The organism is Chelativorans salis (assembly GCF_025336525.1).
GTDB classification, from domain to species: domain Bacteria; phylum Pseudomonadota; class Alphaproteobacteria; order Rhizobiales; family Rhizobiaceae; genus Chelativorans; species Chelativorans salis.
Genome location: NZ_JAOCZP010000007.1, coordinates 55,062 through 110,136, shown reverse-complemented (window position 1 = coordinate 110,136; position 55,075 = coordinate 55,062). Strand labels below are relative to the sequence as shown.

Annotated in this window: 57 protein-coding genes, 1 tRNA gene and 1 riboswitch (1 of these 59 running past the window's edge); of the genes, 24 read left to right on the top strand and 34 right to left on the bottom strand. The window is 62.7% G+C overall.

The genetic code is table 11. The features are described from left to right. Window positions 1-87: 87 nt before the first annotated feature. The 4 genes from N5A92_RS20240 (at window position 88) to N5A92_RS20225 (ending at window position 3,254) form a co-directional block, all read left to right on the top strand. Window positions 88-1,185 carry a PRC-barrel domain-containing protein gene (locus tag N5A92_RS20240; protein ID WP_260905823.1) on the top strand — a complete coding sequence of 366 codons (1,098 nt, stop codon included), beginning with the start codon at window positions 88-90 and terminating at the stop codon, window positions 1,183-1,185. A gap of 200 nt (window positions 1,186-1,385) precedes the next feature. Then, a complete protein-coding gene (locus N5A92_RS20235) occupies window positions 1,386-2,318 on the top strand; it encodes a VOC family protein (protein ID WP_260905822.1) in 933 nt (310 codons plus the stop codon). A gap of 4 nt (window positions 2,319-2,322) precedes the next feature. Next, window positions 2,323-2,961: an alpha/beta hydrolase gene (locus tag N5A92_RS20230; RefSeq protein WP_260905820.1), complete on the top strand. Its 639-nt coding sequence runs from the start codon at window positions 2,323-2,325 to the stop codon at window positions 2,959-2,961. Then, window positions 2,958-3,254 (top strand): GNAT family N-acetyltransferase, encoded by a 297-nt coding sequence (locus N5A92_RS20225; protein ID WP_260905818.1) that lies wholly within the window; start codon window positions 2,958-2,960, stop codon window positions 3,252-3,254. Before N5A92_RS20230 ends, N5A92_RS20225 begins: the two co-directional genes overlap by 4 nt. Window positions 3,255-3,276: 22 nt before the next feature. Here the strand turns inward: N5A92_RS20225 and N5A92_RS20220 are convergent, their stop codons facing one another. From N5A92_RS20220 to ectA, 5 genes are read right to left on the bottom strand one after another with little or no spacing between them, the layout of a single operon-like run. Further along, on the bottom strand, window positions 3,277-4,767 hold the full coding sequence (locus N5A92_RS20220) for an aspartate kinase (RefSeq protein WP_260905816.1): 1,491 nt from the start codon (window positions 4,765-4,767) through the stop codon (window positions 3,277-3,279). A gap of 17 nt (window positions 4,768-4,784) precedes the next feature. Next, on the bottom strand, window positions 4,785-5,717 hold the full coding sequence (gene thpD, locus N5A92_RS20215) for an ectoine hydroxylase (RefSeq protein ID WP_260905815.1): 933 nt from the start codon (window positions 5,715-5,717) through the stop codon (window positions 4,785-4,787). 44 nt (window positions 5,718-5,761) lie between these two features. Further along, entirely contained in the window at window positions 5,762-6,160 is a 399-nt protein-coding gene (locus tag N5A92_RS20210) for an ectoine synthase (protein ID WP_260905813.1), read from the bottom strand. A gap of 6 nt (window positions 6,161-6,166) precedes the next feature. Beyond that, window positions 6,167-7,456 (bottom strand): diaminobutyrate--2-oxoglutarate transaminase, encoded by a 1,290-nt coding sequence (gene ectB, locus N5A92_RS20205; protein ID WP_260905812.1) that lies wholly within the window; start codon window positions 7,454-7,456, stop codon window positions 6,167-6,169. A 50-nt stretch (window positions 7,457-7,506) separates the two neighbouring features. After that, the gene (gene ectA, locus N5A92_RS20200; protein ID WP_260905810.1) at window positions 7,507-8,052 is read right to left on the bottom strand and encodes a diaminobutyrate acetyltransferase; all 546 of its coding nucleotides are present in this window, start codon (window positions 8,050-8,052) and stop codon (window positions 7,507-7,509) included. 192 nt (window positions 8,053-8,244) lie between these two features. On the opposite strand from ectA, the gene N5A92_RS20195 reads away from it, so the two are divergent. The 4 genes from N5A92_RS20195 to groL all read left to right on the top strand — a co-directional run bounded on the left by N5A92_RS20195 (window position 8,245) and on the right by groL (window position 13,774). Further along, window positions 8,245-8,721 (top strand): MarR family winged helix-turn-helix transcriptional regulator, encoded by a 477-nt coding sequence (locus tag N5A92_RS20195; protein WP_260905809.1) that lies wholly within the window; start codon window positions 8,245-8,247, stop codon window positions 8,719-8,721. 133 nt (window positions 8,722-8,854) lie between these two features. Continuing rightward, complete coding sequence (locus N5A92_RS20190; protein WP_260905807.1) at window positions 8,855-11,398, top strand: TIGR02302 family protein; 2,544 nt, start codon at window positions 8,855-8,857, stop codon at window positions 11,396-11,398. A gap of 387 nt (window positions 11,399-11,785) precedes the next feature. Then, window positions 11,786-12,100, top strand: coding sequence for a co-chaperone GroES (gene groES, locus N5A92_RS20185; RefSeq protein WP_260905806.1), 315 nt, complete (start codon window positions 11,786-11,788; stop codon window positions 12,098-12,100). Window positions 12,101-12,145: 45 nt separating this feature from the next. Further along, complete coding sequence (gene groL / locus N5A92_RS20180; RefSeq protein WP_260905805.1) at window positions 12,146-13,774, top strand: chaperonin GroEL; 1,629 nt, start codon at window positions 12,146-12,148, stop codon at window positions 13,772-13,774. A gap of 54 nt (window positions 13,775-13,828) precedes the next feature. Here groL and N5A92_RS20175 read toward each other — a convergent pair whose 3' ends face one another. The 3 genes from N5A92_RS20175 to N5A92_RS20165 are packed head-to-tail and all read right to left on the bottom strand — an operon-like array spanning window position 13,829 to window position 15,446. Then, window positions 13,829-14,194 (bottom strand): response regulator, encoded by a 366-nt coding sequence (locus N5A92_RS20175; protein WP_260905804.1) that lies wholly within the window; start codon window positions 14,192-14,194, stop codon window positions 13,829-13,831. A gap of 59 nt (window positions 14,195-14,253) precedes the next feature. Next, window positions 14,254-14,796: a hypoxanthine phosphoribosyltransferase gene (gene hpt / locus N5A92_RS20170; RefSeq protein ID WP_260905803.1), complete on the bottom strand. Its 543-nt coding sequence runs from the start codon at window positions 14,794-14,796 to the stop codon at window positions 14,254-14,256. 8 nt (window positions 14,797-14,804) lie between these two features. Further along, a complete protein-coding gene (locus N5A92_RS20165; protein ID WP_260905801.1) occupies window positions 14,805-15,446 on the bottom strand; it encodes a hypothetical protein in 642 nt (213 codons plus the stop codon). Between the two features lie 177 nt (window positions 15,447-15,623). On the opposite strand from N5A92_RS20165, the gene ftsE reads away from it, so the two are divergent. The 4 genes from ftsE to N5A92_RS20145 all read left to right on the top strand — a co-directional run bounded on the left by ftsE (window position 15,624) and on the right by N5A92_RS20145 (window position 18,961). Further along, window positions 15,624-16,283, top strand: coding sequence for a cell division ATP-binding protein FtsE (ftsE, locus tag N5A92_RS20160; protein WP_260905799.1), 660 nt, complete (start codon window positions 15,624-15,626; stop codon window positions 16,281-16,283). Then, the gene (locus N5A92_RS20155) at window positions 16,276-17,274 is read left to right on the top strand and encodes a cell division protein FtsX (RefSeq protein ID WP_260905798.1); all 999 of its coding nucleotides are present in this window, start codon (window positions 16,276-16,278) and stop codon (window positions 17,272-17,274) included. Before ftsE ends, N5A92_RS20155 begins: the two co-directional genes overlap by 8 nt. A gap of 77 nt (window positions 17,275-17,351) precedes the next feature. Next, window positions 17,352-18,053 carry a YdcF family protein gene (locus N5A92_RS20150; RefSeq protein ID WP_260905796.1) on the top strand — a complete coding sequence of 234 codons (702 nt, stop codon included), beginning with the start codon at window positions 17,352-17,354 and terminating at the stop codon, window positions 18,051-18,053. Window positions 18,054-18,154: 101 nt separating this feature from the next. After that, entirely contained in the window at window positions 18,155-18,961 is an 807-nt protein-coding gene (locus N5A92_RS20145) for a lysophospholipid acyltransferase family protein (RefSeq protein WP_260905794.1), read from the top strand. Between the two features lie 20 nt (window positions 18,962-18,981). On the opposite strand, the gene N5A92_RS20140 is transcribed toward N5A92_RS20145, so the two are convergent. Further along, window positions 18,982-19,500, bottom strand: a complete 519-nt coding sequence (locus tag N5A92_RS20140; RefSeq protein ID WP_260905792.1) for a gamma-glutamylcyclotransferase — start codon at window positions 19,498-19,500, stop codon at window positions 18,982-18,984. Window positions 19,501-19,565: 65 nt separating this feature from the next. Between N5A92_RS20140 and N5A92_RS20135 the strand changes: the two genes are divergently transcribed. Beyond that, entirely contained in the window at window positions 19,566-20,549 is a 984-nt protein-coding gene (locus N5A92_RS20135; RefSeq protein ID WP_260905791.1) for a DUF2125 domain-containing protein, read from the top strand. A gap of 83 nt (window positions 20,550-20,632) precedes the next feature. Here the strand turns inward: N5A92_RS20135 and N5A92_RS20130 are convergent, their stop codons facing one another. Further along, a complete protein-coding gene (locus N5A92_RS20130; protein WP_260905790.1) occupies window positions 20,633-21,580 on the bottom strand; it encodes a prephenate/arogenate dehydrogenase family protein in 948 nt (315 codons plus the stop codon). 4 nt (window positions 21,581-21,584) lie between these two features. After that, window positions 21,585-22,685, bottom strand: coding sequence for a histidinol-phosphate transaminase (hisC, locus tag N5A92_RS20125; protein ID WP_260905789.1), 1,101 nt, complete (start codon window positions 22,683-22,685; stop codon window positions 21,585-21,587). 78 nt (window positions 22,686-22,763) lie between these two features. Continuing rightward, window positions 22,764-22,841: riboswitch (SAM riboswitch) on the top strand. A 54-nt stretch (window positions 22,842-22,895) separates the two neighbouring features. Here hisC and metA point away from each other — a divergent pair. Then, window positions 22,896-23,816: a homoserine O-acetyltransferase MetA gene (metA, locus tag N5A92_RS20120; protein WP_260905788.1), complete on the top strand. Its 921-nt coding sequence runs from the start codon at window positions 22,896-22,898 to the stop codon at window positions 23,814-23,816. A gap of 38 nt (window positions 23,817-23,854) precedes the next feature. Here metA and N5A92_RS20115 read toward each other — a convergent pair whose 3' ends face one another. Continuing rightward, complete coding sequence (locus tag N5A92_RS20115; RefSeq protein ID WP_260906034.1) at window positions 23,855-24,625, bottom strand: class I SAM-dependent methyltransferase; 771 nt, start codon at window positions 24,623-24,625, stop codon at window positions 23,855-23,857. Between the two features lie 98 nt (window positions 24,626-24,723). On the opposite strand from N5A92_RS20115, the gene gloB reads away from it, so the two are divergent. Next, the gene (gene gloB / locus N5A92_RS20110) at window positions 24,724-25,491 is read left to right on the top strand and encodes a hydroxyacylglutathione hydrolase (RefSeq protein ID WP_260905786.1); all 768 of its coding nucleotides are present in this window, start codon (window positions 24,724-24,726) and stop codon (window positions 25,489-25,491) included. A 46-nt stretch (window positions 25,492-25,537) separates the two neighbouring features. On the opposite strand, the gene phoB is transcribed toward gloB, so the two are convergent. The 13 genes from phoB to N5A92_RS20050 all read right to left on the bottom strand — a co-directional run bounded on the left by phoB (window position 25,538) and on the right by N5A92_RS20050 (window position 39,676). Then, on the bottom strand, window positions 25,538-26,227 hold the full coding sequence (gene phoB, locus N5A92_RS20105) for a phosphate regulon transcriptional regulator PhoB (RefSeq protein ID WP_260905785.1): 690 nt from the start codon (window positions 26,225-26,227) through the stop codon (window positions 25,538-25,540). Between the two features lie 19 nt (window positions 26,228-26,246). Further along, a complete protein-coding gene (gene phoU / locus N5A92_RS20100) occupies window positions 26,247-26,951 on the bottom strand; it encodes a phosphate signaling complex protein PhoU (RefSeq protein ID WP_260905783.1) in 705 nt (234 codons plus the stop codon). 39 nt (window positions 26,952-26,990) lie between these two features. After that, entirely contained in the window at window positions 26,991-27,806 is an 816-nt protein-coding gene (pstB, locus tag N5A92_RS20095; RefSeq protein WP_260905781.1) for a phosphate ABC transporter ATP-binding protein PstB, read from the bottom strand. A 14-nt stretch (window positions 27,807-27,820) separates the two neighbouring features. Beyond that, window positions 27,821-29,107, bottom strand: coding sequence for a phosphate ABC transporter permease PstA (gene pstA / locus N5A92_RS20090; protein WP_260905779.1), 1,287 nt, complete (start codon window positions 29,105-29,107; stop codon window positions 27,821-27,823). A gap of 3 nt (window positions 29,108-29,110) precedes the next feature. Next, window positions 29,111-30,490, bottom strand: coding sequence for a phosphate ABC transporter permease subunit PstC (gene pstC, locus N5A92_RS20085; protein ID WP_260905778.1), 1,380 nt, complete (start codon window positions 30,488-30,490; stop codon window positions 29,111-29,113). Window positions 30,491-30,577: 87 nt separating this feature from the next. Then, a complete protein-coding gene (locus tag N5A92_RS20080; protein WP_260905777.1) occupies window positions 30,578-31,612 on the bottom strand; it encodes a PstS family phosphate ABC transporter substrate-binding protein in 1,035 nt (344 codons plus the stop codon). A 212-nt stretch (window positions 31,613-31,824) separates the two neighbouring features. After that, a complete protein-coding gene (locus tag N5A92_RS20075) occupies window positions 31,825-35,163 on the bottom strand; it encodes a PAS domain-containing hybrid sensor histidine kinase/response regulator (RefSeq protein ID WP_425248617.1) in 3,339 nt (1,112 codons plus the stop codon). A 128-nt stretch (window positions 35,164-35,291) separates the two neighbouring features. Then, complete coding sequence (gene trhA, locus N5A92_RS20070) at window positions 35,292-35,936, bottom strand: PAQR family membrane homeostasis protein TrhA (protein WP_260905776.1); 645 nt, start codon at window positions 35,934-35,936, stop codon at window positions 35,292-35,294. Between the two features lie 411 nt (window positions 35,937-36,347). Further along, window positions 36,348-36,617: a DUF982 domain-containing protein gene (locus N5A92_RS20065; RefSeq protein WP_260905775.1), complete on the bottom strand. Its 270-nt coding sequence runs from the start codon at window positions 36,615-36,617 to the stop codon at window positions 36,348-36,350. Window positions 36,618-36,929: 312 nt separating this feature from the next. After that, window positions 36,930-37,427, bottom strand: coding sequence for an SH3 domain-containing protein (locus N5A92_RS27520; protein WP_425248616.1), 498 nt, complete (start codon window positions 37,425-37,427; stop codon window positions 36,930-36,932). Between the two features lie 135 nt (window positions 37,428-37,562). Continuing rightward, on the bottom strand, window positions 37,563-37,922 hold the full coding sequence (locus tag N5A92_RS20060) for a hypothetical protein (RefSeq protein WP_260905774.1): 360 nt from the start codon (window positions 37,920-37,922) through the stop codon (window positions 37,563-37,565). A 317-nt stretch (window positions 37,923-38,239) separates the two neighbouring features. Further along, complete coding sequence (locus N5A92_RS20055) at window positions 38,240-38,491, bottom strand: GlsB/YeaQ/YmgE family stress response membrane protein (RefSeq protein ID WP_260905773.1); 252 nt, start codon at window positions 38,489-38,491, stop codon at window positions 38,240-38,242. Window positions 38,492-39,022: 531 nt separating this feature from the next. Further along, window positions 39,023-39,676, bottom strand: a complete 654-nt coding sequence (locus tag N5A92_RS20050; protein WP_260905772.1) for a BA14K family protein — start codon at window positions 39,674-39,676, stop codon at window positions 39,023-39,025. 62 nt (window positions 39,677-39,738) lie between these two features. Here N5A92_RS20050 and N5A92_RS27515 point away from each other — a divergent pair, with 62 nt between their 5' ends. Continuing rightward, window positions 39,739-39,903, top strand: coding sequence for a DUF6471 domain-containing protein (locus N5A92_RS27515; protein WP_425248615.1), 165 nt, complete (start codon window positions 39,739-39,741; stop codon window positions 39,901-39,903). Between the two features lie 17 nt (window positions 39,904-39,920). Beyond that, entirely contained in the window at window positions 39,921-40,235 is a 315-nt protein-coding gene (locus N5A92_RS20045; RefSeq protein ID WP_260905770.1) for a sunset domain-containing protein, read from the top strand. A gap of 29 nt (window positions 40,236-40,264) precedes the next feature. Here N5A92_RS20045 and N5A92_RS20040 read toward each other — a convergent pair whose 3' ends face one another. Beyond that, window positions 40,265-40,450, bottom strand: a complete 186-nt coding sequence (locus tag N5A92_RS20040) for a hypothetical protein (protein ID WP_260905767.1) — start codon at window positions 40,448-40,450, stop codon at window positions 40,265-40,267. A gap of 501 nt (window positions 40,451-40,951) precedes the next feature. Here N5A92_RS20040 and N5A92_RS20035 point away from each other — a divergent pair. Both N5A92_RS20035 and N5A92_RS20030 read left to right on the top strand, forming a co-directional pair. Further along, entirely contained in the window at window positions 40,952-41,500 is a 549-nt protein-coding gene (locus N5A92_RS20035; protein ID WP_260905765.1) for an SH3 domain-containing protein, read from the top strand. Between the two features lie 269 nt (window positions 41,501-41,769). Next, window positions 41,770-42,072, top strand: a complete 303-nt coding sequence (locus N5A92_RS20030) for a hypothetical protein (RefSeq protein WP_260905763.1) — start codon at window positions 41,770-41,772, stop codon at window positions 42,070-42,072. Window positions 42,073-42,288: 216 nt separating this feature from the next. Here N5A92_RS20030 and N5A92_RS20025 read toward each other — a convergent pair whose 3' ends face one another. Next, window positions 42,289-42,651, bottom strand: coding sequence for a response regulator (locus N5A92_RS20025; RefSeq protein ID WP_260905761.1), 363 nt, complete (start codon window positions 42,649-42,651; stop codon window positions 42,289-42,291). Continuing rightward, entirely contained in the window at window positions 42,644-44,824 is a 2,181-nt protein-coding gene (locus N5A92_RS20020; RefSeq protein ID WP_260905759.1) for a PAS domain-containing sensor histidine kinase, read from the bottom strand. The genes N5A92_RS20025 and N5A92_RS20020 overlap by 8 nt, the downstream gene beginning before the upstream one ends. Before the next feature lie 481 nt (window positions 44,825-45,305). Here N5A92_RS20020 and N5A92_RS20015 point away from each other — a divergent pair, with 481 nt between their 5' ends. After that, a complete protein-coding gene (locus N5A92_RS20015) occupies window positions 45,306-45,512 on the top strand; it encodes a hypothetical protein (protein WP_260905757.1) in 207 nt (68 codons plus the stop codon). A 200-nt stretch (window positions 45,513-45,712) separates the two neighbouring features. Then, window positions 45,713-46,099, top strand: coding sequence for a hypothetical protein (locus N5A92_RS20010; RefSeq protein ID WP_260905756.1), 387 nt, complete (start codon window positions 45,713-45,715; stop codon window positions 46,097-46,099). 49 nt (window positions 46,100-46,148) lie between these two features. Here N5A92_RS20010 and N5A92_RS20005 read toward each other — a convergent pair whose 3' ends face one another. Continuing rightward, a complete protein-coding gene (locus N5A92_RS20005; protein ID WP_260905754.1) occupies window positions 46,149-46,679 on the bottom strand; it encodes a putative glycolipid-binding domain-containing protein in 531 nt (176 codons plus the stop codon). Window positions 46,680-47,224: 545 nt separating this feature from the next. On the opposite strand from N5A92_RS20005, the gene N5A92_RS20000 reads away from it, so the two are divergent. Then, the gene (locus N5A92_RS20000; RefSeq protein ID WP_260905753.1) at window positions 47,225-48,610 is read left to right on the top strand and encodes a DUF6600 domain-containing protein; all 1,386 of its coding nucleotides are present in this window, start codon (window positions 47,225-47,227) and stop codon (window positions 48,608-48,610) included. An 839-nt stretch (window positions 48,611-49,449) separates the two neighbouring features. On the opposite strand, the gene N5A92_RS19995 is transcribed toward N5A92_RS20000, so the two are convergent. From N5A92_RS19995 to N5A92_RS19985, 3 genes are all read right to left on the bottom strand, one after another. Then, window positions 49,450-49,525, bottom strand: a tRNA-Glu gene (locus tag N5A92_RS19995). A 65-nt stretch (window positions 49,526-49,590) separates the two neighbouring features. Next, entirely contained in the window at window positions 49,591-50,004 is a 414-nt protein-coding gene (locus N5A92_RS19990) for a VOC family protein (RefSeq protein ID WP_260905752.1), read from the bottom strand. After that, window positions 50,001-50,387, bottom strand: a complete 387-nt coding sequence (locus N5A92_RS19985; RefSeq protein ID WP_260905751.1) for a fimbrial protein — start codon at window positions 50,385-50,387, stop codon at window positions 50,001-50,003. Before N5A92_RS19985 ends, N5A92_RS19990 begins: the two co-directional genes overlap by 4 nt. A gap of 29 nt (window positions 50,388-50,416) precedes the next feature. Between N5A92_RS19985 and N5A92_RS19980 the strand changes: the two genes are divergently transcribed. Beyond that, a complete protein-coding gene (locus N5A92_RS19980; RefSeq protein ID WP_260905750.1) occupies window positions 50,417-51,442 on the top strand; it encodes an RluA family pseudouridine synthase in 1,026 nt (341 codons plus the stop codon). Between the two features lie 176 nt (window positions 51,443-51,618). After that, window positions 51,619-52,539 carry an RNA polymerase sigma factor RpoH gene (rpoH, locus tag N5A92_RS19975; RefSeq protein WP_260905749.1) on the top strand — a complete coding sequence of 307 codons (921 nt, stop codon included), beginning with the start codon at window positions 51,619-51,621 and terminating at the stop codon, window positions 52,537-52,539. A gap of 42 nt (window positions 52,540-52,581) precedes the next feature. Here rpoH and N5A92_RS19970 read toward each other — a convergent pair whose 3' ends face one another. Together N5A92_RS19970 and N5A92_RS19965 are read right to left on the bottom strand one after the other, a co-directional pair. Beyond that, window positions 52,582-54,069 carry a hypothetical protein gene (locus N5A92_RS19970; protein ID WP_260905748.1) on the bottom strand — a complete coding sequence of 496 codons (1,488 nt, stop codon included), beginning with the start codon at window positions 54,067-54,069 and terminating at the stop codon, window positions 52,582-52,584. A gap of 149 nt (window positions 54,070-54,218) precedes the next feature. Beyond that, window positions 54,219-55,075 carry the 3' portion of an adenylosuccinate synthase gene (locus N5A92_RS19965; RefSeq protein WP_260905747.1) on the bottom strand. It continues 442 nt past the right edge of the window, so 857 of the gene's 1,299 nt are visible here — the last part of the coding sequence; its start codon lies off the right edge, out of view; the stop codon is at window positions 54,219-54,221.

The window sequence follows — 55,075 nt, the reverse complement described above, 5'->3', positions numbered from 1 at the left end:
GGCGGAGTGGCCGCGCAGCCAATCCTTACATGCCAGTTCGGTCGGCTGCGCGGCCATGTACAGAAAACTGCACATGGAGAGCTTATCATGATCCGCAACCTTTTGGCGACCACTGCGATCGCTACCCTGATTACTACTGGCGCGGTCGCTCAGACAACGCAACCCACCGATCCGGCCGCGACGGATCAGCAGCCGGTGGAAATGACAATTCGCGCAGAGGGCCATCTGGCTTCCAACATCATCGACGAGGCCGTCTATAGCAGCACCGGCGAGGACGCCCAGAATATCGGTTCCGTCCGCGATCTGGTGCTCGACCAGGAAGGTAAGATCGAAGCCATCGTCGTCGGCGTCGGCGGCTTTCTCGGCATCGGCCAGAAGGAAGTGGCGCTCCAATACGATCTTATTCAGTGGGAGGAGCAGCCGGACGGCGAGCGCAGGCTCGTAGTCGAGACAACGGAAGATGCGCTGAGGGCACAGCCGGAGTTCGACCGGGCGGCCTATCGACCGATGCCGGCTGATGCGGATGTCGCCGAAACCAAGCCCGCTACGAAGGAAGACCTGGCCGCGGCGCCGCCACCGGATGAGGGTGCCCAGGACACCGCCGGTACGGACGATACAGCCATGGCCCCGGCGGACGAGCAGACCGGTGACACCGCAGCAACAGCTCCGACTGACGAGCAGGCCGGCGAGACGACGGCTGCAACGCCGGCCGACGAGCAGGCTGGCGATGACCAGACCGCCACGGCTGAGGACCGCCAGGACCGTCCCGCCGAGGACACCGCCGCGATGACGGAGGAACGTCTGGCGGACGAGACTGACCCCACCCAGACCGGGGCCGTTGATCGCAGCCAGCTGCAGAACGCTCAGCCCGACCAGATCAGGGCCGAGAATCTCACCGGCACCACGGTGTACGGTGCCAATGAGGAGAATGTCGGCGAGATCGGCGACGTCGTCCTGACGCCGGAAGGCGAAGTGGACGCGATCATCGTCGATGTCGGCGGGTTCCTGGGCATCGGCCAGAAGGAGGTCGCTATCGGCATGGATAATCTGGCCTTCATGACAGACGAGAACGGCGACCTATATCTCTACACCGACTTCACCCAGCAGGAACTCGAAGCGCAGCCGGAGTACAATGAATCGACGTACGCCGAGCAGCGCGATGAGATGCGCTTGCTGAACCAGTAGGACGAAGGCCGCATCCGCGGCAACAAAGGGCCCCGCACCGCTCTCCGGTGCGGGGCCTTTATTATTTCTTGGCGTGAACGGTAGGAAGGTGGACACTGTCGCCGAGAGGAAGACAGTCCTTATCCGGACAGACGCTTTCAGCGCCGGGCCGCGCTGCTCCATATGGGTCACGCGGACCATCCAACCGAAGGAGCGGCATCATGCTCGACACTATCGAAGGCATTCATCACATCACCTCCATGGCGAAGGAAGCCGCCAGGACCGACAGCTTCGCTACCAAGGTGCTGGGGCTGCGCCGGGTCAAGAAGACGGTGAATTTCGATGCGCCGGACGTCTATCATCTGTACTACGCCAACGGCATCGGCCAGCCGGGCACGGTGCTGACATATTTTCCTTTCCCTAACATCGTTCACGGCACGCGTGGGGCGGGCGAGGTCGGCACCACGGTCTTTTCGGTTCCCGAAGGCAGCCTCGATTTCTGGGAGAAGCATCTCGGCGCAAATACGGTGAGCGGGCTGCGGCGTGCGTCACGCTTCGACGAAGAGCGTCTTTACTTCGACGGCGCGGATGGCGACGGCTTCGCGCTGGTGGAGGTGGCGCAGGACGCCCGCCAGCCTTGGGCCGGTGCCGGCGTTCCCGCCGAGCATGCCATCCGCGGTTTCCACTCCGCATCGCTGACGCTCAACGATAGCGCGGGGACCGGCGCACTTCTGGAGCTGATGGGCTTCAAGAATGTCGCGGAGGACGGCAACGTCCGTCGCATGGTGCGCACCGGCGGCAACGGCGCCGATGTCATCGACCTGGAGACGGACCGGAAGGTGGCGGCGGCGCGTCAAGGTGCCGGCTCGGTGCATCACATCGCCTTCGCCGTTGCCGACAGCACGGCGCAACTGGAGGTGCGCGAGGCGCTGGTGGCGGAAGGATTCGGCGTCACACCCGTAATCGACCGCGACTATTTCCTCTCCATCTACTTCCGGGCGCCGGGCGGCGTGCTGTTCGAGATCGCCACCAACGATCCGGGCTTTGCCCGCGACGAGGACATGGAGCATCTGGGCGAGGCGCTGAAGCTGCCCCGACAGCACGCGCATTTGAGACCCCACCTGGAAAGCCACCTGCCGCCGATCGGAGGGTAGAGCGATGTCAGCCGACGCCTACCAGCACTACAGCGCACCCGCCGGACCGGGCCGGCCGCTGCTCTTCGTTTTTCACGGCACGGGCGGCGATGAGCACCAGCTTCTATCGATGGCCGAAACGGTATTGCCGGGTGCCGGCATCGTCGCGCCGCGCGGCGACGTCAGCGAGCAGGGCGCGGCGCGCTTCTTCCGGCGTACGGGCGAAGGTGTCTATGATATGGACGACCTTGCGCGTGCGACGGAGAAGATGAGCGGCTTCGTCAACGCTCATGTAGCGGCGCAGAAGCCGAGCGCCGTCCTCGGCCTCGGCTATTCCAACGGCGCCAATATCCTTGCAACGGTCATCTTTGCCGATCCGGCGCTGTTCGAAGCGGCGGTGCTGATGCACCCGCTTATTCCCTTCCAGCCGCGCATCGGCGCTGGAACGTTCAAGGCGCGACTGCTGCTGACGGCTGGCCGCAACGACCCGATCTCCCCCTCGACGCTGACCGACAGGCTGATGGCATATCTGGGCGCCGCCGCCCCCGGGAGCGAGATCATGTGGCACGAGGGCGGGCACGAGGTACGGCCGGAGGAACTGACGGAGGCCAGGCGCTTTCTCGCCCCCTATGCGGAAAAGGCTGGGCCGGAGGCGGGCGAATGACGTTCGATCCATCGCATATTCATTTCCAGGATCTGGGCAGCAAGGGCCGCTATGTTTATGCCGCCGATGGGAAGGAGGCCGAAATGACCTTCACAAAGATCGGCACCAGCCAGATCATCATCGATCACACGGAGGTTCCGACGTCCTTCCGGGGTCAGGGCGTCGGCGAGGGGCTGGTGTTGCATGCGGTGGAGGCTGCACGCAGAGACAGCGTGAAGATCAGGCCGCTCTGCCCGTTTGCAGCTGCTCAGTTCCGCCGGCATCCCGAGTGGCAGGACGTTTTGGCGCGGTAAGCCGGCGGAGTGAGCGGAACCCTCAGGCGGCTTTTGCCAGGCGCGGGCTTTCCTCCGCCTCGACGAAAGCGTGATGCAGCGTCTTTACGGCTTGCTCCCGATCCTCGCTCACCACCATGAACTGCACGTCGACCCCGCGCCCTGTCTCCTGCGCGGAGATCGGCTCGATGCCGGCCTCGTAGAGCGCCGTCAGCCCCTTGAGCATGACGTTGAGACCCTTCAGATCGCGCCCGATGACCGACACCATCCCGGCGCGGCGGGTTGTGATGCGAGCCAAGGGATGGCGCTCCGTCAGGTCGCGCTCAATGCGGCGCACGGTCTTCAGCGGCGCCTCGATATGATGGACAATCGAATTTGCATTGGACACCTTGGACACGATGCGCGCCCTGTGCCGCGTCAGAACGTCGAGGATGGCCGCGTCATACCCCTTCACGCCGACCATATCCTGCTCGAACAACTCCAGCGTGGTGACGGGCAATCCGGTGACCATCTCAACGCCGGGCCTGTCCGCAGGCTCGGCGTCAATCAGCGTGCCGGGGTCGTGCGGCTCGAAGGCGTTGGCGACGCGTAAGGGGACGCCCGCCTGGCGCAGCTTCTTCGCCGCCTTCGGATGGATCGCCTCCATGCCCATGTTGGAGAGCTGATCGGCGACATCGTAATTAGTGCGGCCGATCTTGCGCACATTCTCCGCCCCCACAAGGCGCGGGTCCGCGCTTGAAAGGTGGAACTCCTTGTGGATGATCGCCTCGCGTGCGCCGGTAAGGGCTGCGATTGTGGCGAAAGTGACCTCGGAATAGCCGCGGTCGAACTCGCGCATCAGCCCCTCGCGGCACTGCGCGTAGCCGGTGACGATGGGCAGTTCGCGCGCGAGGTCCACCTCGGCGAAGGCCGTTTCGATGCGCTCGTCGAGGTCCGGCTGGGCTTCGTCGCGCCAGCCTGTCAGGTCGACGAGGCGCGCGTTGACCCCGTGGCGGCGCAAAAGTAGGGCCAGATTATTCGCCGAATGCGCTTCTCCCAATGCCGACAGCATCTCACGGATGGTCTGCATATGCTCGACGAGCTGGAAATGCCCGTAAGAGCACAGGCGCTGCAGATCGATCAGGCAGCCGCGCGCGCCTTCGATGCGTTCGCGCACGAAATCATCAGCGGTCTGCCGGTCGCCGGCATGATCGAACATCCCGGCGTTGATCTCGCGCATGGCGCGGCTGACCTCGCTCAGCGCGTCCATCCATCCATGTTCGTTGTCGGCATGGGCAAACTGCGCGTAGACGCCGGCCTTGCCCGACTTCTTGTGTTCGAGCAGCTTGTCCGTGATGCCGCCGAAGGCTGAGACCACGAAGACGCGGTTATAGAGCGCCTCGCCCTCGCGCGTGCCGATCAGGATCGTGTCGAGCAACTCGCGCGCCCGGCTCATTGATGTGCCGCCGATCTTCTCGACGGTATGGCTGCGGGCCGCGCTCGCAGGCACGCCGCGATCCACCGCGGCGCGTGCTTCTTCCGCTCGTTGTGTCATGATTTGAGCCGTCTCTCCTAAACCAGCTTGCCGGATGCAATCTCGATGGCCTTGGTCTCGCCGCGTTCGGCCAGGAAGTCGGGCCGCGGTTTCTTGGCGCCGAAGGGCTCCTCGAGCTGGTTGGAAATGGCGTTGAACACGAAAAAGGCGTTCGAACGGGCGAAAGGTGTGATGTTGCCGTTCGAGCCATGCATCGTGTTGCAGTCGAACAGCACCAGCGTCCCCGCCTTGCCGGTGGCTGCGTGGATGCCATGCTCGCTGCCAAGCTTCGTCAGGGCCTCATGCGAGGGCACGCCCACCTCCTGCTTCTTGAGCGACGCCTTGTGGTTGTCCTCGGGCGTTTCGCCGGCACAGGCGATGAAATGCTTGTGCGAGCCGGGCATCAGCATCAAGGGGCCGTTGAGCGCATCGTTGTCCGTCAGAAGCAGCGAGGCAGAGACGGCGCGCATGCGCGGCATGCCGTCCTCGGCGTGCCAGGTCTCGAAGTCGGAGTGCCAGTAGAACTCCTTGCCGGTGAAGCCCGGCTTATAGTTGAGCCTCGACTGGTGGACGTAGACGTCGTCGCCGAGCAGGAAGCTGGCGATGCCGGCGATGCGGCGGTCGCGCGCCAGCCGGTTGAAGAGCGGGCTCTGCTCCGGCAGCTTGAAGACCGTACGCACCTCGTCGGAGCCTGGCTCCGTGATGACACTGCCGTCCATCAGTTCGCGCTCACCACCGCGCAGGGCAGCCGATTCGGCCATCAGCGCTTTCACTTCCTCTTCCGAGAAGAGGTCCTTGAGCACCAGGAAGCCGTCACGGTCGAACTGGTCGGCCTGCTGTGCGGTCAGGGGAGCATCGGGACGCCATTGGCTCCAGACGGTCTTGTCCTGACGCGGCAGCCAGCGTTCTTCCGGCAGGCGACTCGGATATGGGTCCTGTCTTCGCTCGGCGGATTGGGTGATTGCAGACATCTTTTTCTCCTTCTTCTTTTGGTTTCTGCCGGCGTGGCTTTAAATCACGCCGACTCGGCCTCCAGTGCGTAGGAGCCATCGTCCTTGTGAACTTCGTTGCCCGTCACGGGCGGGTTGAAGACACATGCCATGATCATGGGCTTCTCCGCGTCGGCGCGGAGAATGTGCTTGTCGTTCTTGTCGAGGGCGTAAACCACGCCGGGTTTTATCCGGTGGACCTCACCCGTCGTGCAGTCCTCGATAGAGCCGGTGCCATCGACACAGTAGACGCTTTCGAGGTGGTTCTTGTAGTGCATTTCAAGCTCGGCGCCGGCATAGATGGTGGTGATGTGGAAGCTGAAGCCCATGCCGTCCGACTTCAGAAGCAGCCGCACGCTGTCCCAGCCCTTTGAGAAGACATGGCGCTCCGTGTTCTTGGCCTCGTTCAGGTCACGCACGATCATCGATGTTCACTCCGCTGCAATTTTTGTGGACTGGGCAATTTCGCTCACGGCCTCTTCAAGGATGTCAAGGCCGCGGGCAAAGGTCTTCTCGTCGATGGTCAGCGGCGCCAGGACCTTGACCACCTCGTCATGGGCGCCCGAGGTCTCGATGACGAGGCCATTCTCGAAGCAGCGGGTGCAGATCTCGCTTGCCAGCCGGCCGGAGCCGACATCAATACCGAGCATCATGCCCCTGCCCTTCAAGCGTGCAGAGGGCAGGCATTCGGCGATTTTCGCGAGCCGCGATTTCAGGTAGACGGCACGCTCCGTCACCGTCTCCTGAAAGCTGTTGTCCGCCCAGAACTTCTCCAGCGCCGCGCGCGCGGTGACGAAGGCATGGTTGTTGCCGCGGAAAGTGCCATTGTGCTCGGCCGGACCGAACACGTCGTAATCCGGCTTCACCAGCAGCGCGGCGAAGGGCAAACCAAAGCCCGACAACGACTTCGCCATGGTGATGATGTCCGGCTCCACGCCCATCTCCTCGAAAGAGAAGAAGGGGCCGGTGCGGCCGCAGCCAGCCTGGATGTCGTCGACGATGAAGAGCGCACCATGAGCGCGGGAGATTTCGGCGATACGGCGTACCCAATCACGCGAGGCGGCGTTCAGACCGCCCTCCCCCTGAACGGTTTCCAGGATGACCGCCGCCGGCGGCTCGATACCGCTGGACGGCTCGGCCAGCATGCGGTTGAGGAAATCGGCGGTGTCGATGTCCTCGCCCATCGCACCCTCGAAGGGCATGCGGGTCACACCGGTGAGCGGCAGGCCGGCGCCGCCGCGATGGTATCCGTTGCCGGTGGCGGCGAGCGCGCCGAGCGTGACGCCATGGAAGCCATTGGTGAAGGCGATGACGTTGGTGCGTCCCGTTACCTTGCGGGCGAGCTTCAGCGCCGCCTCGACGGCGTTGGCGCCCGTCGGGCCCATGAACATCATGCGATGGTCCATGCCGCGCGGCTTCAGGATGATGCTCTCGAAAGCTTCCAGGAAGGCCGCCTTGGCACTGGTGTGCATGTCGAGGCCGTGCGTTACGCCGTCGCCGGTGATGTAATCGACGAGGGCGCTCTTCATGTCGGGATCGCTGTGGCCGTAGTTGAGCGAGGAGCAGCCGGCCAGGAAGTCGATATAGTCGCGGCCGTCGCTGCCGGTGAGCGTGGCGCCCTGCGCCTTCTCGAACACAACGGGGAAGCTGCGGCAATAGCTGCGTGCGGCGGACTCGCGCCGTTCAAAGATAGCTTTATCGTCCGTTCGTACGGTCGTCATGATATTCCCTTCGGGTTGAATGTCTTAGGTGGCGTTGCATCGGGGCCGGCTCAGGCCGCGTTGCGCGCCTCCTCGGGCAGCGCGATCGTCACCATGTGTTCGGTGGCGTGCTCCCCGTCGAAATGGGCATCCCTGCGGAAATAAGGCTCGCTCTTCAGCTTCGTGCCCTGACTGCGGGCGAAGGAATTGAAGAGGGCCCAGCTTGCCGCATTGTCGGATGTGATGGTGGTCTTGAGGCCGCGCACCTCCGCGCAGGCCGTGCGTCCCAAGAGGGCGGTGAGCATCCGCTTGGCGATGCCCTGGCCCTGGGCGCTTTCGTCTACGGCGACCTGCCAGATGAAGAGGACAGACGGGTCATCCGGCAACAGGTAGCCGGAAACCCAGCCAACGATGGCGCCGTCGGCCTTCCGCTCGGCGACTATGCATGTATCGCTGAAATGGTCGCACTGGAGCAGATTGCAATAGAGGGAGTTTTCGTCGAGGGGATCGCAGGATCTGATGAGGCGCCAGACGGCCGTGCCATCCTCGGTGTGGGGCGTGCGAAAGGCGACCTGGCTGGATCGTTTTCGAACAAGTTCGATGTTTTCGGTGTGCATGGTCCTCTCTCCTGAAGCGGGGCCGGATATTACGATTGACGAAGGATATTTCAACCGGTGCAGCAGGAATTTCTGCCTTCCTTCCCAGCCAAAGCGCGCTTTCTCACTGATTCTGCGGGAAAATTCATTCGCTAATCAAAACATATTTTTTCTGCTATCAAAGGTCATCGCTCTCTCTGACGAAGCTGCCACATGGAAAACCGCACCCAGACCAGCCTCATTGCGCTCAGACGAATCCTGCGGGCGACGGAGCTCAATGCCCGAACCCTGGCGCGCGCGACGGGGCTGACGACGCCGCAGCTCATCGTGCTGGAGATCGTCGCTGCCGCTGGGCGCCTTACGCCGAAGGATATCGCCGCGAGAGCCGGTGTCGGCCAGGCGACGGCGACCGCGCTGGTCGACAAGCTGGAGGCGCGTGGGCTGGTGACGCGCACGCGCGGCGAGCAGGACCGGCGCGTCGTGTGGGTGGCGCCGACGGAGGCCGGCCTGGAGATGCTCAAGGCGGCGCCCGACCCGCTGCAGCGCACATTTTCCGAGCAGTTCGAGGCGCTGCCCGACTGGGAGCAGGCAATGGTCGTGGCGGCGCTGGAAAAGGTGGGTGCCATGCTGAATGCCGGCACGATAGATGCCTCCCCGCTTCTTGATGTCGGCGCGGTCGACCGCAAGTAGCGGTATTGGAGGACAAGGACGACGCAGGCCGGCATCTTTTGTTTGTGTCGCCTCGCCTTCGCCGCGTTTGGTGCTATCTTAGGGAAGCAGGGCGCGCCGCATCGGGCCGTGCGCCCGGCAGTCTGGACGCATAATGGCCGAGCACCACTTCATCGATCGCCCCATGTCCGGGCTCCTCGCCCGGCTGACACGGACACGCGCGGTCGTGCGCGGCGTGATCCTTGTTGAACGCCTGTGGCCGCTCGTCCTGCCGCTCGTGGTGGTGACGAGCCTGTTCCTGAGCCTTTCGTGGTTCGGCGCTTTCCGCTTCCTGCCGGATTGGGCGCGGCTCGGCCTGCTGGCGCTGTTGGCAATTGCCGCGCTTGCCTCGCTATGGCCGCTGAGGCTGTTTCGCATGCCCATGGCAAGCGAGATCGACCGGCGCATAGAGCGGGCGAACCTGCTCGAGCATGCGCCGGTCTCCGTGCAATCCGACCGGCTGGCCGGCCGCGGCGATGGGGATGCCTTTGCCTCCGCACTATGGCGCGAGCACCAGAAACGGATGGCCGAGCGGCTTTCGCGCCTGCATGGCGATCTGCCGCAAACGTCCGTTCCCGAGCGCGACCCGTGGGGATTGCGCGCTGCCGCGGCCCTGTTGTTCGTTACCGCACTTGCCTATTCGACCGGGCCCTATGGCGGACGCATCATCGATGCGTTCCAGCCTCCGGCACGAACGGACGTCGCGCCGGCGCGCATCGACGCCTGGGTCACCCCGCCGCCCTATACGGGGCGCGCACCTATCTTCCTGACGGCCGACGCTAACCGCGAGCGGCGGGACTTCGCCGTGCCGCAGAACAGTACCGTGGCCGTGCGCGTGAGCGGCGGCTCAGGCCAAGAGGCTCTGTCCTTCACTGACGCGGGCGGCGCGGAACGGGCAATCGAGCCAGAGGGCGAGGCGGATCAGGTAGGCGGGGCGCTGCGGTTTTCCGAAACGCTCACCGGTGCAGGCACCGTCAGCCTTTCGGATGGCGGGCGGGAGGTGGAGCACTGGCAATTCTCGGTGGTGCCCGACACGCCGCCCCAGATCCGCTTTACCGAGGAGCCCAAGCGCGCGGTCAACGGGGCGCTGGAACTGGCCTACGAGATCGAGGACGACTACGGCGCAGTGAGTGCCGAGGCACAGTTCACACTGTCTGAGCCGAAGCCGGATGCGCGGCCGCTTTACGGGGCGCCGGAAATGCCCCTCTCCGTACCGAGCCGCGGCAACCGCGAAGGGGCGGCAGGCAAGACTTCGCGGGACCTGAGGGAGCACCCGTGGGCAGGGCTACCCGTGGATCTCACGCTTTCGGCCACCGACGCGGCCGAGCAGACGGGCGAGAGCGAACCCAGGACCTTCGTCCTGCCGCAACGGCCCTTCACCAACCCGCTGGCCCAGGCGCTGATCGAGCAGCGGCGCATTCTTGCGCTCGACAAGAACCAGCAGGAACGCGTCCTGTCGCTCATGGATGCCGTGCTCCTGTGGCCGGAGGAGACGTTCGACGAGCCGTCACATTTCCTGCTGATTTCGGCCGCCCGCTCAAGCCTCGGAGCCGCCGATGGGGATGAGGCGCTGCGGGCGGTGGTGGACGACCTGTGGGAGATCGCGCTGATCATAGAGGACGGCGACCTCACCGCCGCCGAGCGGCGCCTGCGCCAGGCCCAGGAAGCACTGCGGCAGGCGCTCGAAGACGGGGCGAGCGACGAGGAGATCGAGCAACTGATGGACGAGCTGCGCACGGCGATGCAGGAGTACCTGCGCGAGTTCGCGGAACGCGCCATGCAGAACCAGGATTTCGCCGAGAGCCAGGACGGCGAGATGATGCAGCAGAGCGACCTGGAGCGCATGCTCGACCAGATCGAGGAGCTGGCCAAGTCGGGTGCGCGCGAGCAGGCGCAGGATCTTCTCTCTCAGCTCGAAAACATGATGAACAACCTGCAGGCTGGTCGGCAGCAGCAGGGCCAGGGCAGCGGGCAGCAGTCCGAGATGCGCCAGCAGATGGACCAGCTGGGCGAGATCATGCGCCGCCAGCAGGAATTGATGAACGAGACCTTCCGCCTCGACCAGCAGCAGCGCGGCCAGCAAGGTCAACAAGGCCAGCAGGGGCAGCAAGGTCAACAGGGTCAGCAAGGCCAGGGCCAAGGGGGCCAAGGCATGTCGCCGGAGGAGCTTGCCGAGGCGCTTCGCAATCTGCAGGAGGGACAGGGCGGCCTGCGGGGCGACCTGCAAAGCCTGATGGAGGGGCTCCAGGGCCTGGGCATCCAACCCGGCGAGGGTTTCGGCGAAGCCGGTGAGGCGATGGAGGGAGCCGAAGGCGCACTCGGCGAAGGCCAGGGCGAGCGCGCCGTCGGCGAGCAGGGCCGCGCGCTGGAAGCGCTGCGGCGCGGCGCACAGGACATGATGAGCCAGATGCAGCAGGCGATGCGCGGCCAGCAGGGCGAAGGCCAGCAGGGCGGCCGCCAGAACCGGGCGGGAAGGGATCCACTGGGTCGTCCGCGCGCGACAACCGGGCCGGACTTCGGCGATTCCGTCGATGTACCAGATGAGATCGACACGCAGCGCGCCCGCGAAATCCTCGAGGCCATCCGCCGCCGTCTGGGCGATGCGCTGAGCCCTGAGCTGGAGCGCGAGTATCTGGAGCGGCTGCTCGACATGCAGTGAGGCAGGGTGCCGAGCGCCCTCGTGGTTCGACAAGCCCACCATGAGGGCTACCGAGAGGTCGCCGTTGCTGTCTACGCCATGAACCCATGGCCGCATCTTCAGGCGCATGGCCCAAGATCAAAGGGCATTTAACACTACAGTAGCCCCTGGTGAGCCTGTCGAACCACGAGGGCGCTTGGCGAAGGAGGACGGCAAAAGAGTTGGATGCCCGTGCACGGAAGGTTTTTGGCACTCTCGATGGGTGAGTGCTAATTTTTCCCTTTCCGCCCCTTGAACGGGAACTTTTTTGCGACCAAATTTTCTTCGCGCGGTGCCGCAATGGGCCGCGTGCCGCGCCGGAGGGGCCGGCGCGGGAGGTGCTTCAACCGCTGTCTTTAGGAGGAAGACATGGAGTTCCGCCCTTTGCATGACCGCCTGCTCGTCCGCCGCATCGAATCGGAGGAGAAAACGGCGGGAGGGGTCATCATTCCCGACACCGCGAAGGAAAAGCCGCAGGAAGGCGAGGTGCTCGCCGTCGGTCCCGGTGCTCGCACCGACAATGGCGAGCTCTTGCCGCTGGAGGTGAAGGTTGGCGACCGCATTCTCTTCGGCAAGTGGTCGGGCACGGAAATTCGCCTAAAGGGCGAGGACCTTCTCATCATGAAGGAGAGCGACGTGCTCGGTATCATCGAGGCCGAGGCCTCGGCAAGAAGGGCCGCCTGAGCGCGCCCGTACGGTCGTTGATGCTGCCTATTGAGGAGTATTGAAATGGCTGCCAAAGATGTAAGATTCCACGCTGACGCGCGCGAGCGCATGCTCAGAGGCGTCGATATTCTCGCCAATGCGGTGAAGGTGACGCTGGGTCCCAAGGGCCGCAACGTCGTTCTCGATAAATCCTTCGGCGCGCCAAGGATCACCAAGGACGGCGTGACCGTCGCCAAAGAAATCGAGCTCGAGGACAAGTTCGAGAACATGGGCGCGCAGATGGTGCGCGAGATCGCGTCCAAGACCAGCGACGCGGCCGGCGACGGCACCACCACGGCCACGGTTCTCGCCCAGTCGATCGTGCAGGAGGGCGCCAAGGCGGTTGCCGCCGGCATGAACCCGATGGACCTGAAACGCGGCGTCGACAAAGCTGTCGCCGCGGTTGTGGAGGAACTGAAGAAAAATGCCCGCCAGGTCACCCGCAACGACCAGATCGCGCAGGTGGGCACCATCTCGGCCAACGGCGACCGCGAGATCGGCAATTTCCTTGCCAAGGCCATGGAGAAGGTGGGTAACGATGGCGTCATCACGGTCGAGGAGGCCAAGACCGCCGAGACAGAACTCGAAATCGTCGAGGGCATGCAGTTCGACCGCGGTTACCTCTCCCCCTATTTCATCACCGATCAGGACAAGATGCGCGTCGAGCTCGAGGATCCTTACATTCTGATTTACGAGAAGAAGCTGTCCAACCTGCAGGCCATCCTGCCGGTTCTCGAAAGCGTCGTGCAGTCGTCCAAGCCGCTGCTCATCATCGCCGAGGATGTCGAGGGCGAAGCCCTTGCGACCCTCGTCGTCAACAAGCTGCGTGGCGGCCTGAAGGTGGCTGCCGTCAAGGCGCCGGGCTTCGGCGACCGCCGCAAAGCGATGCTGCAGGACATCGCCATCCTCACCGGCGGCACCGCCATCTCAGAGGACCTGGGCATCAAGCTGGAGAACGTGACGCTGGAGATGCTGGGTCGGGCGAAGCGGGTGCTGGTGGAAAAGGAAAACACCACCATCGTTGACGGCGCCGGCTCAAAGGACGAGATCGAGGGCCGCGTTGGCCAGATCAAGGCGCAGATCGAGGAGACCACCTCCGACTACGACCGCGAGAAGCTGCAGGAGCGGCTGGCGAAGCTCGCCGGCGGCGTCGCCGTCATCCGCGTCGGCGGCTCGACCGAGGTGGAGGTGAAGGAGCGCAAGGACCGCGTCGACGACGCGATGCACGCCACACGCGCGGCGGTGGAGGAAGGTCTTCTGCCGGGCGGCGGCGTGGCGCTACTGCGCACAGCCAAGGCGCTGGAAGGCCTCGCAGTCGACAACCACGACCAGCAGGTGGGCGTAAATATCGTACGCCGCGCCATTGAGACGCCTGTCCGGCAGATCGCCGAGAACGCTGGCGCGGAAGGCTCCATCGTGGTCGGCCGTCTGCGCGAGAGCGGGGACTTCGGCCATGGCTGGAATGCACAAACCGGCGAATACGGCGACCTCTATGCCATGGGCATCGTCGACCCGCTGAAGGTGGTGCGCACGGCACTGCAGGATGCGGCCTCCGTAGCCGGCCTCCTGATCACCACGGAGGCGATGGTTGCCGAACGGCCGAAGAAGGAAGCCCCGCCGCAGATGCCTGCCGGCGCTGGGATGGACTTCTGATCCAGGTCGTCTTAGTCGAGAAAGGCGGCGCGGCTGGTTTTTGGCCGCGCCCCTTCACGCCGCCAGCGCCTCGCCCACACGTTCACGGATCTCAGCCAGCGTGAAGGGCTTGTTCACCACGCCTTTCACTGTGCCTTCGAGCTCGGCGGCGCGCTCGCGCTGATCGGCGAAGCCGGTCATCAGGAGGAGGCGCAGGCTCGGAAAAGTGCTTGCCGCGGCGCGCGCCATCTCTATGCCGTCCATTGCCGGCATGCGGATGTCGGACAGCACCAGGTCGAACCTGCCTGCCGCTTCCTCGATCTTCTGAAGCCCCTCCACCCCGTCTTCCGCAGTCTCGACCGAGTGGCCGGCGGCGGCGAGGGCGCGGGCGGTAAAGGAGCGGACGGAGAGGTCGTCTTCAACGATCAGCAGTCTAGCCATGCCGCAATTGTCGCTATCAATTGTTAATAGTTCACTGAACGCGAGCCAGCCAAAAAGGTTCAGGCGTCGCCTTTCACCACGCCGACGAAGGGAAGCTCGCGGAAGGCGTGCGCCACGTCCATCCCGTAGCCGACGACGAAGTAGTCCGGACATTCGAAGCCCACAAAATCGGCGTCCAGGCTCGCCTGGCGACGTGAGTGCTTGTCGAGCAGAACGGCGATGGAGACGGATCTGGCGCCGCGCGACAGCATCAGGTCGCGTGTATATTTGAGCGTCTTGCCGGACTCCAGGATGTCGTCGATCAGGAGGATGTCGCGGCCCTTCACATCGTTGTCGATGTCGCGCAGGACCTTGATCTCGCCGCTTGTGGTTCCCGCCCCGTAGCTGGAGATCATGATGAACTCGACCTCCGGCGAGATGCCCGCATCGTGCATTGCGCGGATCAGATCGGCGGCGAAGATGAAGGAGCCTTTCAGCACTGAAACGACCAGCAGGTCGTTATAGTCGCGCGCTGCCACCTCCTTGGCGAGCTCCAGGTTGCGCTGCGCGATCGCCGAGGCGGAGAAGAGAACTTCGATTTCCTTGCCGCGTACAACAGGCATTGTTGGCGCTACTCCCTGAACGTCACCGAGACCGACTTCACGCCATCCTTAGGAGCGGCAAGCCGGCTGGAGAAGGCGAAGCGGTCGCCGGCCGCGAGCTGCTTGCCGCTTGTCCCCAGGAAATAGTGGGTCGTGTGGCCTTCCATGTCCAGCACGTTGACGGACAGGTCGGGCAGGCGTTCGGTCGCACCACCTTCATTGACCGCCTCCCCGTCGATCAGCAACAGGGCACTTCCGCCGGTGCTCTCGATCCGGCTTTCCAGCTCGACGATGCGCAAGGCGGACGCAGAGCTTTGCGCCCACATGGGCGACACATGGTCGAGCGCAGCATGGCCACCGGAGACCCAGAAAGCGCCGGCCACGGCGAGAAGGACGAATGCGCAAAAGGCCGAACTACCGAGCGAAAGGCGTCGTTCCGACGTGTGGTACGCGCCGCGACGCAGCATATCGAGACCGGTGGGAGGCACTGTTGCCACCATCGCCGATGCCGCTCCGGCAGCTGGCCGCGGGGCCAGCGTCTCGTATTCGGCCTCGACGATGTCGACAAATGGGCTGGAGACGGCATCGAGCGGACCCGGGCCTCCGGCAGCAGGCTCTCCCTCGACGATGATTTCGCCCGAGACGGGCGCTCGACTTCGTTTTTCGGGCATTTGGGCAGAAACCGTTCTTTCGTCGCCGGCCGTTCTTGGCTAAATCAAAATGGTTAATGCTTCGCCATTTGCGGTTTTCGCGGTCATGTTAACCGTTGGTTTACCATGCGCCTCGAAGGTCGGGTTCGCACCGGCGGAAGCTTGTCCGCTCCACGCCCAGCACGCAGGTCGCCTCACGTGATTCGTTTCGAGAATGTAGGCCTCAGATACGGGATGGGTCCGGAGGTGCTCCGCGACGTCTCCTTCCATCTGCCCGAGCGTTCGTTCCAGTTCCTGAGCGGACCGTCGGGGACAGGCAAGACGACGCTCCTGCGCCTGCTCTTCATGTCGCTGAAACCCACGCGCGGCCTCATCACCATTTTCGGCAAGGACCGCTCGCGCATCACTAGGCAGGAGCTGCCGCTCCTGCGCCGGCGCATCGGCGTGGTGTTTCAGGATTTCCGGTTGCTCGACCATATGACGACCTATGAGAACGTTGCGCTGCCGCTGCGCGTGCGCGGGCGCGACGAGACCAGCTATCGCGGCGACGTGGTCGAGCTTCTGAAATGGGTTGGGCTGGGCGACCGCATGCACGTGCTGCCGCCGGTGCTTTCGGGCGGCGAGAAGCAGCGCGCCGCCATTGCCCGCGCCCTCATCGAACAGCCGCGCATCCTGCTTGCGGACGAGCCGACAGGCAACGTGGACCCGCAGCTCGCCCGCCGGCTTCTGCGCCTGCTGATCGAGCTCAACAGGATGGGAACCGCCGTCGTCATCGCCACCCACGATATTGGCCTGATGGAACAGGTGGAGGCACGGCGCATGGTGCTCTCGGGCGGAAGGCTGGAAATCTATGACTAAAGCCAAAGCCGTGAAAGCGCCGCATCCGGCCGTCAAGCTGAAGGAGAGGGTCAGCGCCGGCGTTCGCCAGCAGGCCGCCAAGACGCTGGCGCGCAAGCAGACCCCCATCGTGCCGCCCGACAACGTTGCCGCACGGGCGATGGTCCTCGTCGTCGCCATTATGACATTCCTTTCGTGCCTGACGCTGGGCGCGGTAACTCTAGTGCGCGACACTGCCGCTACATGGCAGACGCAGATCGCGCGCGAGGCGACGATCCAGATCAAGCCGGCGGACGGGCTGGATATGGAGGCGGCGCTCGCAGACGCGCGCAACATCGCCGCTGGCTATCGCGGCGTGCGCAGCGCCAGCATCGTCGATCGGCAGGCGACGGCGCGTCTCCTCGAACCGTGGCTGGGAGCGGGGCTCGACATCGACGAGTTGCCGGTGCCCAGGCTCATCATTGTCACCATCGATCCCATCGAGCGGCCGGATTTCGCCGCCATGCGCGCCGAGCTGGCGGAGGCTGTGCCGAATGCCGCACTCGACGATCACCGCACGTGGGTGGACCGGCTGGTGGCGATGGCGCGCACCACTGTGACCATCGGCATGGCCGTTTTGGCGCTCATGCTCTCTGCGACGGCGCTGACGGTGATCTTCGCCACGCGCGGCGCCATGGCGGGCAACGGCCATGTTATCGAAGTCATGCACTTCGTGGGGGCGGAGGCGCCGTTCATCGCGCGAGAGTTCCGCCGGCACTTCCTTCTGGCCGGATCGCGCGGCGCTGCCGCCGGCGGGGCGGCCGCCATCATCGTCTTCGTGTTGTTCTCCTGGTGGTCCTCGCACAATGTCGCAACGCCGCAGGGCGACCAGACGGCGGCACTGTTCGGCAATTTCGCCATCGGCACGTCCGGTTATCTTGGCGTAGCGCTGGTGGTGATCCTGATCGCCGTGCTGACGGCGGCGACGTCGCATGTCACGGTCGTGGCTCATTTGAAGCGTATTGAGACGTAGGCGCGGTGCAAATCTTTTTGCTCCATGGCGCTCGTGAGGACTATCCCTCGCCGTATTTGGGCGTTAACCATGCGAATATGAGCGAGATTGCGGGCATGTCGGCCAAGGCTGATTCGCAGCGTCGCCGGGGGCGGTTGCTGTTGCGCATGGGCATAGCAGCCCTTGCTACCTGTGCTTTTGCCTTCGTGCTCGGCCTTATCCTCTTCCTCGATCACGTGGCGGACCTTGAGGCGCCGCCCGAATTGCAGGCGGCGGACGGCATCGTCGTCCTCACCGGCGGCCAGTCGCGCATCGATACCGGGCTCCACCTGCTGAAAGCAGGCAAGGGCAAGCGCCTGCTCATCAGCGGCGTCAACCCCATGGCCCGGCGCGACGATCTCCGGCTTGCCACCGGCGGCGACAGAAACCTTTTCAACTGCTGCATCGATATTGACCGGGTGGCGCTGAATACCATCGGCAACGCGGAAGAAAGCGCCAAATGGGCGAGCGCCAACACCTATGGCAGCATTATCGTCGTGACCAACAACTACCATATGCCGCGCAGCCTCCTGGAGATGCGGCGCATCCTGCCGGAGGCAGATCTGCAACCCTATCCGGTGGTCAACACTCCGCTTTCCGGCAGCGCGTGGCTTGCCAATCCCGACGCTCTGCGCGTTCTCGTCATCGAATATACGAAGTATGTGGCCGCGCTGGCGCGTGGTCTCGTGTCGACCTCGCATCCCGAGCCCATCCTTCACGACGTGCACGTCGAGGACATGAGCACGGTCGTGCGGAAATAGGCGGTCTTTTTCATTCTCTCCTTTGCAGACTTTGCCAATCGGCGCGCTTGGGGTAACCAACGGCCAACGGGCGCTGTGCGCCTTCGATCTGGAATTCACGCATGCTCATCGTCCGCTCCCTGGCATTCAACGTCGCGTTCTATCTGAACCTGATCATCCAGATGATCTTCTGGACGCCGCTCTACTTCGCGCTGCCGCGCAGGAAAGCGTGGTTCGTGCCCAAGGTGTGGGCTGCCTCCAGTCTGTGGCTGCACAAGGTGCTGGCAGGGGCGCATGCGGAGTTCTCGGGCCTGGAGAACCTGCCCGACGGCCCGTGCATCGTCGCGCCCAAGCACCAGTCGTTCTGGGACACCATAGCGTTCCTGCCCTACATCCCTGACGCGATCTACATCCTGAAGAGGGAGTTGATGTGGATTCCGCTCTTCGGCTGGTACGTGGCCAAGATGCGCATGATTCCCATCGACCGGGGCAGCCGCTCCAAGGCCCTCAGACAAGCAGTCCGGATCGCTCGCGAGCGCCTTAAGGAAAACCGACAACTCATCATCTATCCTGAAGGCACACGACGGCCGCCGGGCGCGGAGCCGGCCTACAAATATGGCATCGTCGAACTCTACAAGCAGCTCAATGTGCCGGTGGTGCCGGTCGCGCATGTGGCGGGCCTCCACTGGCCGCGGCGCAAGTTCCTGCGCTACCCGGGCACCATCCGAGCCCGTTTCCTGCCGCCCATTGAACCTGGCCTTTCGCGCGAGGACTTTCAGGAGCGCCTGATCCGCGAGACCGAGGCGGCTTGCGACGCTTTGCTGGTGCAGGCGGCCGGGGAGCCTAACCCGCCGCCGCTGCCGGAGACGGCGCGGCGAAGGCTGGCAGAACTTGGCGTGAAGACCGAAGGCGTATTGACGAAGGACTAGCCGCTCCGGGCGTGTGAAGGCTATCGCGTGATCCGCGCCGCCACCGTTTCCAGCCACTGGTCCTGGATGCCGAGCGCCTTCAGATGCTCAACGGTGTTGATCACGTATTCCTCGTTTCGGCCGGACTGGCCGACAGCGCCGTAGACCCTCTGCGCGGCGTGCTCCGTGTCGAGGCGGCCGGCATATTGCGGATGGGCGCGGTCGACGACATAGGTGAGCGCCTCGACCACCGGCCCATCCTGAAGCCGCACGGAAAGGCGGCGTTCCAGATAGACGTTCGTCACCAGTTCACGCTCGCGCAGATAGGCGATCACCTCATCCGACAGTTCTCCCGGCACGCGGAAGACCATGCCGAGGCAGGAGCCCCCGCGGTCGAGCCCGAGCACGAGGCCCGGCCGGTCGGGCGTGCCGCGATGCACATGCGAATGCACGCATAGCGCCCTGCGATAGCCGAAAAGCCGCGCTTTCCTGGTTTCAACATGGGCAAAACCGGGCCGCCACATCAGCGAGCCGTAGCCAAACACCCAAAAATCGTCCATTTCCACCTGATGTCTGCTTTCGCCCATGCAGGGCAGGTTAGCAATCGGGTAGCTGGAGGATGGCGATGGCGTCAAGCACGGGAGGAGGATCACGCTTTGCCCGCCGCATGTTTTTGCTGGCAGCAGCCATAGCCGTCGCCGTGCTTACCTATACAGCCACCTGGTTCTATCTGGCGCGCGCGCTTGAGCAACGGACGGCCGAAACCGTCGCCACGCTCAACGGCAACGGTGTGCGCGCTTTCTGCGAGGAGCCGGAGGCAAAGGGCTATCCTTTCCGCATCGGCCTGTTCTGCCGCAGCGTGTTCTACGAGAACCGCAAAGGCGGGATCTCCGTACGCGCCGGCGCCTTGCGTTCCGCCGCCCAGGTCTATCAGCCCTTCCGCGTCGTCGGCGAACTGGACGGGCCAGCGACGATCAGGCTACCGTTCGCCGCAGCGCTGGAGGCGCGTTGGGAGAACCTGCGCGCCAGCACCCGTCTCGCCCACCCGTTGCCCGAGCGCCTGTCCGTCGAGGGTAGGCAGGTGGTGCTTTCCTATGAGGAAGGTGACAATACGCCGCTGGCCACGGCTAAAGCCGTGCAGTTTCATGCGCGGCCGCAGGAAGCCGATCTGGAGGCGGCGGCCAGCTTCAACAGGCTCGCGCTTGATAAACGCGCGGCGCCCGACCTGCCGCCTCTCGACGGCCGGATACGTATGACCCTCAATGAGGGCCTTTCCCTGCTTGACGACGATCCGCTGGACCTGCGAGGTCAGTCGGGCACGATCCACGAACTGGCAGTGGCTATCGCTGGCGACGAGGCCAGCTTTGCGCTTTCGGGGCCGGTGGCGATCGACGCGAATGGCCTGATCGATGCCGAGCTTGCGGTCCGTGTGAAAGACCCCGTCGCGGTAGGGCGATATCTTGCCCAGATCTTTCCCGATGCACGCGATGAGATCACAACCGCGGCCGCCGCCTTCAGCGGCCTCGGCGACACGCCGCTTCAGCTTCGCATATCCCGCAGCCGCGTCTTCGCCGGCTTCATTCCGCTAGGCAAAATCCCGCCGATTTAGGGCAATTCCAGGAAAGTGGGAACCGGTTTCCGCCCGGAATTGCGGCGGCGCAAAGGATTGGAGGGACGGTGGTCCGATCTAGACTAGGCGCTCTCTGATTCCGGTTTCGGATGGGCAAGGACGTGTCGACCGAAGTCTGGCACGTCGACCTCCTGACCTGCCTCGATGATCGAGCGGCGGATATCGCGGGTGCGGGTAAAAAGGTCGAACAGCTTGTCGCCGTCGCCCCAGCGGATGGCGCGTTGCAGGGCCGACAGGTCCTCCGAAAACCGCGCCAACATCTCAAGAATGGCATCGCGGTTGTGCAGACATACGTCGCGCCACATGGTGGGGTCGGAGGCGGCAAGCCGGGTGAAGTCGCGGAAGCCGGAGGCGGAGTATTTGATGACCTCGGACTTGGTGACCGCCTCCAGGTCATCCGCCGTGCCGACGATGTTGTAGGCGATGATGTGCGGCAGGTGGGAGACGATGGCCAGCACCATGTCGTGGTGCTCCGGATCCATCGTATCGACGCGCGAGCCGCAGCCTTCCCAGAAGCGGGTGAGTTTTGCCTGCGCCTCGGCATCCGTGTCGGGCAGCGGCGTGAGGATGCACCAGCGCTCCTCGAAAAGCTCGGCAAAGCCCGCACCGGGGCCGGAATGCTCCGTACCGGCGATGGGGTGGCCGGGGATAAAGTGGACGTTCTCCGGGATAAAGGAGGTTACCTCGCGGATAACCGAGGTTTTCGTCGAACCGGCATCGGTGACGATGGCGCCGGGCTTCAGGCCTGCAGCGATCTCGGCGGCAACCGCGCCCGAGGCACCCACGGGCACGGAAATAACGACCAGATCGGCGTCGCGGACCGCTTCGGCAGCATCCAAGAAGTATTCGTCGCCGAGGCCGAGTTCTTGGGCGCGGGCGAGCGTCTCGGCGCGGCGGGTGGCGATGCTCAACGTGCCCGCCATGCGCTCGCGGCGGATGACGCGGGCGAGCGAAGAGCCGACTAGGCCGATGCCGACGAGGGCGATTTTCTGAAAGAGAGGTTCGGGCACAGTCTTAACCGTTCAGGAATTCGGCGAGTGCCGAGACGACACCGCGATTGGCTTCTTCCGGCCCCACCGTCATGCGCAGGGCATTGGGGAAGCCATAGGCGGTGACGCGGCGCAGGACGAAGCCGCGGGCTGTGAGGAAGGTGTCTGCCTCCGCCGCCGTCTTGCCGTCGTCTTCGGCAAAGTGGATAAGCAGGAAGTTGCCGATGCTCGGCGTCACCCTTAGGCCGAGCTTGGTCAACTCCTCCGTCAGCCAGACGCGCCACGTTTCGTTATGAGCGACGGCTTGCTCGACATGCGCCTTGTCGCGGATGGCTGCGGCGCCAGCTTCGATGCCAAGAGCATTGATGTTGAAGGGCCCGCGCACGCGGTTCACCGCATCGATCACATGCGTCGGCGCGTACATCCAGCCGACCCGCAGACCCGCCAAGCCGTAGATCTTGGAGAAGGTGCGCGTCATGACGACGTTGTCAGACGACGACACCAGCTCGATGCCTGCCTCGTAGTCGTTGCGGCGCACATATTCCGCGTAGGCTGCATCGAGCACCAGGAGCACATGCTTCGGCAGGCCGGCGCGCAGGCGGCGCACCTCGTCCACGGGCAAATAGGTGCCGGTGGGGTTGTTGGGATTGGCGAGGAAGACAATCTTCGTGCGCTCCGTGACCACCGCCAGGAGAGCGTCGACGTCGGCGCGCTCGTCCGTCTCCTTCGCCACCACCGGCGTGGCGCCGGCGGCAAGGATCTGGATGCGGTAGACGAGGAAGCCATGCTCGGAGAAAACGCCCTCGTCGCCGGGTTTCAGGTAGGTCTGAGCGAGCAGGCCCAAAAGCTCGTCTGAACCGTTGGAGCAGAGGATGTTCGCCGGATTGAGGCCATGCGCCTCGGCGATCGCCTCACGCAGCTTTGTGGCCGAACCGTCGGGATAAAGTTCCACATGGCGTCCCGCCGCCTGAATAGCTTCAAGCGCCGCCGGCGAAGGGCCGAGCGGTGTCTCGTTGGAGGACAGCTTCCAAACCTTTGCCACGCCCGGCGCGCCTTCACGGCCGGGAACATAGGCTGCGATATCCAGGATGCCGGGTTTTGGTTGCGGACGGTCGAGCGGGCTCATCGGATGGTTCCAAACAATCGAAGCCGCCTGCTTTAGTCCATTAACCGCATTGACGCAAAGGGTTGTCCGGCTTAAAAGGCACCATTCCGTGGTGATTTGGCCGGTCGGCTTGCAGCCACGTAAAACAAGTCGCTAAAAGGCCGAGGGATGCAAAATCCGCTGAGACCGGCCGCGATTTCGCCGCCGGTCTTTTTATTTGGAGCCTGCGCCATGCCGATAAAGATCCCCGACCAGCTTCCCGCCCGCGACGTGCTCGTGCGCGAGGGTGTGTCGGTCATGGGCGAAGAAACGGCGCTGCGTCAGGACATCCGCCCCTTGCAGATCGGGCTACTGAACCTCATGCCCAACAAGATCCGCACGGAGACACAATTCGCCCGGCTGATCGGCGCCACGCCCCTTCAGGTGGAGCTGACGCTGGTACGCATCGGCAATCACCGCTCCAAGAACACGCCCGAGGACCATCTCATCTCCTTCTACCAAACATGGGAGGAGGTAGCGGAACGGAAGTTCGACGGGTTCATCGTCACCGGCGCGCCCGTGGAACTCCTGCCTTTCGAGGAGGTTACGTATTGGGAGGAACTGGAGAGCATCTTCGACTGGACGACATCCAACGTCCATTCCTCCTTCTTCATCTGCTGGGGGGCGATGGCCGCCGCCTGGCATTTCCACCGCATTCCGAAGCACACCCTGGAGGAAAAGGCCTTCGGCGTTTACCGTCACCGCAACAACGCGCCCGCCTCTCCCTATCTGGCCGGCTTCTCGGACGACTTCGCCATTCCCGTTTCGCGATGGACCGAGGTGCGTACTGCCGACATTCCTTCTCTTCCGGACCTGGAGCTGCTCATGGAGTCGGATGAAACCGGCCCCTGTCTACTTGCCGAAGCGAGCTGTAACCGGCTCTATATGTTCAACCACATCGAATACGACTCGACGTCACTCAATGAAGAGTATCAGCGCGATATAGCCGCCGGCGTGCCCACCAACGTGCCGCACGACTACTTCCCTGAGAACGATCCGGCGCGCCGCCCGCTCAACCGCTGGCGCTCGCATGCCCACCTGCTCTTTACCAACTGGATCAATCAGGTCTACCAGACCACCCCCTACGAGATAGAGAAGATCGGCCGGCGGTGAAGCCGGAACCTTTCCGGTGCGCGGCACCGCGCACCACCTTATCCCTCCCCTTCCCGGCCGCGCATCGCAGCGCCTGAGCCGAAACCCGCCACGCCCTGCGGGGTCAGCACCGGCACCAGCGCGCGGCGCGAACGGCGCGTCCTGGCCGGCAGGCCCTGATAGAGGCGCTTTTCCGCCTCCACAACAAGGGCGCCGGCAAAGAGCGGCCAAAAGCGCCGGCCGGCGCGCTCCAGCGGGCCGTGCAGGCGCATGACCCAGCGCCGCCGTGCTGGCGGAAAGTGCAGCGTGTCAGCCCATGCACCGGGAGTGAAGTTGGCGCTGCGCAGCGCCTCCACGAGCTGCGCGCGCGAATAGGGCCGGCCCGTGCCGAAGGGGGTGTGCTCGAAGCGGGCCCACAGACCGCGCCTATTGGGCACGACGATCACGAGACGGCCGCCCGGTGCCAGAACGCGCCATATCTCCATGAGCATCTGTTCCGGATTTTCCGCATGCTCCAGCGCGTGGACGAGAAGCATCCGATCCACCGACGAATCGGACAGCGGCAGCTCTTCCTCAAAGACGAGCACGGTGGCCGACGGTTTGCCGGGGGGCCACCTCACCGCGCCCTGGCGAGCCGGCATGAAGGCGAAGACGCGTTCGGCGTCGGCCCCGAAACGGTCGAGCCAGGGCACCGTATAGCCGAGACCGACCAGCCGCTCCTCCGGCAACTTGGTCCAGATCGAGGAAAGAGCCATGGCGATGGAACGCTCCGCCAGCCGGCCGAGCAGGCTGGCGTAGAAGGCCCTGAGATCGACGATGTCCGCGTTCATGAGATGACGGTAAGCATCGCGGGTGGTGACCGCAAGGTGCCTTGTCGTGGGTGACAAACGGTCTTTGCCGCCCTATCGTTCGGCCCACGGAGGCCCTCATGACACTCGAGATCGAACAGTTTATGTGCCGCAGCGACAACTTCGGCATCCTCGCCCGCGACAGCGAGACCGGGGAAACGGCGCTGATCGATGCGCCGGAAGAACAGCCCATCCTCGAGGCGATCGAGCGCACGGGCTGGACGCCCACGATGATCCTGACAACGCATCATCATGGCGACCACGTGGAGGCAAACCTGGCGCTGAAGGAGCGCTTCAAGCTCGCCATCGTCGGGCCGGCCGCGGAGGCAGACAAGATTCCCGGCATCGATCGGCGTGTGAAGGAAGGCGACACGGTGCGCGTTGGCCGGCAGGAAGCGCGGGTGATCGAGACGCCGGGGCATACCGCTGGTCACATATCCTATCACTTCGCCAATGCTGGCATCGCCTTTACCGCCGACACGCTGTTCGCGCTCGGCTGCGGACGGCTGTTCGAAGGCAAACCGCCGGTGATGCTGGACTCGCTTAAGAAGCTCGCGGCGCTGCCGCTCGAGACGGTGATCTATTGCGGGCACGAATACACGAAGGCCAACGCGCGCTTCGCCCTGTCGGTCGACCCCACGAACTCGGCGCTGAAGGAGCGGGCGAAACGCGTTGAGGAACTGAGGAGCGAAGGCAAGCCAACGCTGCCGACCACATTGGCCGAGGAGATGGCCACCAACCCCTTCCTGCGCTGGTACGACCCGGTGATCCGCCGCAACCTCGGCATGGAAGGGGCTTCGGATGAGGCGGTGTTTGCGGAAATCCGCAAGCGCAAGGATATCTTTTAAGAGCGTTCAAAGACTGGAGCGCAGCCCCCGATGGAGGTGCGGCGCTCTAAGATTCCCGGATCGCATATCCCGCGCCGCGTATCGTGCGGATGACATCGGGCAGGCGGCCCTGGTTTACGGCTTTGCGCAGGCGCCCGACATGAACGTCGACCGTGCGCTCGTCGATGTAGATCGTCTCGCCCCACACATTGTCGAGAAGCTGGGTTCGCGAGAACACGCGGCCGGGGTGCTGCATCATGAATTCCAGTAGGCGGAATTCGGTCGGCCCGAGGCGGATCTCGTTCTTGCGCCGATAGACCCGGTGCGCCTCGCGATCGAGCACAATGTCGCCCACCTTGAGCACCGTCGACAGCACCTCCGGCTTGGCGCGGCGCAGAAGCGCGCGCACGCGGGCGATGAATTCGGGTGTCGAGAATGGCTTGACGAGATAGTCGTCGGCGCCGGTGGACAGCCCGCGCACGCGGTCGGTTTCCTCGCCACGCGCCGTCAGCATGATGATGGGCAGGCGCTCCGTTTCCGCCCGCATCCTGAGCCGACGGCACAGTTCAATGCCGGAGATCGCCGGCACCATCCAGTCGAGCACGAGGAGGTCGGGCACGTTCTCCTGCAGCCGCATCTCCGCCTCGTCGCCGCGGGTGACCACCTCGACCTGGTAGCCCTCGGCCTCGAGATTGTAACGCAGCAGCACGGAAAGCGGCTCGTCGTCCTCCACCACCATGATCTTCGGAGCGATCATACGCACAGCCTCCGTCGCCTCACGATTTGACCGTCATCTGCGTCTCGTCCAGCTTTGGCCGCTGCACGGGAAGCTGCTCGCCTGTCAGGATGTAATAGGCGTTTTCGGCGATGTTGGTCACGTGATCGCCCACCCGCTCCAGGTTCTTGGCGCAGAACAGGAGATGGGTGCAGGCGGTGATGTTGCGCGGATCTTCCATCATGTAGGTCAGAAGCTCGCGAAATACCGACGTGTAATGGATGTCGATCTTCTCGTCCTCGTCGCGTAGCGACACGAGGTCAGACGCCTTGCGTGCCACATAGCGGTCGACCACCGCATTGACCTGGGCGAGCACCATCGACGCCATGGTGTCGATCGAATGCGAAAGCTTGCGCGGCGTTGCGCTCTGGCCGACCGCGCCCACACGCTTGGCGATATTCTTTGCCAGATCGCCGATGCGCTCCAGATCGGAGGCCATGCGGATGGCGCCGACGACGGCGCGCAGGTCCTGCGCCATCGGCTGGCGCTTGGCTATCAGCGTGATGGCCCGTTCATCGAGCTCGGTCTGCTTGGCGTCCATGATGGTGTCGTCGGAGACAACGCGCTGCGCCAGCGCATTGTCGGAAGTGAGCAATGCCCGGGTCGCCGCTTGGGTCATCGAGCCGGCCAGCTCGCCCATGTCGCGCAAGAGCCGGTCGATATGCTCAAGCTCCTGATCAAAGGAGGCGACGATGTGCTCGGCCATGGGTTCTGCTCCTTTTAATGCGGAGGCGCGGACGATCGATCAGCCGAACCGGCCGGTGATGTAGTCCTGAGTGCGCTTGTCTTCCGGGTTTGTGAACATCTTGTCCGTCGGCCCTTCTTCCACCAGGTTGCCAAGGTGGAACATGGCCGTGCGCTGCGACACGCGGGCCGCCTGCTGCATGGAGTGGGTGACGATGACGATGGTGTAGTTCTCGCGCAGCTCATCGATCAGCTCTTCCACTCGCGCCGTGGCGATCGGATCGAGCGCAGAGCATGGTTCGTCCATAAGGATAACTTCCGGCGAGACGGCGATGGCGCGGGCGATGCACAGGCGCTGCTGCTGGCCACCGGAAAGGCCGGTGCCCGGCTCATGGAGCCTGTCCTTCACCTCGTTGAAGAGGCCGGCCTTCTGCAGACTGGTCTCGACGATGCCGTCGAGATCACCCTTGGCCGAGGCTAGTCCATGGATGCGCGGCCCGTAGGCGACGTTCTCGTAGATCGACTTCGGAAACGGGTTCGGCTTCTGGAACACCATGCCGACACGAGCTCTGAGCTCCACCACGTCGATCCTGGGGTTGTAGATGTCCTCGTCATCGAGCGTGATCTTGCCGGTCACACGGGCGATGTCGATCGTGTCGTTCATGCGGTTTAAACAGCGCAGGAAGGTGGACTTGCCGCAGCCCGAAGGGCCGATCAGGGCCGTCACCTGGTTCTCTCCGACATCCAGACTGACGTCGAACAATGCCTGCTTCCCGCCGTAGAAGACGTTAACCTTTTCGCCCCGCATCTTCGCGGCTTTGCTCTCCGGAGCGCCTTCCAGCGCGGTCTCGACGGCTGCATCTGTCAGCATGTTCATATCCCTCAACTCCATTACCAGCGACGCTCGAACCGTTGCCGGAGGTAGATGGCCAGCGCGTTCATGAAAATCAGGAAGCCCAGAAGCACGAGGATAGCGGCCGATGTACGCGAGACGAAGCCGCGTTCCGGGCTGTCCGCCCAAATGAAGATCTGCGTCGGCAGAGCGGTGGCCGGTTCCATGATACCACCGGGCGGCGAGGTCAAAAAGGCGTTCATGCCAATGAGCAGCAGCGGCGCCGTCTCGCCCAGTGCCTGCGCCAGGCCGATGATCGTGCCCGTCAGGATGCCGGGGATGGCCAGCGGCAGCACGTGGTGCAGGATCACTTCATGCTTGGAGGCGCCGATGCCGAGTGCGGCCTCGCGGATCGAGGGCGGGATCGACTTCAGCGATGCACGCGTGACGATGATCATGGTGGGCAGCGTCATCAGCGAGAGCACTAGCCCGCCCACCAGCGGCGCCGATCTGGGAAGGCCGAAGACCTGGATGAAGACGGCAAGGCCCAGGAGGCCGAAGACGATCGACGGCACGGCCGCCAGATTGTTGATGTTGACCTCCACGAGGTCGGTCCAGCGGTTCTTGGGTGCGAACTCCTCGAGGTAGATCGCCGCGGCGATGCCGACCGGGAAGGAGATCAGGAAGGTGACCAGAAGAAGATAAAAGGAGCCGACGATGGCGCCGGCAAGTCCCGCCAGTTCCGGAAAGCGGCTGTCGGCGTTGAAGAACAGGCCCCAATTGAAGGGCGTCGACACCAGACCCCGATCCTCCAGCGTCTCAAACAGGGCGATCTCCTCATTGGATACCCTGCGGCGCTCTTCCGGCAGGCTGCGGTCGATCACGCCCTTGTTGAGCTGATCGTACGGATCGGACGCGGGAACATTCAGCGTGAACGACTGCCCTATAACCTCGGGATGCGCGGTCACGTAGTCGCGCACGATATTGGCGGCGCCGTTGGACAGGATGCCCGATGCTGTGCGCAGTTCGCGCGGATCGTCGATCTCCGGGAACAGTTGCTGGACCGCGTTGGACACCACGGCGCGGAAATTGCCCGATGCGGGGTCGTCAGGAGGCACGTTCTCGGGATCGGCCGTGAATTCGACGGCGATCTTGGTCTGCACGAAGGCGGTGTGCCCGGTAGCGACAAGCGAGGCGATCAGCACGCCGAGCAGACCGATCGCCGTCAGGATCGAGATCAGCCCGTAGAGGCGCAGCCGCCGGTCGGCGGCATAACGCCGCTTGCGCGTGGCCGTGGCTTTCGGCGAGGACCAATCGAACGGTTTGGGGGCGGTCGTCTCTGACATGATCTACTCGTATTTCTCGCGGTAGCGACGCACGATCCTGAGTGCCAGCACATTCAAACAGAGCGTGACGACGAACAGGACAAGGCCCAGCGCGAAGGCCGAAAGCGTCTTCGGGTTGTCGAAGGCCGTATCGCCAATCAGAAGCGTGACGATCTGCACCGTCACCGTGGTCACGCCTTCCAGCGGATTGGCCGTCAGCGTCGCCGTGAGGCCTGCCGCCATGACGACGATCATCGTCTCGCCGATGGCGCGGCTGGCAGCCAGCAGGATGCCGCCGACAATGCCGGGAAGTGCCGCAGGCAGCAGCACGCGGGTGATCGTCTCCGCCCGCGTTGCGCCCATGGCGAAGGAGCCGTCGCGCATCGACTGCGGCACGGCGCGCAACGCGTCGTCGGACAGCGAGGAAATGAACGGAATGATCATGATGCCCATGACACCGCCGGCGGCGAGCGCCGAGTTGGGCGAGATGGAGATACCAAGGAGGCCGCCGGCCTGGCGTATCGCGGGCGCCACAGTGAGCACGGCGAAGAAACCGTAGACGACGGTCGGCACGCCGGCGAGAATTTCCAGAATTGGCTTGACGATGCCGCGGAAGCGATCGTTGGCAAACTCGACGAGGTAGATGGCCGAGAACAGGCCAATGGGAACGGCGACGAGAAGCGCTATCGTGGCGATCAGCAATGTGCCGGTGAAGACAGGCACGGCACCGAAGGCCCCCGTTCCGGCCACCTGGTCCTCGCGGATGGCGATCTGCGGTTCCCAGTTGAGCCCGAAAAAGAATTCGTGCGGCGGCACGAGCCGGAAGAACTGTATCGCCTCGTAGGTCAGCGAAATGATGATGCCGATGGTGACCAGAACCGCAGCCACTGCCGACAGGATCATCACGATATCAAGCGTGCGCTCGAAGCCCTGCCGGGCTCGGAAGCGTGCCGTCATGCGTGCACGTGTGATGTATAGCGCGAGCGCGGCCACCGCCAGCGCGACCACGACCATCGCCCACTGCGCGATCATCTGCCAGCGCTGGTAGCGCTCGGCAGCGGCGCTGACTTCCGGCGAGGGCTCACTGAAGATGCGGCCGGAAGCGACGTTCTTGATCTCGCTGAGATAAAGAGACAAGCGCGATGCCGACGCACCCTCGGTAAGGCTGGCCGGCAGCGAGGCTAGAAGCAGCCTATCGATAATGCTGCCTTGGAAGAGAAGCCACAGAAGGACGAGGACGAGCGCGGGAAGCCCCACCCACACGGCCGCGAATGCGCCGTGATAGATCGGCCGGGAATGAACGTCATTTCGATGTGCGGCGACGAACTGGCTCGCTGTCCTTCGCCCGGTGTAAAAGGCGATGAGCGAGAGCACCAGAATGGCGAGGAACAGATATCCGGTCACGGCAGCGGCCTGCGTTCGATTTGGCTTTCGCTTCAGATCGATCACGCCGCGCGAGCGTGTCGCGCGGCGTGGCTTGAGACTTTTACGCTAGTTGGTGTAGCGCGTCATGTCCTTGCCTTCGGTGGCGGCGTTACGCACTTCCTCGCGCTGCTCGTCGGAAAGCGAGATAAGGCCGCGCTCCTCGAGATAGCCGCCAGGGCCCATGGCCTCCTCGGAAACATACTCCGCCACGAACTCCTGAAGGCCCGGGATCACGCCGCGATGCGCGTTCTTCACGTAGAAAAACAGCGGGCGCGCGACCGTGTAGCTCTCGTCGGCAATGGTCTCCGGCGACGGCAAGACACCGTCCACCGCGACCGCCTTCAGCGTGTCCTGATTCTCGTAGAGGAAGGAATAGCCGAAGATGCCGAGCGCGTTCGGATCGGCCTGGAGGCGCTGAACGATCAGGTTATCGTTCTCGCCGGCCTCAACGAAAGGTCCGTCCGTGCGCATGCGCTGGCAGACCTCGTCCTTGCGGTCGCCTTCGAGAGCCTCGATCGCCGGGAAGGCTTCGCAGCCCTCTTCCATGACGAGCTCGACGAAGGCGTCGCGCGTGCCGGAGGTGGGGGGCGGGCCGAACACGGTGATCTCGGCGTCAGGCAGCGAAGGATCGATCTCGTTCCACCGCGTATACGGGTTGGACACGACCTCGCCGTCAACCTCAACCTCGGCGGCCAGCGCCTGGAAGATCTGCGCCTTGGTCAGGTCGAGGTCGGGACCGTCGGCCGAATGGGCGATCGACAGGCCGTCGGAGCCGATCTGTACTTCCGTGATGCTTTCTACGCCATTCTCAAGGCAGAGCTGGTACTCGCTCTCCTTCATGGCGCGCGAGGCGCCGGTGATGTCGGGATGGTCGACGCCGACGCCGCCGCAGAAGATCTGCATGCCGCCGCCCGTGCCGGTCGACTCAGTCACCGGAGCCGGGAAATTTGTGGTGTTGCCGAACTCCTCGGCCACGGCCTGGGTGTAGGGAAAGACCGTCGAGGAGCCGACGATACGGATCTGGTCGCGCGCCGCGGCGGCGCCGACAGACAACGACACGGCGATCGCCGTCGCCGATGTCGTTAGGATGAGTTTCTGCATGAGGGCTACTCCCTGTTCGGAATTCGACGTGACACCTGTGTTTTAGGGCGTCGGGGAGTCGCATAAAGGGACTGTGTAACAGTTGGATGACAGTTCCGTGTCAGCGCCGTAAAGATCGACAGATGCACACAGTGCGGGTTCCGGGAAGGCCGCCTATCAACCGGTGAGAGTCATGTTCCCCACGCGGCCATCGTCTTTTCTTGCCAGTCGGCTCAAGCGATGAACGACTGCCCGCGCTGTTGCCCTGCCGCCCAGCGGCTGATCTTCTCGAGCAGGGTTTTAGGGCTGATCGGCTTCGACAGATAATCATCCATCCCCGCTTCCAGGCAGCGCTCGCGGTCGCCCTTCTGCGCGTGGGCGGTCACACCGATAATTGGTGCGTGCTGCCCAACCTCCGCCTCCAGGCGACGGATCGCCTTTGTCGCTTCCAAGCCGTTCATCTCCGGCATCGAAACATCCATCAGCACCAGCCGCGGGTTGAGCCTGCGGTACGCCTCGACCGCCAGAAGGCCATTATCGACGATCTCGAAGAGAAGCCCGCTTTCGCTCAATATCTGCGTGAAGACGAGCTGGTTCACCTCATTGTCCTCTGCTACCAGAATGTCGACGCCGTGCACCACCTCCCGGTCACCGGCCACGTGCGACATGGCTTGCGGAGCGGGTTGCGGTCCCTTTTCCATGCCTCCGGCGTCCTCGCTCGCCCTGCTCGCATCCGCCTCGCTCTCGGCCATACCTGCGCGGTGCTTCTGGATCGTATGCACCATCGTTTCCAGCAGGCTGGAGGCCCGCGCCGGCTTGACGAGTTGTGCATCGACGGCGAGCTCCCGTGCGCTGGCGGTCGACAAGGATTGGTCGACGGAGCTCAGGAAGATCAGGGGCGTCTGGGCGATCTCTTCGTTAGCGCGCATGGCGCGCGCCATATCGACGCCGGTCATACCCGGCATCTGATAGTCGACCACTGCACAGTCAACCTGCACGCTGAGGCGGGCTGCCTCCTCAAGCACCTTCAGGCCCTCCTCGCCGCTTTTCGCCGCGCAGGCGTCGAAGCCCCAATGGGCCATCTGCTCGGCGAGGATCGTACGGTTGATGGCGTTATCGTCGACCACCAGGATACGCGCACCCGTCACGTCGCGTGGGGCGACCTTGGCTTGGGCATCGCTTTCGGCATTCGGCAATGTCAGCGTGAACCAGAAAGTGGAGCCTTTCCCTTCCTCGCTCTCGACGCCGATCTCGCCGCCCATCAGATCCACAAGGCGCGAGGTGATGGCGAGGCCGAGACCCGTACCTTCATGCCGCCGGGTCGAGGAGGTGTCGGCTTGGCTGAACTTGTCGAAGATGAGTTCGAGCTTTTCCTCCGGAATGCCGATGCCACTGTCGGTGACTTCCACCTTGATCCGCGTGTGTCCGTTCACCGTTTCGCCGGTGACATCCACGAGGACGTGCCCGTGGTCTGTGAATTTTACGGCGTTGCCCAGGAGATTGGTGACGATCTGTCGAATGCGCCCCGCGTCACCGACAAAGGTCTCTGGCAGATCCGGGTCGACGCGCACGATCATCTCCAGGTCCTTTTCCCTGGCGGCCGAGGAAATCAGCGTGGCGACGTCCTCCACGGCTTCGGCCAGCTTGAAGGGCTGCGGGTCGAGCACGAGCTGGCCGGCATCGATCTTGGAGAAATCGAGAATGTCGTTGATGATGGTGAGCAGTGCGCTGCCGGACTTGGCAATGATGTCGATGAAGGTCTTCTGCTTCGGTGTGACACCCGTTTTGGCCAGAAGTTCCGCCATACCGAGCACGCCGTTCATCGGCGTGCGGATTTCATGGCTCATATTGGCCAGGAACTCCGACTTCGCCCGATCGGCCAGGACAGCCTTCTCCTGGGCGATGCGCAGTTCCTCCTCGCGGCGCTTCATCTCGGTGATGTCGGTGGTCGAGCCGATCAGGTAAAGCGACCCGTCGGAGGCGACCAGCGCATCCTTGCGGGCGATCTGGTGCCGTACGCTGCCGTCCTCCAGCGTATGCGTCTCCTCCGATACCTGGCGTTCTCCCGTACGAAGGACGGCGAGGTCTGCTTCCATGAACGCTTCGCCGCTAGGCCCGAAGAGTTCTACGTCGGTCTTGCCGACCGCCTCTTCCCGCGGCACTCCGAGCAGGTCCGACCACCCCTTGTTGACGTACATCAGCCTGAGGTCAGGGCGTTTCGCATAGATGGCGACGGGAACGTTATCGATGAGGTTCCGGAAGACCTCGTTCTCGCGCATGCTCTCCTTGAGCTCGCGTTCGCGCTCCTTGATCTCCGTGATGTCCACGCGCACGCCGACGAACGTGCCGTCCTCGCCTCGCGTATCGAACACCTTGAACCAGCGGCCGTCGGGATTGCGCCGCTCGACGATGCGTAATTTCTCCCGATAGAGCTTTGTATAGCGGTCGATCCAGGCTTCGCAGTCGCTGTCGTAGAGCCGGTCGAGCTCCGGATCGCCGCTGTCGCGGAAGTAGCCCGCCTTGTGCGCCAGCTCAAGCGCTTCGCGCAGCGGCTTGCCCGGCTGCATGGCCGGCACCATGGCGGGCAGGGCGTCGTGGATCTTCTGATTGGCAAGCACGAAACGATCGTCCCGATCGTAGATGACGACGCCGGCTGGCAGCGTCTCCAGCACATGGGCAAGCTGCGCGCGCGCCTCCTCCGCGTCGACCTCGCGTTGCTTGAGGTCCGACACATCGAAGATCGTGCAGGCCACGTAGTCCTTGCCGCTTGGAAGCCGCACCCGATTCTTGCGTACGATGCGGCTGCGGCCGATGCCCCGGACCTCAAAATCCTCCTGCGCCTGGTAGTCCTCCCCGGTTTCCAGCACGCGCCGCTCGGTCTCCTCGAACAGGGCCGCGTCGGCGTGCTGCACATAGTCGCCGCCCTTCTTGCCGATCATGTTGCGCGGCTCGGTATCGAACAGTTTGGCGAATGCCTTGTTCACCAGCACGAAATCGAGATTCGAATCCTTGACGAAAATCGGGCTGGGAAGGCCGTCGAGCACCGCCTGGGCCAGCTTCCACTGTTCCAGTGCCTTGGCCGACGCCGTCACCCTCGAAAGCAGGTGTGTCACGTCATGGCCAAAACCACGATAGCCGGCGAAGCTGCCGTCGTCGTTGAGGCGCGGCATGCCGCTGGCGGAAACCCAACGACGGCCCTTGCCGTCACCAGGCATCTCGAAAACGAGATTGCGAAACGGCCTGTGCGCCGCGAGCGCGGCGCGATGCGGTTCCGGGTCGGCGGCGGCTGCGTCTCCGCTCGCTACCGGCTCCACCGCATCGAGGCGCGCACGGCCGATGAAATGCTGCGGATCGATGCCCGTGGCCGTGCGGAAACCTTCCGAAATCCAGATGAGCCGCAGGTCCTCATCGGTCTCCCAGAACCACTCGGCCGTCAGTTGGACCATCTCGGCCATCTGGTCGCGGGAAAAGTCGCGCGGGCGTGCTTCCGCCTCGCCCATCGCGGAATAGAGCGAAGCGTCCTGGTCCTCACGCCCCTGTTCAGACGCCGACTCCAGGTTTTTGCCCTTCACCCCCACAAAGACGGTCCTCTTGCAACACCCCCGAGTTTGCTAGGATGCCTGCTAAGCATTAACGATTGACTAAGCTTAACAGTGGACTAACGCGGCATGCACTGAGGCCCGCCGATCAGCGATGGTGCTCACGCTCCGGGAACAGTCGATACAAAGACCGCGCTGTAGTGGCAGACCGCGCCAGCGAGCACGAAGCCGTGCCAGATCGCGTTCTGGAACTTCAGGCGCCGCCAGAGATGAAAGATCACGCCTGTCGAATAGACGATACCGCCAGCGACAATAAGCCAGACGACAACTGGAGTGAGACTGATCATCATCGTGTCGTACATGGCAGCGCCGGCCCAACCCAGCCCCAGATAAAGCAAGATGGCAAACCGGTCGTAGCGCCCGGGGAATACGATCTTGAGAAACATGCCAAGGCCGGCCACGCTCCATATAAAAGCCAACAGCCATGTCCCCTGCGGGCCCATCTGCGTGGCAAAAGGCGTGTAAGTGCCGGCGATCAGAAGATAAATCGCTGCATGGTCGTATTTGCGCAGCCGCCATTTGCGCGGACCGACCGGCCACATATTATAGATTCCCGACATGAGAAGCGTCGTTGGCAGCGTCAGGGCGTAGATGGAGGCGGCGACGGCATCGGTCGCATCCGCAAGCATGAATGCCACCAGGATCATGGTGATCGCGCCGCAGACGGCGAAGATTATCCCGGTGACATGAATTGTGCCATCGGCGATGATTTCCGCGCGGCCATAGTTCCAGGAAAAGCCATCCATCGTTTCACGCTCTTTCGACGATCCGTCACTGCGGCATGTCCGGACAAACCAAAGCGGTACATGCGCCGGCCTTGCCCCGCGGCCAAGCCAGCGTCTTGAACAGTGTAGCCGCGTGGAGATCGAGGGCCAACCGCAACCTTTGGAATCGACCTTCGCATTTGCAACGTAACGGTCAATCATAAGACCCCAACAAAGGCGACGAGCTGCTGTTCTTCGACCTCGACAACACCGAGAGCGTCTGCAAGACGTACCATGATGGCCCGCTTCCAGTGTGAGGAAGCGAGAGGCTACGCGATCGGATGCGATGAGAGCGGGCGGCCAGTTATCCGGCGCACCAGCAAAGGCTAGCCGGGCGTCTTCCGCGGATCGTCACCTGCGAGCGAAGCCACGGGCGAAAGAGAGGAGCGCAGCCTAGTGCATTTCCTCGTATTTCTCGTTAAGAATCCGCGCCTCTTTTGCTGCCTTCACGAACGCGTCTCGCGCAGATGTTGGCGGCTCGGTTCCCGCGAATACCTTCATGCAAGTCATACGTGCCTGAATTCGCATGCCGGTCTCGCCAATCGGCCAATCGTAGAGCAACATTTCTGCAGCTTCTCGGGCGCTGCAAACGTCGCGTTCTCCGGCCTCTGTTGCCACATGAACGGGCTCTTCAAACGACCCAATATCGATGTCGTCGCGCATCGCAATTTCTCCTTCTTTGAGAGGTCAAGAGCGGCAAGTGAGAAGCGTTGCGTAACGTTTATCCCATTGAATTCACAGAGCGTGAGGGGGGAAGTTACGACCACTTACACTCCGGGCGGCTCCGTGAGGGCGGCCCCGGCGCTCATGTGGCGCTATCGGCGCGGCAAATGCTTGGCCCTAAATGGGAAGAGGCGGTTAGAGCCGGATCGCTCGGGGTATGTCTGGAATAGATCGTGCCGCGGCTAGCGTGTGGGGGCTAGGAGCGCGTCGGGGCAAGCGATCTGGAAGTTGCCTAGAGCGATCCGAATCTCGCTACTGTCCAGATAGATACCTCCGGCTCACCCAGCCTTGCCAACCGTCCACTCGGATTCTCTGCCAACCGCTCACTGAGCAGGGGAGGAAGGCTATGTTGCAGCGGTTGCGCGGGAGACGGGTGAGCACACGCGACTGCGGGGATGGCCAGGCGCGAAGGTTGAGAGAGTCACCACTTGCAACGCCGGTCACGCAGTACATCGCCGGGGAGACCATTGCGATATAGCGGCGATGCACCCATCCAAGTGAATGGCCGTCCTCGACGGGACACCAGTTCCCGCGGCATTCGTCATTCACTCGAATCCCGCACTCTCCATAACGCTTTTGAGCGACGACTGGTGTGCTCGCAGTTGGGCCAGCGCGCATGTTGAGACGATCATCCGAGCGGACGTTGACGACGCAATGCTCTTCGCTAGGCGCAACAGGATCGGCCGAGGCGATACCGGACGAGCCGGCGCCAACAATGACCAAAACGGTAAAGGCTAACCACTTGAGCATCGCTGCCTCCTTCGTCGAGGAGTCTAATTATTCACTCGCGCCTGAATGGCAGATGTACGGCCTACTGCACGCTCACCCGCGCGTCCCTCATCAATCGCAGCGAATTTGAGGCGGTGTAGTCTGAATCCTCGGTGGCTATCTCGCGATAAGACCGGGGATTCGTAGCCCGGTTGGTCCATACATCGCATCAAGACGGTCACAGACCACCTGGCTGCCAAATACTTGGAGGCTAAGCTGCGCTTCCTGTGCTGCTTCCGCGACCGCGGCTCTGTATGGTTGAGCCTCCAAATCCACCAAGCCCAGGCCGACATGCCGCATCGTAGCGTTCAGAACTTCCTGGTTCACTCGCATCTCGCACTGTTCATCTGCAATGACTGCATTGGCCATGTGTGCGATGGCATCGCGCTGATCTGAAAACAGCGCCTGTGACAGGGCAGTTGTCGGATGCGCGGTGAAGGTCGTAATGGCGGCGACTGTAAGAAGCTCGCGAAACATTCCGTCCTCCATAGAGTAAGAGGGAAGGCGCGATCACCTTTAACTTCAATCGCTTTATGTCGGAATTCTGCCAGTGCTTATTTGTTCCAACCGCATCTCTGGCATGATGGACTCAACTGACCCCATCCAACTGGGGGCGGCCTGACAGAACGCTGCAAATCGCTCTCTTTCCCCGCTATAGACGATTTGGCTGTTCAGTAGCGGACCTGATTGCAGGGAATGCTCGCCGGGCCTTAGGAGGGCGTTTCGTCACCCTCCGCAGCGCGCAGCATGCGCAAATTCCTCAGAAGCATTCGGTTTACCGCCACGGGCACCTTTCAGCGCTTGATGGCTCGCCAGACGGCGATGAGTATGCAGGCGCCAACCAAACCGGCAATGAGATACCCAATCCAGCCTGCGAACGTGACGCCGAAGAAGCCAAAAAGAAAGCTTGCTATCGCAGCGCCGATGATCCCCAGAATGATATTCGTGAAGATGCCAGTATCGCTCTTCATGATCATGGAGGCGATCCACCCGGCCAATCCACCGATGATAATCGCGGCGATCCAGCCTACGCCTGCATCTTCCATGTAGATCTCCTCTCATCAAACGAATTCAAAGTAACCACAGATGGCGCTCACCGACAAGCAGCGCCGAGACCGTGAAATAGGAGGACGCAACTAGGGCGCCCAACGTACGGACCGCGCTTTGTCGTCTCGCTTCAGGGCCGTAGGCTGTGATGGAGTTCTCGTCCGCCGCCGAACGACTTGGCGGCGTTGTCATGGAACGTCGTATGAAGTCACAACTGGCACGGATCCGTACCGCGCTCTGATACGTGCTCGCTCAAGAGCTTGCCGCCTTGCGGTTATAGGCAAGCCCGACACAAGCCGCTGGAAGGTGCGGGAAACCTGAAACTGGCCACAGTCAGAGCAGCTGATGTCCAAATACTCACCAGTGGCGGTATTCTTCTGCTTTGCCAGCCCATCGCAGATTGGGCAGCCGGTCTGCGGATTCGCCATTTCCTCTCCATCTAGGTCACAAGAAGAGTATCAACCATCGCCCTTATCAACAAGCGGCCCATAAGGAGTGAAACAGCTCAACACCCTCTTGGAGGTGTGCACTCAGCGGCATTGTCTTCTTGGACCGCCGCCGTAGGGTTGATACGAGTTGTCTTCTGACCTGTAGGAACGGTATCGGCTGAGGCAATCCTGTACATGTTCGGGTGAGAGAATGATCCCATCGTTCGTGGCGTAGCGCTGTTGGCCGGAATTGCTCGAAACAGATGTCCCAGCAGTCGGGTATGGTGAAATGCAGGGCCGAGTTCCCCCGCCATAGGGCGTGTAGCTATTCGTTTCGGGCCGATATGAGCGATAACTGTCAGAGCACCATTCAATGTGAGCCGCGGAGAGCGTTTCCCGCTTTTCCGACGATTGCTTGTTGCCGGGATCATCCGGCGCGCCGATGCTGCTGGTACTGATCTTGTCGATCTCTTCAACAGGCGCGCTGGACGACGTGCGTGCGTCCGTCAGTGTCTCCTGCGTCTCGCTTTCGGGATCGGGGACATCTTGGTCGCCGCCAGGTGACACGGGCCGAGCCATCCGTACCGCAGCGTTGGCTGTCCCCGGCTTTTGGCTACGGCTATCAGCTACGCTCTGGCTGGTATTCAGCTTCCGTCCTGGTTCCGCCATGATCATATAGGTGGCTACGGCCGCTCCGCTAATGAAGACTGCCGAGGAGACCAAGAAGCCGGCGACGATAGCCAACAATGGTTTCATGCCCGATCCTCCTTTCACGGAGCAAATGCGGACCGGCAAAATGAGTTCCAGGATAAAGCATCGTGTGGTCCGGCCGACCTGATGCAAAGCTAGCCGAGAAACTCGCGGCTATGGATAATCACGAACTGGCACCTAATCTGAACAACAAGACCAGCCGAGGGGCTTTCCACGTACCATGGTGGCATGTCACACCCATTGCCGCAGGGTCTCCTCGCAAGATAGTATAGCGCCTTGGGGGGCAGCTATGCGGAATGACATTCCGCCTCGGGCCAGAAAGGGTGCGCCGCAATGGAGCTGGCACTTACCGGCGCTGGCATTTTTCAGTGCAGGCGCCGCAACGTTTGTGGTGAGTGCCGGCTTTTTCGATCGCTCCGTCGTCAATACTCTGAAGCCTGGATGTGACATCAAAGGTAATATCAACAGGACCGGAGAGCGCATCTATCACGTTCCCGGCCAGGAATATTACTCAGCGACGTGGATCAACGTTGCTGGCGGCGAGCGTTGGTTCTGTTCGGAGGCTGAAGCCCGGGCTGCTGGCTGGCGCAGGGCAAGAATCTAGCGCGCTCCCATGACATCGCCGGGGCTGACTTATCCGCCCTCCCATGGATCGGGGAAGATTTCTCCCATGAAGAGTAGTTTGACGAGTTCATCGGCCTCGTAGCTCGCGAGGCTATCGAGTGGAAAGCCGTCGAGCGTAACGATCTGCCCAGTCTCTACGTCGTATATCTCCCACAGGTCCGGAGCTTCCGGGCGCTTGGTGAACTTCTTGTTCATTCACACCCGCCAGTTTCCATTCGTGGCAGAGAGGTCCGCTTCGTTATGCTCCTCCGCTTGTAGACGCGCAACTTGAATCAGCGCCAGCGCGCGCGTCGGCGCCTCGGCTGGGAACGAAGGTGCTTCGACAGCACTGGGAAACCATCCAATGCTTGAACCACGTGCGCCTTGTCGAAGAAAACTCAACCACGGGACAAAGGATCTCGTGCGTCAGACGTAATCCCTCCCCTTACTGCCGACGCTAGTGTAGGCGATTCCGACGGCACCCCTCGACTTGCTGTCTCAGGAGCGAAGCCGCTTAACTCATCCTTGGAGGTGTGCGGACGCGCGCCACAAACGAAAACGCCCGCGGCGAGGGGGCACCAAAGTAAGCTCACACCATGAGCCTTGAACACAAAGTGCGAAAACCTGAGACGAAGAGTTTCATCTGAAGGCCATCAGGCTGCCTCATTGCCATCCTCGAACCACGACCTAGTTGATAGCGGCATCGGGAGACAGGAAATGAAGGCATCTTGGCTGTTCGCTGCATTTGCATTCTTAGGCGCGGCGGGTGGTCCGCAAGCGGCGAGCGCGGCCGATGCCTTTACCATCACCGATGTCAATATGCGTGCCGGGCCAAGCACCCGTTTTCCGCGCATCACCACACTTCCTGCCGGTGTGGCTACCACCGTCTATGGCTGTACCCGGTCATGGGACTGGTGCGATACGGGTTGGCGGGGCCTGCGCGGCTGGGTCAGCGCGCATTACCTGGAATCTCTCTATGATGATCGAAGGGTCATTGTGCCCGACTACGGACGGACCATCGGCCTTCCGATCATCACCTTCGAGTTCGGAACATATTGGGATCGCTGGTACCGAGACCGTCCCTGGTACCGCGAGCGTGATCGGTGGCGCCGTGAATGGAGAAGCGGATGGGCCGCGGAAATTGAACCCGAACGCACCTATCGAGCCATAGAGATGGAGCCGCACCGGAGAGACGTGCCTCCCGGCATTCGCAAGAAGGGACCAGACTTCTGTCCGCCCGGCCAGCAAAAGAAGGGTCGGTGCTAAAGCGAAGGCCGCCACCGCGAGGCCGGAGCGCCGAACATATCGGGCGCGGACACACCAGAAATCCGCATCGCAGGCTGGTCGAGGTTCTCTCGCAGACGGCGCTTTTGGGAACTGGCGCAATCATCGCACTTCTGAGCCGCAGCGCTGGCTAGGACGATGCTCGCCTAAGCCGGCTCATCACGCAGATCGGTCGACGGGGTCGGGCGCAGTTTCCGTAGAACAATCCAGCGCCTATCGAGTTTCGTCTCTGGAAGCAGAAGGAGGAAGCCGTGCGTATGACATTGCTAGGTATTGCATGCATCATCGCGATACCCGTTGCTGCAACCGCTCAGGAGTCGATCCCGGCATGCCAGGACCAGCAGCAACTTGAGCAGGTCCTGGGCAGTAATGGAGACATTATGCCCGAGGGCTGCCGGAATGTGAATATTAGCGTTTTGGAGAGCAACGGTGAGCGCCTCTGCCTAGTCGACCTGTCGGGATCGGACGAAGGCATCGTCGAGCAACTGCGCGAAGCGGCCGTTGAGCAACGTTGGTGGATACGCTGCGAGGATATCGAGGCAGCAGTGCGCTAGACTGCCTTCCACTGCTGGTGATGCGCACGTCCGCGCTACCTTGATCAGCGGTGGCGGGCGGAGGCACAGTGGACCCCATTCCACGCCCCAGTCGCTGGCCGCCACCGTCGTAATGCCGAAGACCCGCAGTGGCGCGCCGGAAAGCGGCAGGACACTTGCTTGGCTCGTCGTTACCGGGTTGACCGGAACTACTGACGCCCAAAAACTTGTTGGACGTCAACGCTTCAGGGCCAGTGAGATTTTCTGCTGCAGTTGTCTCATGGAAAACGGTTTGCCGAGCACCGGGTAGGCAGAAAATTCGTGGGGCAGGCCGCTCGCGCCGTACCCGGTGCTGAACACGAACGGTATTTGGCGTTCGCGAAGAATCTCGGCGACGGGAAAGACGGCGTGACCACCTAAGTTGACGTCTAACACCGCAAGATCGAGATTTTCCGTGGCTGCGATTTCCCGCGCGTCGCCGAGTCGCGCCACGGAAGCCGCGATTTCGCAGCCGAGATCCTGCAGCATGTCCTCTATCATTAGGGCGATGGGGCCCTCGTCCTCTGCGACGAGAACTCTAAGTCCGACCAGTTCACTCATGGCGTCCCGCCAGTGGGATCGAGATGTGGCAGGATATCCCGTCGGGGCTAAAGGCGAGGTCGAACTTGCCCTCGAGATCCCGCTCAATGCAACGTTCCATCAGGCGGGTGCCAAACCCACGCCGTGTCGGCGGCGTTACCGGCGGCCCTCCGCACTCGCGCCACTTGAGACTCAACATTGAATGCCGTTTCCCAGCAAGGCGCCAATTGATTGAAATCGTGCCCGTTTCGGACGACAACGCCCCGTACTTGACAGCATTGGTGGCTAGCTCGTTAAGAGCCATTGTGAAGCTTAGCGCTGCGCGTGGGTTGAGGTCGACGGAGGGCCCATCGATTGTGATCCGCACTGCCGCCTCACCGGCGACGGGTGCCAGTACCGCGCGGGCAAGCGAATCCAGGGGTGTGTCCTCCCATTGCCACTCGGTCAGCAAACTATGCGCGCGCGAAAGGGCAAGCAGCCTCGCTTCGAACTGGCGGTTAAAATCCTCCAGGCTCTCAGCATGACGCGCCGTTTGCCCCGCGAGCGATTGTGCGGTCGCAAGCGTGTTCTTAACTCGATGGTTGAGTTCGTCGATGAGGACCTTCTGTCTGCTCTCGGCACGCTTGCGCTCAGTGATGTCGACAAGCATGTTGATGGCGCCGATGAGCTTCCCCTTGCCATCGTGTAGCGGGGTTGGATAGGGAATGAACGGAATGCGGGTGCCGTCGGGCCGCTCGGCGATAGCCTCAACTCCTCGCACAGGCCGACCCTCTTTTAGCGCCACCGCCATCGGACATTCGTCGTGTGGGAGGGGACTGCCGTCAGGGTTGTAGAGGCGCCACGTAACGCACCATAGATCGCCGACCTGAGGCGTTCGTCCGGCCATCTCCGCCGCCGCCTTATTATAGAAGGTGATGCGACCTTTCGCATCCGTCGTGTAAACTGCGGCAGGCAACGCCTCAAGGAGGTTGCGCATGTATCGCTCGCTCTCGAGGATCCGATCCTCCAGTCGCTTTGCGGCGGTAACGTCCTGTATCACCCGCACGCCATAGCGAAATTCGCCGGATGCTTCACGCACGGAGGAGCTGTGGATGTCGAGGTAAACCGTCGTGCCGTCGGGCTTTTGTGCTCGCTTGCGCAGCACATAGCTGTCGAGTTCGCCGCGGATCTGACGGGCGTAGCAGGCCGCATCTTCCGCGCGGTCTGCTTCGTGCGTATAGTCAAAGAAGGTCATGTTCAGCAGTTCGTCGCGCGAGCGTCCGAGCATTCTGCAGATGGCGTCGTTCACACGTAGCAAGCGCCCTTCCGCATCGGCTTCGGCGATACCGATCGTGGCGGCCTCGTAGGTCGCCGCCAGACGATCCTCGCTGTCGCGACGTGCGCGCTCGGCTTCGTAGAGGCCAGTCACATCGGTTGTGAAGCAGCGCGTATTGACGAATTTGCCCTCTTCGAAGCGGCTGTTGGATGTGATCAGCACATGCTTGATGGAGCCGTCTTTGGCACGAAGGCGCGCGGGATAGCGGTCCAGCCTTTCGCCGCAGGACAGTTTCTTGAGGATGTCATCGATCGCCGGCGGATCCGCGTGAAATTCCGCTATGTGGCGGCCGACATATTCTTCGGCCGTATAGCCAAGGAGGGCGAGCTCGGCCTTGTTCGCGCGCTGGATTATCCCTTCGCGGTTCACGAGGTGAAGGCCGACTGCGCTGTTTTCGAAAAAGTCCTCAAGATCAGCGCTCTTGCGGCGGACCTCCTCCTCCATCGCCTTCTGCGCGGAAACATCCTGAAAGCAGTTGATCGCGCCCTGAATCCTGCCGTGGCCGTCTCTCAGTACACGAATGTTAACTAAGGCAACGAAGCGCGACCCGTCTTGCCTTTCTACCACGACTTCGGCATTGCGTGTCGCCTCCCCGGTCAACACTGCCGTCGCCATCGGGCAGTCTTCGTGTGCTAGGGGCGTCCCGTCTGGGAGGAAAAGGCGATGCGAGCCGCAGAAGCGCTCACGTTTTTCGCCAGTCGAGGGAGAACGCCCCCAAAGTTCAGCTGCCTCCGAATTGTAACGAACGAGCCATCCTTCCCGGTCGCAGAGATAGACAGCACCGGGAATGGCATCAAGCGCGCTGGGCGCTGCCGCGATGAGCGTGTCGTACTCGCTCAATCTGCTCGTGGTAACCGAGAGTTGCTCTACGTTCGACATCCTCGATCCCAGGCCCCTGCTCCGTTTGTCCCTGCTCCCAAACGGCCGATCGAAAGCTTCAAGATGAAGCTCTGCGAGGCCGAGTTAATGTCCAGCGCCACCAATCGTTCCGTTTTGCCCTGTCCAATCCAAGCAAACTGCTGCTGGTGTCGAATTGTCCAGCGACGATGACCGAGTCACTGACGAGGCGCACTCAGTCACCTGTGACGTTCGCATCGATTGATAGCTAAGGCGGCGGCTCTCGGTGCTCTCTCGCCACCGCCACCACAAAAGACCCACCGGCCGGAACCTTCCAGTCCTTCGCCGGTTCGGCGTGCGTGGATCGCTTCCCGCCACACTGGCAGGCCAACCTCACGAAGTTATCCTCGTGCAAGCGCGCCGGCCTACCGCTCTTCAAAGAGACGCCAAAAGTCTCGATTTCCTCCTGCGCCAGCGCCAGCCCAAACACATCTAGTCGGTGAAACACACAGTGAGCGATAAGATGAACGATCTGGAAAAAGAACCCCATGTGCCAACCGGACTTCAAATCGGCGAGGTAACAGGCGAAAACGGCATAACACTAGGGATCCTAACATTCTACACGGATGAAGGCGAGATCAGTTTCTACATCAATGAAGAGGCAGTCGGTATTTTGCAGGGTGCGATCGAAAAGCTGCAACTACTACTGAGCAATGGCGGCACAGCTTAGCCCAACTTGAAGGTCGTTCCCCATTCTCCTTCGTGAGATCGAATTGGCGAAGAACGAAATGCCCGAACCGTTAATCGCGATGTCCTCTCGTGCCATACCTCCATTGAATGCACACGCTCACCCAAATTCGCCGAGAGGCTCTCTGCCGCGCCAGAGTAAACTGATGCGGCACGCCCACCGAGGATGAATGGGAGACTGACATGCTCAAGTATACGATCTGTGCAGCTCTGATGGTGCAGTTTGGCCTCAGCCCTGCGATTGCCGACGAGGTAAAGATGGGGGGCAAGGAACTGTCCGAGCTCCTGTCAGCCGGAAAGAACATTCGGCTGGGCGGCCCCGGGACGGGATATTCGGGTGAACTTGTGCTCACCAGTGACGGGCGCGGCAACGGACAGGCAAAGACGGATGACGGGACGAAGACTTTCGTTCTCGAAGGCACCTGGAGAATAAAAGGCGATGAATTCTGCCGGCAGTGGGCCGCCTTCGACGACGGCAACGAGGTCTGCGAGACATGGGTTCTGATCGGCACCAAACAGGCGAAAGTTGTCGTCGGCGACGACCAGATCGGCATTAACTCATGGGACTAGCGCCAAGCGGGTCAGCGTGACCGTTTTTCTCGGCTGTGCTGCCCCGACCCTACTCGACGGCTTTGAACAGGCCCTCGTAGTCAATGACGAGGTCGTCCTGGTCGACCGTCAGGTTGGCTTCGAATCCTTCGGCTACCCCGAGGTCGACATATCGCCATCGCTTGTCCCCGAGAACCTCGTATCGCTGACGCGAAGGCAGCAGTTGCAATGAAGGCAGGTCCACATACAGCGCCGTCAAAGCGCCGGGACCTTTCAACAGACGTATCGCCAGCGAATTGCAGAACGGCGTCGCCGACAGATCGACCTCCTCGCAGTCAACCAGGTCAGGCTCTTTCCGCCCGTCGACCAGCCATCCGTCGGGCGCACGCTGGATTCGCATCTCTCGTAGTGTCGGGCTGGAGAGGCGCAGATCAAGTTGGCGCGTTCGCCAGCCTTGATCCAGCAGCCAGATATAGCTCATGCCGAATGCTTCGGCGCCCGCATGCACGATCGTTGAGGTGGCACGGAACCCCTCGGCATCAGGCGCGATCTGGAAGACCTCCAAGCCGGCTTCGTCCAGCCGCCGCCATTTGCGGATCATTGGGCTCACCTCCACTAAGGATTGCGTCGGCACGACAATCGAGCACCATTCCAACCCGGATCAAAACCTATCACTCACCGCAACGATCCGAAAGGAACTACCAGAGCTTGCCCAAAGGGCAGGCGGTCAACGTCAACACGATTGTGGCAATGGAAAAGAAGGGCGCTGCCACGCTCACAAGCGGCCTATAACAAGATTACCGCTATCATGACTGCTCTGGAGAAGGAGGGCGTGGAATTTCCCGCCGGAGCGGTCGATGAAGTTGTCCAGCCGCTTCCGGATACGGGGGTCCATTCGTGAAGTGCAGATCGGAAACCTGTTCCGATTTTCGAGTCGCACTGGTCACGATCGCAGGAAGGAGGCCATCCCTCGATCGGCCTTACTAGTGGAACTGCCAGAGCGTATGTCTTTTGGGCTTTGGTCCTAAATAAGCTAGGGTATTTAGTCCAATATAACTCGCAATGGTTCCTGTTTCCTCGCCCAAGAGGAACAAAAGCGGCTTTAGGAAATTCATCGGCCACTGATCTGATAGAAGGATTACTGCCGTGAAAAAGCTTCTTGTCAGTGTCGCGGCCGCCGCCCTCCTTTTGGGGCCGTCGGCCATTCCGCAACTCCAGCTTTCTGGCACCGTGCCTGTGCACGCCCAGGAGGCGCAAGTCGGCATCGACATCTTCTTCGACAGCTTGCAGGAACACGGGAACTGGGTCAGCCACCCCCAATACCGGTATGTCTGGGTGCCGACGCAGGTCGAAGCGAGTTGGGAGCCATACACAAATGGCCACTGGGTCTACACCGAGCAGTATGGCTGGTACTTCGTTTCGGACGAGCCTTTCGCCTGGGCGGTCTATCATTACGGCCGCTGGGCTTATGACCCGGATATTGGCTGGTTCTGGGTGCCGGGAACGCACTGGGCGCCTGCCTGGGTTTCCTGGCGGCGCGGAGACGACTATCTCGGCTGGGCGCCGCTGCCGCCGGAAGGCGACGGCTTCGTGGTCGAGATTGAGGTTTCGACCGAGCCTCCCGAAGGTTACTGGGTGTTCGTGCCCGTCGAACAGTTCACCGCGCCCGATCTCACGGTGGTGATCGTCAACCGCGAAGAGGTGCCGGTGATTTATGAGCGGACCGAGGTGCTCGGCCCCGTCAGCGTCCAGAACGATATCGTGGTCAATAACGTCGTCGACATCGACTTTGTCCAGGAGCGTTCCGAGGAAGAGGTGCAGGTCGTCCAAATTCAGGAGGTGCAGGATCCTGCCGAGGCGGCTCAGGCCGACACTCCCACCGTGTTCAGAGGTGAGATCGCTGCGAGCGAGGACGCTACACCCGCGGAAGCCGCAGAGCCTACTCAGGTTGAAGCCCCTACAGCGGGCCAGGAGATTCAGGCACAGGGATCAGCAACCGGAGAAACCCCCGAGGCCGAGCAGCCGGCGGAGGAAGCATCACCCGCCGAGGAAGCGCCGCCAGCAGGTGAAGCCGCACCAACGGAGGAGCCTGCGGAGCAGGAGGAACAACCGCCGAGCGAGGAGCAACAAAGCCCCAGCGAGACGCAACCAGCCGAACAGGCTCCGGCGGAGGAAGCACCGGCTGATGAGCAGCCGGCAGAACAGGCTCCCGACCAGGAGCAGCCCATCCAGGAGCAGCAGCCAGCGCAGGAACAGCCCCCTGAGAAGGCACCTGCAGAACAACCGGCCGCGGAAGAACCTGCCCCCACCCAGGAGCAGCCGCCTCAGGGCGAACCTGCCCAGGAGCAGCCGACGCAGGAGGAGCCCGCAGAGCAGCAACAGCCGGCCGACCAAGCTCCTAACAGCGAGCAGGCCGAGCAGCCCCCGACCGAAGAGGCTCCCGAACAGCCGGCGCAGCCCGAGGAAGCTGCTCCCGAAGAGGCGCCGGCCCAAGAGTGCACGCCCGAGCAGAAGCAAGCTGGCCTCTGCTGAGAGACGATGCCCCCGTCTGATTCCGGCTGGGGCATCTCTTTTGGTGTCTATCCAATCGCGGCCACTGTACTCAGCCGCTCAATCACGGTGCCTGAGCATGGCGAATCTTGTTTAACAAGGCCGCGATCACCACGCGTTTCGGCCGATAGCTTTTAGTGCGAACCGCTATGCCTGCAGAGGCACCAATTCTAGCTTCAGAGGCCCGGACAGCTGAACTGGCGGTCTAGCTTCTCCCTTTCGTGATATAGTCTTCAACTGGCCCCGGACAGACGCCGTCGGCCGTGGCGGAGAAGGCAGCAATGCTCTCGATGGCAAGATTGGCGCATGTTGCGGCACTCTGCGGCGTCGGCACGATGGCAGGGTGTCAGAGCATCACCACTGCCATGCACCGCGAAATCATATCGTCGATCCAATTCGACGACTTCTCATGCAAGGAACTGACGACGCTCCGGAACCAGGAAGCCGCTCGGTTCAACCTACCGCGAAATGCAACGGTCGATCACAGCAGAATGCTCAAGATCCAGAAGCACCCTCCACTCGGGTCGCTTCTACCCGATTTAAGATCTCGAGCGGAACGGGAGCAAGGTATCGCCATTGGCCGGATTGAGGCGATGAACCGCTCGCTGACCAGGAGGGGCTGTGAGGGTGCGGCGGTACAGCCCTCACAATAGTCAAGGCCGCACGCCCGAAGTCGACGGGGCGGGAGATTTCCTACTTCGCAAGGCGCTCGCGTTCGATTTTGGCGATTGTCCCCTCAAGTACCTGGATGCAGCGCCATCAACGAACTCTTGAAGAGGCAGAAGTGACCGCCCACGGTCCTATATCACTCGGGAATTGTTTGGCACTCCCAAGGGGACTCGAACCCCTGTTTCCGCCGTGAGAGGGCGGCGTCCTAGACCGCTAGACGATGGGAGCGTCCGGCTGAAGGCCGCGATATAGTCGTGATCGCCGGCAAATGCAACAGGCGTGATCGCGCTGCCTCAAACATTCGTGTTCCTGGGCTCGATGAGGTCCCACAGGTTGCCGTAAAGGTCGGCGAAAACGGCCACCGTGCCGTAGTTTTCTTGCCGCGGCTCTTCGCGGAACGCCACACCGCGCGCCTGCATGGCATGATAGTCGCGCCGGAAGTCGTCCGTGTGGAGGAAGAGGAAAACCCTCCCGCCTGTCTGCCCGCCGACGACCGCCTCCTGGACCGAGCCGTCCGCCCTGGCAAGGAGCAGGCAGGCGCCGTCTGCGCCTTGCGGCCCCATCACCACCCAGCGTTTGCCCTGCCCGAGCGGCGTATCTTCGGCTACCTCGAAGCCGAGCTTCTCGCGGTACCAGGCGATCGCCTCGTCATAGTCGCGCACCACCAACGTCGTAAGCGCGATGCGGCGGCTTGCCACCGGGCTCATGGCGTTTCGTAGCCGATCTCGAGGCGGCCGACCGTCCGCCCTTCGGCCATGTCGTAGACGACGATTGCTTCACCGCCTTCGGCAAGCCTGAGATGCAGCGTCAGCCGGTTGCTCGAGATCGCATGCGAAACGATCCGCGAACCTGCCGGTAGGCGGATATCGCCCGACAGTGCCTCGCCCGAGGCCGGCGCCTGCGTGAGGGCCGCATCATCGGGCTGCGGCGTCATCGACCGGTAGACAAGAGCCAGCACCACCGCCATAACCGCCGCAAAGAGGATGGCGAGATTGATGCCCATGAAACGCACGAGCTTGCGGCGCACGCGTTCGGCCGCCGGGTCCAGCGGCTTGTCTTCGTCGTTTTGGTTCGGCGCCGGTCCGGCCATGGGTACCCAATCGCAGGATGTGTCGGAAAATGAGCGATCCTGATAGCGAAGCCGACACGGAATTGAAAGAGCTTGCCACCGACGAGGCGGCCGCGGGCAAACGGCTTGACCAGTGGCTTGCCGCCGCCCTCGCGCCGGATATCTCGCGCAGCCGCGTGCAGGCGCTCATTCGTGCCGGCGCCGTGACGCTCGAAGGGGCCGCCGTCACGGAGCCGAAGCGCAAAGTTTCCGCCGGCGAGCTTTACAGGATCATATTACCCGAAGCCGGAGCGCCGGAGCCCGAGGGCGAAGCCATCCCCCTCGATACCCTCTATGAGGACGATGCGCTGATCGTAGTCAACAAGCCGGCCGGCCTGGTCGTGCATCCCGGCCCAGGAAACTGGACGGGCACAATGGTGAACGCGCTCATCCACCATTGCGGCGACACGCTGTCGGGCATTGGCGGGGTGCGCCGGCCCGGCATCGTGCACCGGCTGGACCGTGAGACGAGCGGCGTCATGGTGGTGGCCAAGACGGACCGCGCCCACCGGGCGCTGGCGGAGGCCTTCGCCGACCACGGCCGTACGGGCGACCTTGAACGCGCCTATGTAGCGCTGGTGTGGGGAGTGCCGAAGCGCCTTTCCGGCACCATCGACGCCCCGCTCGGCCGCTCTACCCACGACCGGACCCTGCGCGCCGTGGTGCCGGAGGGCCGCCCCGACGCCCGTCTCGCCGTCACCCACTACACCGTTGTTGAGCGCTACGGCCAGCCGAACGAGGAGATCGCCGCCCTCGTGGAATGCCGCCTGGAGACCGGCCGTACGCATCAGATCCGTGTGCATATGGCGCATATCGGCCACCCGCTCATTGGCGACCCCGCCTACGGCCGCGCCTTCCGCACCAAGGCGAAGCGCCTGCCGCAACCGCTGGCGGACATGGTTGCGACATTTCCGCGCCAGGCGCTGCATGCGCGCATGTTGGCCTTCCGTCATCCTGAGACCGGCGCTATAATGCGGTTTGAAGCGCCGATTCCGGCTGACTTAGCGGAACTGTTGGCGCGTTTCGCCCGTTTGTAATCGGAAGCCGGCGTGATGTCGCTGTTCACGGTCGGTCACGGTTTGTTGACCGTTACCGGAAGCTTTTGCCTTTCGGAATTTGTTCCTATATAGAACGTGGCGCGGTGCGCGCTGGCGCGGCCGCGCTTTCCGTCCGCCTTTGATTAGGGGACGCTGAAGATGAGGAGGGTGCTGAAATGGCCCAGACACTACCGAGCATTGTTTCGGGAGAAGGCGGTCTTACCCGCTATCTCGAAGAAATCCGCCGCTTTCCTATGCTGCAGCCGGAAGAGGAGTACATGCTTGCGAAGCGTTATCGCGAGCATGAGGATACTGATGCTGCACATAGGCTGGTCACCAGTCACTTGAGGCTGGTGGCGAAGATTGCAATGGGTTACCGCGGCTATGGCTTGCCGATCGGCGAAGTGATCTCCGAGGGCAATGTCGGCCTGATGCAGGCCGTGAAGAAGTTCGAGCCGGAGCGTGGCTTCCGGCTGGCCACCTATGCCATGTGGTGGATCAAGGCGTCGATCCAGGAGTACATCCTGCGCTCGTGGAGCCTGGTCAAGATGGGCACCACGGCCAATCAGAAGCGCCTGTTTTTCAACCTTCGCAAGGTGAAGGGCAAGATCCAGGCGCTCGACGAGGGCGACCTCAACCCCGAGCAGGTGTCCGAGATTGCCACCAGGCTGAACGTGAGCGAGGAGGAAGTGGTTTCCATGAACCGCCGCCTCTCCGGCGATGCCTCGCTCAACGCGCCCATCCGTGCCACCGAGGGCGAGTCCGGCGAATGGCAGGACTGGCTGGTGGACGAGCACGACAGCCAGGAAGAAATGCTGGTCGAGCAGGACGAACTTGAATCCCGCCGTCGCATGCTGGGCGACGCGATGGGCATCCTGAACGACCGCGAGCGCCGCATCTTCGAGGCGCGGCGGCTGTCCGATGAGCCGCTAACGCTCGAAGAGCTTTCCGGCGAGTTCGACATCAGCCGTGAGCGTGTCCGCCAGATCGAGGTGCGCGCATTCGAGAAGGTCCAGGAAGCGGTGCAGGCTTCGGCAAGGAAGCAGGCGCAGCCTCCGCGCACCGCTCAGGGCGAAGGACAGAGCGCCGCCGTCTAATTTCCTTCTTCCGGCAAGGCAAGGCAGAGGAGACAGCAGGTCTTACCCGCTGGATCCCCTCTGCCAGGCCTCCAATACCTCAGTGAAGATCCGGTCGCCGGGCACGCCCTTTTCCAATGTGATGAGGGCGCGGCGGCCGGACGTATAAACGATCGGAATGTCGATCCAGTTCTGTCGCCGCATGAGCAGTGTGTTGGTTTCTACATCCGCTCTGCTGTCGCTCAGCGCCACCAGGAAGAACCCGGGTGCAATCCTTGCCGGAATGCCGAGGAGCGGACTGCCCGTATCCTGTTCCGACCGCTTCATGGCCACCCGCAGCACATTATCGATGCTGCCGCCCTGAAAGTCGTCGGGCGTCAGGAAGATGAGCTCCATGATGTGGCTTGCCGGCAAGGACTGATCGACATTGCGCCGGATGGTCATCTTGAGCTGCAATCCCTTATCGGGGACGGTAGCCTCGGCACGGATGGCCGGCTCGGGCGGCAGGTTGTTGCCGGGCGACTCTTCGACAATCGACCATACCACCGCACCACTGTCGGCGGAGCCTTGCGACGCGTTCGTGCGCTCCTCGTAGAAGATTGCCCTCTGGCCTACAGGTAGGGAGGCTTCACCTTCCGTCTCACCGGCGCCGCTATCCTCGCCCGGTGCGGCGCTGCTTTGCGTGGCCTCGGCAACGGAGGTGCCCTCGCCCACACCCGGCTGACCACCGGCGGGGCCTGGATCGACTTCCCGGCCCTCCGGCGTCAGGCGCTGGGTAAACTTGGCTGGTGGCTCCTCGCCCGCCGGTTCCGGACTCTCTGCCTCATCGCTCGCCTGCGCGGTTTCCTCCGGCGCGTCCCCCACCTCCTCGGGCGGTGCGGTGTCGGTATCCCGCGCCATCATTTGGTCGAAGCTTTGAAATCCGGCCAGTTGCGCCACGTCGTCGCGATAAAGCCACGCGCCGGCTGCCGCGGCGCCAAGCAGAACCACGATGAGGAGCAGCGCGCCCCATCCGCCCGCCCTGCGACGTCGGCGGCCAGGTTCGTCTCCGGGAAGGCTTACATCTTCATCCGGGCCGGATTCCGACCCGTCCACGGGCACATCCGCTGCACCGCCCCCCGGCCACTCAGAAGTTTGGTGATGCGCCTCGTCGGTCTCGCCGTCCGCATCCGTGGCATGGGCGTGATCCGCCGCGGCGGCTTCCTCCCGATCGTGCGCTGCCATCTCCACAGTCGGTTCGGCTTCCGCCTCGTCGGCATCAGGGTAAGGGCGCAGTCCGAACGGAGTGCTCAGCTCCGCCATGACACTGTCGAGATCGTCTTCCGGCGGAGTGGCCGCAGGCTCTGCGTACTCAGCCTCGACCGTGCTGATGGCGTCTTCCAGCAGTTTCTTCTGGCGCTCGACAAGCTGCGGCGAAGGTGGTGGCGAGACCGCAGCCAGCTTGGCGTCGATGGTGGCGCGTGCCTTTTCGTAGACCTTCGCCCGCGTTGCGGGGGTATTTTCTTTCAGCGCACCGATCGTCTTGCGCAAAACCGCAGCAAAATCCGCCATGCCTAAACTGTTCGCTCCTGCCCTCTCACTGCCCGAGTTTCACCCGCAACATGCATGAAATTGTGGTGACTCTACAGCATGGCCTCAAACAATGGAATCGCCTTCTAAAAAGATCAATTCGTAGATTCAAAGCCTTAGCTACCTGCTCGCTAATCCTGGAAGGGATCTGTCACCAGAATCGCGTCCTCGCGTTCCGGACTGGTCGACAGCAGCGCCACGGGAGCGCCGATCAGCTCCTCGATGTGGCGGACATATTTCACTGCCTGGGCCGGCAAATCGTTCCAGCTGCGGGCGCCACGCGTCGTCTCCTTCCAGCCTTCGAGCGTCTCGTATATCGGCTGCAGCCGCGCCTGCGCGCCCTGGCCGGCAGGCAGATAGTCGATCGTCTGCCCGTCGAGCTTGTATCCCGTGCAGACCTTGACCTCGTCAAGCCCATCGAGCACGTCGAGCTTGGTAAGCGCGATGCCGCTCATGCCGTTCGCCACCACCGCCTGGCGCACGAGCACGGCATCGAACCAGCCGCAGCGCCGCTTACGCCCCGTCACCGTTCCGAACTCGTTGCCCTGCGTGCCCAGGAAATCGCCGACCTCGTTGTCCTGCTCTGTGGGGAAAGGCCCTTCGCCAACGCGGGTCGTATAGGCCTTGGTGATGCCCAGGACGTAATCGACAGCGCTCGGTCCCAACCCCGAACCCGTGGCCGCCTGGCCTGCCACCGTGTTGGACGAAGTGACGAAGGGATAGGTACCGTGGTCGATGTCGAGCAGCGTGCCCTGCGCACCCTCGAAGAGGATGCGGCTTCCCGCGCGGCGCGCGTCGTCGAGGATTTTCCACACCCGGTCGACATAGGGCAGGATACGGTCTGCCACCGAGGAAAGCTCCTCCATGATGGCCGCGTGCGAAACTTCCGGGTGGCCCAGCCCCCGGCGAAGCGCGTTATGGTGCGTCAGAAGTCGGTCGACCTTGGCCGGCAGCGTCTCCATGTTGGCAAGGTCCATGACGCGGATTG

Coding starts and splice junctions, on each gene's coding strand:
- N5A92_RS20240 (WP_260905823.1), top strand. CDS start 88: ATGATCCGCAACCTTTTGGCGACCACTGCGATCGCTACCCTGATTACT.
- N5A92_RS20235 (WP_260905822.1), top strand. CDS start 1,386: ATGCTCGACACTATCGAAGGCATTCATCACATCACCTCCATGGCGAAG.
- N5A92_RS20230 (WP_260905820.1), top strand. CDS start 2,323: ATGTCAGCCGACGCCTACCAGCACTACAGCGCACCCGCCGGACCGGGC.
- N5A92_RS20225 (WP_260905818.1), top strand. CDS start 2,958: ATGACGTTCGATCCATCGCATATTCATTTCCAGGATCTGGGCAGCAAG.
- N5A92_RS20220 (WP_260905816.1), bottom strand. CDS start 4,767: ATGACACAACGAGCGGAAGAAGCACGCGCCGCGGTGGATCGCGGCGTG.
- thpD (WP_260905815.1), bottom strand. CDS start 5,717: ATGTCTGCAATCACCCAATCCGCCGAGCGAAGACAGGACCCATATCCG.
- N5A92_RS20210 (WP_260905813.1), bottom strand. CDS start 6,160: ATGATCGTGCGTGACCTGAACGAGGCCAAGAACACGGAGCGCCATGTC.
- ectB (WP_260905812.1), bottom strand. CDS start 7,456: ATGACGACCGTACGAACGGACGATAAAGCTATCTTTGAACGGCGCGAG.
- ectA (WP_260905810.1), bottom strand. CDS start 8,052: ATGCACACCGAAAACATCGAACTTGTTCGAAAACGATCCAGCCAGGTC.
- N5A92_RS20195 (WP_260905809.1), top strand. CDS start 8,245: ATGGAAAACCGCACCCAGACCAGCCTCATTGCGCTCAGACGAATCCTG.
- N5A92_RS20190 (WP_260905807.1), top strand. CDS start 8,855: ATGGCCGAGCACCACTTCATCGATCGCCCCATGTCCGGGCTCCTCGCC.
- groES (WP_260905806.1), top strand. CDS start 11,786: ATGGAGTTCCGCCCTTTGCATGACCGCCTGCTCGTCCGCCGCATCGAA.
- groL (WP_260905805.1), top strand. CDS start 12,146: ATGGCTGCCAAAGATGTAAGATTCCACGCTGACGCGCGCGAGCGCATG.
- N5A92_RS20175 (WP_260905804.1), bottom strand. CDS start 14,194: ATGGCTAGACTGCTGATCGTTGAAGACGACCTCTCCGTCCGCTCCTTT.
- hpt (WP_260905803.1), bottom strand. CDS start 14,796: ATGCCTGTTGTACGCGGCAAGGAAATCGAAGTTCTCTTCTCCGCCTCG.
- N5A92_RS20165 (WP_260905801.1), bottom strand. CDS start 15,446: ATGCCCGAAAAACGAAGTCGAGCGCCCGTCTCGGGCGAAATCATCGTC.
- N5A92_RS20155 (WP_260905798.1), top strand. CDS start 16,276: ATGACTAAAGCCAAAGCCGTGAAAGCGCCGCATCCGGCCGTCAAGCTG.
- N5A92_RS20150 (WP_260905796.1), top strand. CDS start 17,352: ATGAGCGAGATTGCGGGCATGTCGGCCAAGGCTGATTCGCAGCGTCGC.
- N5A92_RS20145 (WP_260905794.1), top strand. CDS start 18,155: ATGCTCATCGTCCGCTCCCTGGCATTCAACGTCGCGTTCTATCTGAAC.
- N5A92_RS20140 (WP_260905792.1), bottom strand. CDS start 19,500: ATGGACGATTTTTGGGTGTTTGGCTACGGCTCGCTGATGTGGCGGCCC.
- N5A92_RS20135 (WP_260905791.1), top strand. CDS start 19,566: ATGGCGTCAAGCACGGGAGGAGGATCACGCTTTGCCCGCCGCATGTTT.
- hisC (WP_260905789.1), bottom strand. CDS start 22,685: ATGAGCCCGCTCGACCGTCCGCAACCAAAACCCGGCATCCTGGATATC.
- metA (WP_260905788.1), top strand. CDS start 22,896: ATGCCGATAAAGATCCCCGACCAGCTTCCCGCCCGCGACGTGCTCGTG.
- N5A92_RS20115 (WP_260906034.1), bottom strand. CDS start 24,625: ATGAACGCGGACATCGTCGATCTCAGGGCCTTCTACGCCAGCCTGCTC.
- gloB (WP_260905786.1), top strand. CDS start 24,724: ATGACACTCGAGATCGAACAGTTTATGTGCCGCAGCGACAACTTCGGC.
- phoB (WP_260905785.1), bottom strand. CDS start 26,227: ATGATCGCTCCGAAGATCATGGTGGTGGAGGACGACGAGCCGCTTTCC.
- phoU (WP_260905783.1), bottom strand. CDS start 26,951: ATGGCCGAGCACATCGTCGCCTCCTTTGATCAGGAGCTTGAGCATATC.
- pstB (WP_260905781.1), bottom strand. CDS start 27,806: ATGAACATGCTGACAGATGCAGCCGTCGAGACCGCGCTGGAAGGCGCT.
- pstA (WP_260905779.1), bottom strand. CDS start 29,107: ATGTCAGAGACGACCGCCCCCAAACCGTTCGATTGGTCCTCGCCGAAA.
- N5A92_RS20080 (WP_260905777.1), bottom strand. CDS start 31,612: ATGCAGAAACTCATCCTAACGACATCGGCGACGGCGATCGCCGTGTCG.
- trhA (WP_260905776.1), bottom strand. CDS start 35,936: ATGGATGGCTTTTCCTGGAACTATGGCCGCGCGGAAATCATCGCCGAT.
- N5A92_RS20065 (WP_260905775.1), bottom strand. CDS start 36,617: ATGCGCGACGACATCGATATTGGGTCGTTTGAAGAGCCCGTTCATGTG.
- N5A92_RS27520 (WP_425248616.1), bottom strand. CDS start 37,427: ATGCTCAAGTGGTTAGCCTTTACCGTTTTGGTCATTGTTGGCGCCGGC.
- N5A92_RS20060 (WP_260905774.1), bottom strand. CDS start 37,922: ATGTTTCGCGAGCTTCTTACAGTCGCCGCCATTACGACCTTCACCGCG.
- N5A92_RS20055 (WP_260905773.1), bottom strand. CDS start 38,491: ATGGAAGATGCAGGCGTAGGCTGGATCGCCGCGATTATCATCGGTGGA.
- N5A92_RS20050 (WP_260905772.1), bottom strand. CDS start 39,676: ATGAAACCATTGTTGGCTATCGTCGCCGGCTTCTTGGTCTCCTCGGCA.
- N5A92_RS20045 (WP_260905770.1), top strand. CDS start 39,921: ATGCGGAATGACATTCCGCCTCGGGCCAGAAAGGGTGCGCCGCAATGG.
- N5A92_RS20040 (WP_260905767.1), bottom strand. CDS start 40,450: ATGAACAAGAAGTTCACCAAGCGCCCGGAAGCTCCGGACCTGTGGGAG.
- N5A92_RS20035 (WP_260905765.1), top strand. CDS start 40,952: ATGAAGGCATCTTGGCTGTTCGCTGCATTTGCATTCTTAGGCGCGGCG.
- N5A92_RS20025 (WP_260905761.1), bottom strand. CDS start 42,651: ATGAGTGAACTGGTCGGACTTAGAGTTCTCGTCGCAGAGGACGAGGGC.
- N5A92_RS20020 (WP_260905759.1), bottom strand. CDS start 44,824: ATGTCGAACGTAGAGCAACTCTCGGTTACCACGAGCAGATTGAGCGAG.
- N5A92_RS20015 (WP_260905757.1), top strand. CDS start 45,306: ATGAACGATCTGGAAAAAGAACCCCATGTGCCAACCGGACTTCAAATC.
- N5A92_RS20010 (WP_260905756.1), top strand. CDS start 45,713: ATGCTCAAGTATACGATCTGTGCAGCTCTGATGGTGCAGTTTGGCCTC.
- N5A92_RS20005 (WP_260905754.1), bottom strand. CDS start 46,679: ATGATCCGCAAATGGCGGCGGCTGGACGAAGCCGGCTTGGAGGTCTTC.
- N5A92_RS19990 (WP_260905752.1), bottom strand. CDS start 50,004: ATGAGCCCGGTGGCAAGCCGCCGCATCGCGCTTACGACGTTGGTGGTG.
- N5A92_RS19985 (WP_260905751.1), bottom strand. CDS start 50,387: ATGGCCGGACCGGCGCCGAACCAAAACGACGAAGACAAGCCGCTGGAC.
- N5A92_RS19980 (WP_260905750.1), top strand. CDS start 50,417: ATGAGCGATCCTGATAGCGAAGCCGACACGGAATTGAAAGAGCTTGCC.
- rpoH (WP_260905749.1), top strand. CDS start 51,619: ATGGCCCAGACACTACCGAGCATTGTTTCGGGAGAAGGCGGTCTTACC.
- N5A92_RS19970 (WP_260905748.1), bottom strand. CDS start 54,069: ATGGCGGATTTTGCTGCGGTTTTGCGCAAGACGATCGGTGCGCTGAAA.